This is a genomic window from Pedobacter gandavensis (assembly GCF_032678745.1).
In the GTDB taxonomy this organism is placed as follows: domain Bacteria; phylum Bacteroidota; class Bacteroidia; order Sphingobacteriales; family Sphingobacteriaceae; genus Pedobacter; species Pedobacter gandavensis_C.
In genome coordinates this window covers 57,672-115,342 of sequence record NZ_JAVTST010000003.1, presented here as the reverse complement: position 1 = coordinate 115,342, position 57,671 = coordinate 57,672, and the positions used below count along the sequence as shown (strand labels likewise).

Here is a 57,671-nt window from a genome sequence, read left to right as displayed (position 1 = left end):
TCCCGAAATATCCTGGGGAGATAAACGCGCTGTAGCACTAGGAAATGATCATTTACAAGGCAACAGAAATACACCTTCCCTGCTCAATGTGGCAGAACGTAAAACAATGTTCTGGGACGGTAGAGCCGCTAACCTGGAAGAACAGGTAGATGGCCCGATTACTGCACACCATGAGATGAACATGAAACCTCAGGCTTTACCTAAGAAATTAGGGAAAATCAAAGGCTATAGAGAACTGTTTAAGAAAGCTTATGGACAAGAAAAGATCACTTATCCACAAATTGTGGAATCCCTGGGTGAATTTGAAAGAACCATCCGCAGCAGAAGAAGTCGCTTTGACCGATTCTTAGACGGAGAAACGAAAGTTTTAGACGATCAGGAATTACATGGATTGCACCTTTTCCGCACCAAAGCAAGGTGTATGAACTGTCACAATGGAAAATACCTGACGGATGAAGAGTTTCATAACATCGGCCTGACCTATTACAAACGCAAATATGAAGATTTAGGACGTCACCTCATCACCAAAAAACCGGAAGATGTAGGGAAATTCAGAACCCCTTCGCTTAGAGATGTGATGCATACAGGTCCATGGATGCACAATGGAATGTTCGATAGCATCACTGGTATTGTAAATATTTACAACAGCGGTATGCACATGATCGATCCAACGGAAGCACAAGCTAAAGCAGATCCGTTATTCCCGAAAACCGATCCGCTGTTAAAACCATTGAAATTAACCAATGGAGAGATCAAGGCAGTTGTTGCTTTTATGAATGCAATTACAGCAACTCAATATCACATGAGAAGACCAGAATTGCCAAGATAATTCGGCAATTCCTGGGATTTACCTTAAAAATATCAGCAGGGATCCGCTCGGATTTGTTGCAACCTATCTGGTATACAGACGATTCAATTAACTGGTCCGGAGCTTTTCTAAGCTCCGGAAAATCAGGAATAACCGCTACTAATTCTTGAAAATATCCAGGCAAAATGGGCCTTTAGGTAGGATTTTGCGTACTTTTGCGGTCTTTTTAACTTATGCCGATGATAGACAGCGCCAGGATTCTTGAAGTACTCAATGGCTCAGCAAGTGTGAATTTGCTGAAACTGAGGAACAGGGATATTGTGATAGAATTTCTTATCCATACTTTTATAAATGAGGGACCTACGGTTTCCTCTGATCATGTACATGCTTTGCTGGCTGATTTCCTGGAACTTAAACAGGTAGATAACGATGAAGAGAATGAAATTGAAAGCTTTGACTCTTATGAGGTAAAGGCCAGAAAATATGTAAGGAAATGGACGGATAGCGGTTTTTTAACCAATTATCAGGACGATCAGGGGGAGATCTTTTATGAGATTTCTGCACATTCCAGTAAAACCATCGACTGGTTAATGAGCCTTCAGAAAAAGGAATTTGTAGGAACAGAATCCCGTTTTAAAGATATTTTCAATCAATTGAAAGAATTGGTGGAGTTCACCAATGGAGATCGGGACAGTCGTCTGGCTATTTTAGAAGAGAAACGACTGGAAATTGAACACCAGATCGAACAGCTGCAAGCCGGTAAAAAGGTGAAGGTTTACCAGGATTATGAAGTAATTCCAAGGTATAATCAATTGAACCAGGCGGCAAAAGAACTGTTGTCGGACTTTAAAGAGGTAGAAGACAACTTCAAAAACATCACCAGACAGATTTATCAGAAACACGCCGAAGGAAGTTTAACCAAAGACCATATCCTGGAATTTACTTTCGACGCGCTGGATCAGATTAAAGACAGTCAGCAGGGGAAAAGTTTTTATGCCTTCTGGTCATTCTTATTAGATCCGATATTACAGGAAGAATGGACCATATTGAGTACCACCTTATTCGAAAGATTAGACGAAAGAGGGATTGTGGTTGGCGATTTCTTTTTGAAGAATATGAAGAAGTATCTCCATGCTTCAGGTCAGAAGGTGTATAAAGCAAATGATAAGATGGCGGAGAAACTTGGCCGTATCATTAGAGAATCTGAAGGTTCAAAAATTCAGGTCACACACCACATTATCCAGGAAATAAAAACCATGTTGATCGAAGTGGCTAAGCAGGAAAACCGACCGGACATCGGATTGGTATTAGAAGCTAACCTGGAAATCTATCCCTTTTTTGAGCAACGCTTAATGTTGGAACAACCAGAAGAGTTGCTGTATAAAATGCGACCTAAACTGGCCGATAAAGACATCCTCAGCTCTCGCCATCTTGGCAAATTATTCGGTCAGACAAAGATCGATAAAGAAGTGCTGCGGAAAAAAATCAGAACGGTATTGTCGGGAAGAGCCCGCGTTTCCCTGTTCGAAATTATTGAAGCAGATGGTGGAATTGCAGATGGCCTTCCGGAGCTGTTTGGCTACCTGTCCGTCGCCAAAGAATTTAAACATACCATCAATCCGGAAAATACACAACGAATTTTATTTGATGCTCAGGGACAAAAGTCAATCAATGTACCTGAAGTCATCATATTGAAACCATAATCAGCATCAAGCTTATAAACAATAGGTGATGTTGATGATGGCTTCATCAACCATAGAAACAATTTATTCTGATGAACAATGAGTAATTTTGAAGATAAAATAAAGCCTTATTCCAAGGCAATCATCAGGCTGTTGAAGGGCCCGGTGTACTCCCAGTCGAGTGTTTGGGACGACATCATTCATTACCAGCGAGAGATTCAGCACTACTTGAATGTGATTGGTCTGGAACTGATTCTGAAAAAAGAAGAAGGCCTCGCTTTCTTTAAGCAATTTGAAAACAATGAAGGTAATACGATGGGACTCATCTCCCGTCGACAAATTGGTTTCGAAACCTCTATCGTTCTGGTCATCTTACGCCAGATGCTCGAAGATTTCGACAATAACCCCACTCTAATCGATGGCAATGAGAAATTTATCAGCCATAAAGAGATTCGTGAAGAGATTGAACTGTTCCTGCCCGAAAAATATAACCGCGTAAAATTCCTGAAAGAACTGGACAGCTATATCCGCAAAATTGTGGAGCTGGGTTATTTGAAAGAACAACAGGAAACGGATGCAGAGCCAATTTACCGGATTCAACGCATCATCAAGGAAAAAGTAACCCTGGATGTTCTAAAAGATTTTAAACTGAAACTGGAGGATTATGTATAGTTTATTTAGCACGAGTTCAGATAAAGCAGGATACCGACTGCAATACATGGAAGTGTATAATTGGGGAACATTTGATGGAGAAATCTTCAAGATTTCGCCTAAAGGAAACAATTCCCTGTTAACCGGTGCAAATGCCTCGGGTAAAAGTACATTTATTGATGCACTGCTCACTTTACTGGTTCCAGTTAAAGGAGATCGCTTTTACAACCAGAGTTCTGGAGTAGAAAAAAAGGGAGATAGAACAGAAGAAACCTATGTATATGGCCATTATGGTAATATCCAGAATGAAGGTGAGTTAAAAGCAACCACGCAGAAACTAAGAGACCATACCGCTTATTCAGTATTACTCGCTTCTTTTGAAAATACAGAAGGACAAGTGATCACCCTATTTCAGGTACGCTGGTTTAGCAATGGTGAGCTGAAAAGAAGTTTCGGAATTGCCCATGTGCCCCTGGAAATAGAAAAGGATTTTGGCCAGTTTGACGGTAAAGGAATCTGGAAAAGACGCCTGGAAAAAATATATAATTATGCAGTTTCTAAAAAGCGTGTAGAGTTTTTAGATGGCCCAACTAAATACGCAGAAAGATTAGCACACCTTTTTGGAATGCGTTCTGTGAATGCCCTGAGCCTATTCAATCAGGTAGTAGGAGTGAAAGTGCTGGAAGATCTGGACGAATTTATCCGCATGAACATGCTGGAATATCAGGATGCAGAAGCAGAATTTATCCAACTGAAAGAGAGTTTTATCACCTTGATGGATGCCAAAACAAATATCGAAAAGGCGAAAGAGCAAATCCTGCAACTGACACCGATCAATGATCTGGCCACACAGCTAGCGGAAATTGAAACGAAACTGGAAGTCCTTCAAAAAGATAAAGATACTGCCGTATTCTGGTTCGCCGGAAAAGGAGTAGAGTTGATTTCTGTCAAGCTGGAGAAAAACAAGGAGGTCTTACTACAACTAAAAACCGACCTCATCCTGCTGAAAGAAAAAGATGAAGCCGCAAGGAAACAGGAAAGAGCGCTTTCCATGTCAATTGAAAATGAAGAAGTTTGGAAGCAAATTGAAAAGATTGAGGAAGAGATCAAACAAGCAGAGAAACTCCGAAATCACCGTCAACATAAGCTAGACAGCTACAACCGTTTGGTAGCAGCACTAGGCCTTCCTCAAAATCCAGATGCCAATGTATTTGCCGATTCCAGAGCCTTAACGCAAGAGAAACGCTCGGAAGGAGATGCACAACGCGAACTGGAAGAAGAAAAGAAAAGACAGATCAAGAATGAGATCGACCGACTGCAGGAAGAAGTGGATAACTTGTTGGCAGTAGTAGGTTCTCTTCAAAAGAATAAAAACAACATCTCCGGCAGAGAAGCCGACATCAGGGAAGATATCCTAGCTCATGTAGGCGCTACCAAGGATGAGCTGCCTTTTATCGGAGAGCTGATCCGTGTAAGGGAAGAAGACCTGGAATGGGAGCCTGCCATAGAAAAAGTACTCCATAATTTCGCATTAAGGCTGATCGTTCCAGAAAGATATTACAATGAAGTCAATGCTTATGTGAATCGTACCAACCTGAAAGGACGTATTACCTATCAGCGATATAAAGGTTTTACCTCTATGGGCAGCCTGAGAAGGAAATCCTATGACGGAGATTTATTGGTCAACAAGCTGGAATTTAAAGAAGGTACTGAGTATGCGGAATGGCTAGAAGATGCTATCGCAGGCCAATACAACTATAGCTGTGCAGAAAGTCTGGAAGAATTTAATCGTTATGAAGAGAAAGCCCTCACAAAAGAAGGACTGATCAATGCGGTAAAAGGAAAACATGAAAAAGACGATCGTCCGCACATCGCCAGAAGAGAAAACTTTGTACTGGGATGGGATAATAAAGATAAAATCAACCTCCTTAAAAAGGAACTGACCGTTTTCCAGGAACAACAAAAAGAAAACCATGGACAGTTGGAATTCATCAACCAGTCCATTAAAAAGATCGACGAGCTGAAAGAAAAATTCTATCAGCTGTATTCTGATTATGCGGTATTTGAAGACCTGAACTGGGCAGTTTATGCGCAGGAAATTGAAGAAAAAAAGGTCGTAAAAGAAAGTCTGGAGAAAACCAATGATAAGGTAAGGGAGCTACAGAAGCAACTGGATATCGTAAAGGGACAGCTAGACTCGATTGATAAAGAAAAAGAGCGTAGCGTGAAGCTAAAGCACGATACGGAATGGACAAAACAAAGCCTCGAGAAAGAACTGGCTCTGAACAAGGAAACTTTAGCCCTGTTCGAAGGGCATCAGCTGGAAGTTGCGGAATTTGAAGCAACACATGAACATTTATTGAACATTCAGCATGTAAACTTCAAGGCCACACAGGACAATTTCAGGGAACAGAGTATGAACCTTGGAAACGACCTTCGTAGCGAAAAACAAAAAAAGGAAAATGCCGCCAGAATTAAGATCAATAACTTTAAACAGCCCAATGAACAGCTGACCCAAAAATTTAAAGATTGGCGTTCTGATGTGAATGGTTTGCCGGATTCTACCAACCTCGAATTCATCGCCGAATATCAAAAACGACTGCAACAGCTCAAAGAAGATAACTTACCGAAGTATGAGCAGAAGTTTGAAGCCTATCTGCAGGAAACCATCATCAATAAAATCGGTGACTTCAGGATGTTCTTCGAAAACTGGGCAGAGTCTATCAAAGAAAACGTGAAAGTATTGAATGAGGCGCTGTTTGAGATCGATTTCAAAAGCACCCCTAAAACATATATTCAACTGGTAGCTCCAGACCGCATCTATGAAGATGTGAAAACTTTTAGAACATTATTGAATAATGCCATTCCTAACGGACAAGAAGGCGAAGACCTGATCGAAGGTAAAAAGCGCCACTTTGACCTGCATATTGAGCCGTTAATCGAGAAACTGGAGAAAGAAGAATGGCGCAAAAAAGTGATGGACGTACGTTCCTGGTACAGCTATAAAGCGGAAGAGTTTTATAAAGAAACCGGTCAGAAGTACAAAACGTATGAAAACATGGGCCAGCTTTCCGGTGGGGAAAAAGCGCAGTTAACGTATACCATCTTAGGATCCGCGATTGCTTACCAGTTCGGCCTTACTAAAGAAGGACTGCAAAACAACTCCTTCCGTTTTATCGCCATTGATGAGGCTTTTAAAGCCCAGGATGAGGATAAAGCACGTTACCTGATCACTTTATGCAGACAATTGCATTTGCAATTGCTGGTAGTGACACCTAGTGATAACATCCATATCGTGGAAAATGACATCTCTTTCGTTCACTTCGTAGAACGTAAAGATGAAAGACATTCCTGGTTATATGATATGCCAATTGAACAGTTTAAAGCAGAAAGAGAACATTTTGTGAAAGACTAACATCGGCACTCATTTGTGGCTTGAATTGTAATTGGTTAAATTATAGCCAATTACAATTCATTGCAGATGATGAAATCTGCTTTCATAAACTCAAAATGAAACCTGCCCAAATAACGCATACTTTAGCAAAAGACCTTTAACGCTAGGGGATAAAGTGTGGATAGGTGCCAATACCGTGATTGTAGGCGCTATTCATATCGGAAATGATGTGTTAATTGCACCCAACTCCTTTGTGAATTTCGATGTGCCCTCGAATTCTTTGGTGATTAGTAATAAATGTGATGGGGTAAGGGAAATAAAGAGCCTCCTATCGGGATCGAACCAATGACCTACTGATTACAAGTCAGTTGCTCTACCAGCTGAGCTAAGGAGGCTTTTATTATGGATCAAGAGTAAATAAATGCCCTTGATTTCCTGGTGAGGCCACAAAAGTAGGGTTTTCTTTCGTTCTGTCAAATTATTTTTGAAATAATTTCAAGACAAAGAAAGCGGTTTGATCTGCTTCATGTTTAACTCGCTAAAAATCAGGAATTTTAATTCCTGCCCTTTCTGAATAAAATTGTGTTCCTCATTAAAAATCAGAAAGGGCAGGAGCTAAATTAAGGAAGCTGATAAATCGCCATCACAGGAAGATGGTCAGAAGCATCGATATTTGGAAATACCTGATGTGAAATGACCTTCATCCGACTCCCTTTCTTCAACAGAATGAAATCAATCTCTTCTTTAGGTACATCCTGAGGAATAGTTGGCGCGCAATTTTCAGTGCAGCTGCGGGTAAAATGTTGTTCCAATATTTTCATCGCCGGAGTACTAGAGGTCAGGTTTAAATCCCCGGCAAGAATCACATCGGCTTTTTTACCGCTTAAAAGACGATTGATCTCTTTCACTTGCAACATCCGGTGTTCATTATTTAAATCCAGATGGGTGCTGGCAAAACATAAAGGTTTTCCATTCGGTAAGGTCACCTGAACCAAGGCAAGGCTGCGGGCTTCAGCATCTAATCCTTCTTTTGATGGCAGTGGATATCTGGTCGAACTGTTGATCGGGTATCTGGAAAGGATGCCTACTCCGTATTCCCCAGCTTCAAAATCTATCCCTTTTGAAAAGAAATAAAACATTCCCGTAAGTTCCGCCAACTCCTTCAACTGATCTACTTGTCCTGTTCTCTTGGTCACCTTATCGATTTCTTGTAAGGCCACTAAATCTGGACTATGTTGCTTTATAACTGCTGCTATTGCAGGGAGGTCAATTACTCCTGGACGTTCCGGTGGGTTTCCATGATGAATATTATAGGTCATCACCTTGAGAACTCTTGGATTGGATTGTGCCATCACTGTAATGCTCATGAAATGGCATAAAATTAGGACCGCAATAAAAGCGGAGGGGAAATAAAAAGATCTTTTTTGCATGTGTTATCGGGTTTAGATTTGTGGTTTCTATCTTAATCGCTTCGTCTGACCGCTGATTTATCCCTGCTTCCTGATATCAGCTTTTAACCGAATCGGGACTGGCAACAAATATCAAACGTTTGCGCAGTCCATCCCTCAAATTAACAGGGAATCTCTACTATATTCGGTCTAAGATATTTAATTATACGATATGGAAAGAAGGAAATTTTTAGCGGCAGTATCACTGGTAGGAATGGCTGGAGCAATGAGTCCCGCCGAACTTTTAGCCACAGAAAAGCAGGCATTCCCAAGGGTAAATAAACCTAAAAATGACCGCGAATACTGGTGGAAGCTATTGTATAAAATAGCCAATCCCGTGACGGAAAATCTTGCCAATGGCACGCTAAAACAGAACATGCTGGTAGAGAAATCGCCTAAGTTCGACAACAGGTCGATCCACGTCACCTATCTGGAAGCAGTAGGCAGAACCTTTGCCGGAATCGCCCCATGGCTTGCTCTCCCCGATGATGCAAGCGAAGAAAGCACATTTAGGAAAAAGATGAGAAATGATGTGCTGCAAGGATTGACACGTTGTTTTGAACCCTCAAGTCCGGATCAGCTCAATTTTAAAACAGATCATCAGCCCATCGTGGATGCTGCATACCTCGCTCAGACTTTCCTAAGAGCGCCAAAGGCACTGTGGGAACCTTTAAATGAACCCACAAAAGAAAGAATCATTGCCGCCTTCAAATCTTTAAGAAACCGGAAGCCTTTCAATAGCAACTGGCTCCTATTTGGCGCTATTACCGAAGCATTTTTACTCTCGGTTGGAGAAGAACCAGATGCAGAAAGACTGAATAAAGGGCCTAAAAAGTTAAATGAATGGTATAAAGGGGACGGATGTTATGGTGATGGACCAAACTTCGCTTTCGATTACTACAACTCTTTTGTGATCCATCCGATGATGGTGGACACGATGAAAGTCATGATGGATAAGGGCCTCGTTAGCCAAAAAGAATATGAATTGGCCTTGTCGAGGATGGTAAGGTATGCCGTTGGACAGGAGCGAATGATTTCTCCCGAAGGGACATTTCCGCCAATTGGGCGCTCCATTACCTATCGTACCGGTGCTTTCCAGGCCTTAAGTCAGGTTGCGCTACTTGGGGAACTCCCTGATGCTGTTAAACCTGCACAGGTGCGTTCTGCCCTAACTCAGGTAAAGAAAAATATGTACGATGTGCCGGGAACATTCGATAAGAACGGATGGTTATTACTGGGTTTCGTAGGTCATGACCCGGATATCGCCGATTATTATACCTCCACCGGAAGTTTATACATGGCCACCCTTTCCTTTTTGCCATTGGGCTTAGCCGAAGATGATGAGTTCTGGTCGGCACCAAAAGAAGATTGGACCGCTAAAAAAGCATGGAGTAGTCAGCAGTTTCCTAAAGATTATCATGTAGACTACTAAACTGAATTAAGAATTCCAGCCCCACTGGAGCTGGAATTAAAATAAAACTTATCGCATTTTATAGGTCACCACCACCGGAAGATGGTCAGATGCATGAATGTCCGGGATCACCTGGTGTTTCATCACTTTAAAAGCACTGCCCTTTTTAAGCAAGATGAAGTCGATCTCCTTATTCGGGTTCAGATCTGGAATGGTTGGCGCGCAATTTCCCTGGCAACTGCGCGTAAAATGTTGCTCCAAAATCTTCATTGCAGGTGTATTTGCCTCCAGATTAAGGTCGCCAGCAAGAATCACATTGTTTTTCCTGTCTCCAAGAATCCTGTTGATCTCGGCAACCTGAAGTAAACGATGGACATTGTTTAAGTCCAGGTGACTGCAGGCAAAGTCCAGCAAACTGCCATCTGGAAGTGTGACATTGATGATGGCCAGAGAACGTTGTTCTGCTTTTATACCTTCTTTAAAAGGAAGGGGAAATCTCTCAGTATGGTTGATTTTAAACTTTGAAAGTATGGCAACACCATATTCACCGCCCTCAAAATCTATTCCTTTAGAAAAGAAAGCATACATCCCACAGAGTTCTGCAAGCTTCTTAACCTGATCTACCGAACCAGAGCGCTTAGTGTGTACATCTAATTCTTGTAAAGCAACCAGATCAGGAGCTTCCTTATTAATAACCTCTGCAATAGCCTGCAGGTCTATAACACTAGGTTGTGCAGGAGGATTGGCGTGATGGATGTTATAAGTCATCACTTTCAATGTTTTTGGGCCAGGCCCCGATGCGATAGCCATTAGGCTGGATAAGCACAGCAGAAACGCTGTGCTTAAAACTTTATAGTAGGAATTCATAATACTCATATTTAATTAGTTTCGGCCTTCCCAATTTGGGTTTTGCTCCAGGTTCTTATTTAATAGCAACTCGTTTATTGGAATTGGGAAAAGGTAATCCCTGTCTTCACGAAAAGTTTTTGGGGTATTTGGGTTAACCAACACATGACCACCAGCGGTGTTATGCTCTAGAATGATTTCACTGCCAAGCTTCAGAAACTGGATGCCAGCACCTGTCGGTTTTGTGCCGGTATAGATTTCTATATCAGTCTTACCATCCTTATCCAGATCAAATTTTCCAGGGCCAGGGAAATACATGCCCTTATACGGTTGTGCATTTAAACGACCCTCTTTCCAGCGGATAAGATCTGCCCAACGGTAGCTTTCCATTACCAGCTCAATGCGTCGCTCGCGGCGAATTTCCAGAATTAACCCTTTGTTTGCCGATTTTACCTGCTGATATTGATCAGCGAGATAAGGATCCGGGTGTGAATTGCTATAAGCGAGATCCAGATTAGGCATGCCAACTCTATCGCGAAGCAACTTGATCGATCTGTCCAGGTCTGCCTGAGTCGCTTCTCCCAATTCCGCTTTTGCCTCAGCATAGTTAAGCAAGACCTCAGCCATCCTGAAAATAGGCATATCGTTCTCAGATCGGTTAAAAGAATCTCCTGCTTCTGAAGTGACAAACTTGATCAGCTGATACCCAGTGGTGCTGGCACTAAATTCGGGTACCAATACCTTAGTGTTTCCAATGCGGGTATAACCAGGGGTACGGATGGTTTGCGACAACCTCGGATCTCTGTTTTGAACCTCTTCAAAGAATTCCATGTTTTCATAGTTCGGCAAATCCGTAAATCTGCTGCCATCTTTCATCAGGTACGTGTTGACTAAACTTTTGTTCAAACCCGGTCTGCCATAAGAGGCCGTAATCGTATAATAGTTTAGGTTGTGAAATATCTGTAGGCCAGCGCTGAATCTTCTGCCAAGTATGACTTCCTGATCTATTGAAGATTTAGACGAGAATAGTTCCAGGTAAGATTTCTCCGGGCTACTTTTGTAAATGCTATACGGCCCTGTAGTCATGAGGGTGTTGGCTGCAGTTGCTGCGGCTTTAAGGAATGCATCGGCATTGGGAAGGTTAAATTCAGGATGGTACTTCCTAAAGGTTCCTTCGCTTAGGCAAATCCTTGATTTTAGTGCAAGCGCAGTCCATTTTGTCACTTTCTCTACACTTTTGCCCGCATCCATATTGGCAATAGCGAAGTCAATGTCAGCAAGAACGGAGTCCATCACTAAGGCACGCGGACTGCGGGACATAGACAAGGCACTTTCATCGGTAATGTTGATCGTTCCCGAATACCAGGGTACATCACCAAACCGGCTGACCTTGTCAAAATAGAAGTAGGCACGGAAGAATCGTGCAATTCCAGCATACTTTTTCCCTGCTGCCGGGCTCATCACTTTATCGTAGTTCTCCAGGAAGTAATTGATTTTTCTAAGTTCAGACCAGCTCCAGCCTCCTCCGGTTAGGGGTACCGTACGCTTCCCGGTAATCAGTTCGCCAAGGTCAGACTTGACCACATTGTCTGCACTTTCGTTGTAAATGCCTTCTGCCGAAGGAAAAGCAGAATAAAAGGAGTTGGCGTAAAGATTCAGGTCGCTTTCCGTTCTAAAAAAGGCATCAGGAGATACGGAGGATAGTGGTTGCCTGTCCAGGAAACCCTTTTTACAAGAACCCAGTATCAGGCAAATTGCAAGGATATATATTGAATTGATTTTCATTTTTATTCAGATTAAAGGTTAAAAGGATATATCTAAACCGAAAGAATACATTTTACTAAAAGGGTATACCCTGGCATTTGGATCTTCTGCGGCATTGTTATAATCTCCGGCTGCTTGCTCCGGGTCTATGTAATCCGACCTTAGCTTAGTCAAGGTGAAAAGATTCTCGCCACTGAAGTAAAACCTTGCTCTTGCAATTTTTAGCTTTTTAATCAGGTTATTCGGTAGAGAATAACCAATGGTCAGGTTCTTTAAACGGATATAGGCCAGATTTTGCAGGTAACGGTCGTTTTTTACGTTCAGTGACCCGCGCTCATTTAAAGCCTCATAACCCCTTAGCTTTGGGAAATAAGCATCAGGGTTTTCCGGCGTCCAGACATCATTCATAAAGTCTTTTGGTACGAAAGAATAATAAGGACGGGAGTAAGGACCCCAGAATTTATCAGCGTTATTGCCCGGATACCATTGTTGTTTACCTACCCCCTGAAAGATGGCCGAAATGTCAAAATCACCCCAGGTAGCACCAGCATTAATGCCAAAAGAATAGCGGGGAAGAGAGTTTCCAATCACCTCCAGATCACCATGATCAGCCAAAGTATTTTGACCGTTGTTCACCACGCCATCGCCATTCAGGTCTTTGAATTTCAAGTCTCCGGCAGCTAGTTTAGACCAGTTTCCCGGCGCTTTTAATCTTTGTTGGTTTACATAATCCTGGTTAACAGGATACGCTTGTGCTTCAGCATCGGTTTTGAAAACACCATCTACACGGTAACCCCAGATTTCTCCGATCTTTTGTCCAACGTAATAGCTGCTCAACATCTGGTTGGTATTGTCAAACCTGGTGATCTCTGCAACATAATCTGATAAGCCTAGCCCTGCATTCCAGCGGAATGGTTTTCCGGCCAGCGTTCCATTGCTACTCCAATTCACAGCAAGTTCCCATCCTCTGCTTTGAAGGTCGGCAACGTTTTCTCTTGGAGATGCTGCACCATACACACTGGATACGGTTTTCCCGTTGGTCAGCATATCGATGGTATTTCTCACATAGTAATCAAAAGATGCCGTTAAACGGTTGTCAAAGAATCCGGCATCTACCCCAAAATTGGCAGACCTTGCTTTTTCCCAGGTAAGGTTGTTAGAGATGGGAGCTGGAGTAGACAGGTATTCAGTTTTCTTTCCGTCGATAATATAATCCAGCGTGCCACGGGATAGAAGTTCAATATAACCATATTTGGCAGCCTCAGTTTGGTTCCCCAATGAACCATAAGAGCCACGGAACTTCAATTCGTTGATGCTACTTTTCAAAGGTTCGAAGAAAGCTTCCTGACTTAATCTCCAGCCCGCAGATACAGAAGGGAAGAAGCCGAAACGTTTTCCCGGAGGGAACTTTGAACTGCCATCATATCGGCCATTAACTTCTAATAAATATTTTCCTGCATAGTCATAGTTAAATCTAAAGAAGGTACCCAATAGTGCGTATTCATCTGCACCACCACTTGCTGAAATATCTCCGGATCCAAGATCCAGATCATTGAGGTCTTGGGAGATCAGGTCTTTTCTTTGTGCAAAAAGACGTTTGTAAGTGTTTAACTCTTGATTATAGCCCAATAAACCTTTAAAAGTATGCTGCCCAAAAGTTTTGCTGTAATCACCATACAAGTTCAATACATGCGCCTGCTTGGTGTAATTGGTTTCAGCATACTGATCAAAACCAAACTGACTAACAACACCTGGAAAGATAGACCAGGGTGCCTGTGTCCTGCGGTTCCAAATGCTATAGGGATTGAAGGTATAAGCGTAGTTTCCTTTGATAGAAAGGTCTTTGGTCAATTGTGCCGCAACATTGAATAAATTGCTGAACTCATACTTCTTCTCGTTTCCTTTAGACTTCCCATTTAACAGGTCTGCGAAAATACCATCACCGATGGTGTAGTTGTTCAACTCTGTCCGGTAGGTCGCCGTTCCATCTGGGTTAACAGGTAAATAGGAAGGTAGCGCATGCACAGATACGGATACGAAATTACTGTTGACACCCCATCCCGGATAATCATAATTGGAGGCATTAAACTGAAGGTTGTTGCCTATAGTCAGCCATTTGTTGACTTTAGTATTGATTTTTGCCCGTAGATTATACGCGTTGTATTTATCCTGGTTGAGCTGCATCATGCCATTTTGCTGATACATACGTCCGGAGATCAGGAAATCTGAACTTTCTCCACCACCAGAGATGCTTAAGGAGTGGTTCATTGAGGTTTGAGTATCACGGAAAACGGTATGCCACCAATCGGTACTGCCATAATAAACATACTGGTCTTTCCCCTTTCTGTTGTCAATGATGTAATCCGGTAGGCTTTTGTCTGTTTTTCTTCTCAGCAGATAAGCATAATCTTCATCTGTATATTTTGTATAAGTATCGCCCATAGCGGCAAGAAATGCCTGATCATTCATCATCGCAGCATCATATCCATCAGTCATGAACTCGGTACTGGAAGTAGGAGTAGACCAGCCGAAATTGTTGCTGTAACTGATGCTCGTTTTTCCATTCTTCCCGTTTTTTGTGGTAATTAGAATGACACCGAAGGCTGCCCTTGCACCGTAAATAGCAGCGGAAGAAGCGTCTTTAAGTACCGAAATGCTAGCCACATCTCTTGGATTGATACTATTGATCGCGCCCGGAACCCCGTCAATCAGTACCAGTGGTTCACCACCTGTCTTCCCACTGTTAATAGAAGTAAAGCCACGGATGTTGATCTTTCCAGCTGCCCCTGGCCTTCCATCTCCAAAAGAAATGTTCAGGTTTGGAGAAGCACCCTGAAGTCCCTGAGTAATGTTCGCAATGGGACGGTCCTCCAGTGTTTTGGCATCTATACTGGCTACTGCACCAGTGAGGTTTACCTTTTTCTGAGTGCCATAACCAACTACAACTACCTCATTGAGGTCGCTTAGGTCTTCGGGCATTTTAACCATTAAGGTGATTTTCTCAGTAGCCTTTAATTCATAATTTTTAAGGTGCTGAGTACGGAAACCGATATAAGTAAGAACAAAAGAGTAATCTTTTCCTACTGGAAGGTCTGAGAAACTAAACAAGCCATTGCTATCACTAGAAGTGACTTTTTTTACGGAAATACCAGGATTAATAGCCTGGATGGATACGCCTACTAAAGGAAGACCCTTAATGTCAGTGACGGATCCGGTAACCATGCCTCCTTGTTGTGCCATCGCGATTTTGGAGATGCCTAGACTCAGGAGTAATAGGAACAGCCATTTATTGCTACAGCAATTCAATAGTTGGGTAAATTTTAACTGCATAATTTTGTGTGTTAGTTGGTTTTTTCAATATTCAGAACAGCACTCTCCTCGGTTAGAAGGAAAGAGCCGTCTGCATTCAGGGTTATTTTCAAGTTGTTTAATTGCGCAATCTTTTCCAGAATGGCTTTCAGCGTATCACTTTCATTGAATTGTCCGGTTAATAGGATCTGTTTATGAACCTGTTCAGAGTTGATGGCTTGCCCGTAACGTTCGGAAAGTTCCGCGCAGACTTGTGCTAGCGGTGTTTTGTCGAATTCTAGAGTGCCGCCAACCATCATGCTTTCTGCAGGTTTCGCCAGGGAAGGTTTTTTCAATTTTAGTACGGCTGGCCTTTTCGCCTCGAATCGTCCAACAAGGACCTGTCCGGAAAGGTATTGGAATCGCTCACCAGGGTAGAGGACAACCGCTTTGAAGGCCGATTTTTTGGAGGGATCCTCATCACTTACCCGTACTTTTCCGTGGAAGAGTCGGACTTCTGTATGTTTTCCTTTCCAGGAAGTTACCAGAAAAGCAGTACCCAATGCCGTAGTCCTGATCCCTGAGGAAGAGACACTGAAAGGACGGTTTTTGTCGACCGCCACATCAAAATATGCCTCGCCACTGAGCACCAGTTGGCGGTGTTGCGTAGGAAAAGATTTCGGATATCTTAAGCTGCTGTTAGGACTCAGCTTAACCATGGTTCCGTCTTCCAGCTGGAACTGCTGAATGTGGTTACTCGTATTTTTCGTATAAATCTCTTGATAAGGGGCTTTTACATATTGAATATCTTTCGACTGCCCCTTTTCCCTTGGAATCAGGTATTGGATGCTGAGTGCCGTCAAAACCGCATAGACAAATACTGCGGCAATCTGCGACCAATATTGCAATCGCATCCGCTTTGTCGGCCTGGGCTTTATCCTGGCAAAAATCGCCGCCGCATTCTTCGATCGTTGAGGATGCTGCCCGGCCAAATCCCATTCTTCCTTAGGGAGCAACTGATCGAGAAGTTCAGGGTGTTGCTGTAAATACTGGGATACGGCTGCTGCTTCTGCAGGAGTACATTGGTTTTGAAGATATTTTTTTAGCAGCTGCTGATCCATATTTGTCGTATTGTATTAGGAATACGAAGCAAAACGGACTTACACGGGCTGTTTACAGAAACTTAATCTCCTTAACAATGGGCTAACATGCTCTTTTGAGGTTATAGGAAGAGCAAGATGCTATCGCGAAGCTTTCTGCGTAAAAGTTTTAGTGCTTTTCCAATATGATCTTCCACAGTACGGATAGAGATAGACATGGTTTCGGCAATCTCCTTATGACTGTAGCCCTCTAGCCTGCTCAGCTCAAATATTTTCTTTCTGGCAGTAGGCAATTCGGAAAGTGCAGAATGGATGTCATTTCTCAGCTGAGTGGTCAAGGCCTCATTGCTACTGCTACTTTCTTTAAATTGCTCGAAATAAAAGGTTTCCGTGTTTTTAATGGCCGATTGTCGCCTGATCTCATCAATCATCACCGTTCTGCAAATGCGGAATAACTGTGCATTTAAGGGTAAATCCGGATTTAAGTTCTCTACATTTTTCCATAGTTTGATGAAACTGAGTTGGAGTAATTCCTCGGCCATCGTCACCGATGCGGTACGGCGCAATAAATAAGTATAGGCCTGTGCGTGATATTTACGGTAAACCTCAGCGAAAGCTTTGTCGCTACCTGAAATTAAATCCTGTATGATTAACTCATTTTCCCCCTGCATACCTGTGTCAATTGAAGCTGCAAAAAGAAGCAAATGTTGTTGTGCCGAAGAACGAATTACATTAACTTTTCATTAATTATCGCCCTGCTTTATTAATAATCTGCATATTTTAGGACTTGATAATTTAATGATGCTCTTTTTCAGGGTTAAAATTCTGATATTTAGAATTCCCTAATGAAAAGCTTATGTTCAAGAGAGTTATCTGCTGCTTATCGTTGTTTTTTTATTTGTATTGTGCCAACAACAATACTGTATTTGCTCAAACGAAAGCTAAGGATGGCGGCCGACCGAAAATAGGATTGGCATTGAGTGGTGGCGGCGCCAAAGGAATGGCGCATATTGGTTTGCTAAAACTGATCGACTCGCTGGGAATCAAAATCGACTACATTTCAGGAACCAGTGCCGGAGGGATCTTTGGTGGATTATATGCCATCGGTTACCATCCGGATACCCTAAAAAAGATTGCACTAAGAATCAACTGGCGTAGGGTACTGAGTAATAAAGTGCCTTTAAGACAAATAAATATTGAAGAAAAAGACGAGTACGATAATTATATGATCGAGTTTCCGGTGCTGGGCGGCAGACCCAGATTACCTGGAGCCTTGGTCGAAGGACAATATATGTCGGAAATCCTCAATACCTTAACGTATTCATCCAAACACATCAACGATTTTAATAAACTGCCGATTCCAATTACGATTACCTCCACGGATATTGTAAATGGCGGATTGGTACTGCAGCATAAAGGCTCATTGCCACTGGCCATTAGGGCAACACTGGCTATTCCCGCAGCTTTTGCACCCGTATACATCGATGGGCGTTTATTGGTGGATGGAGGTTTAGATCGCAATTTTCCTGTCCAGGAAGTCAAAGATATGGGCGCTGATATTGTCATCGGTGGTTATACAGGCTTCCGTCTCTTCACAGAGAAAGAAATTGAAAATCCAATGAAACTCATCTATCAGACCCATGCATTCCGGTCGGTAGAAGATTCCAAAAAACAACAGGCATTGGCAGATGTGGTGGTCGACTTTACCCAGGCCCTCAGTGATTTTTCTGCCGCAGACTTCTACAGAAATAGGAGAATCATAGAAATCGGAGAACAGGAAGCTCGAAAATACTTGCCTCAGCTCATTAAAATCGCGGAAGATCAGAAGAAATATAAGCTGCAGGATAGCCTGTCAAGAAAGGTAAATGATCCAAATTTACCCGTTACAAAAATTGTCTACCTGAATGATAAAGGCCTTCCATTAGAGCTGCCAGTAATGGAACAGTTCGCCAATTCCCGCCTCAATCTCAAAACGGGACGTCCTATAAAAGCGAAAACACTAAATGAAGGGGTAGCAGATCTTTTTGGTACCCAGTTTTTTGATAAAGTATATTATACTTTTGAAAATAATGCCGATACCGGATTGACACTCAATATGAGACTTAAACAAGGGAAACCAGGGGTGTTTAAAGCTGCAGTACATTATGATACGGAACAGAGTGCCGGCCTCATCATCAATTATACCTACAGGAATATTTTCTTAAGAAGATCGAGACTATTGGCTACAGTGGACCTCTCTGAACGCTTTAAAGCTCGTTTTGATTACTATAAATTTATCAACAACAGTAGCCGATTATGGCTTAAAGCCTCCTTCAATTACCAGGCATTACAAAACAATTCTATTCTCTACAGATTGATCTCTGATGAAAATTACTTCAACAATACACTCAATACAGAAGTAGCATTGGGCTATAGTCTTGGGCGTTCCAGCGCGGTTTCCCTGAGCATTAGCAATGAAAATGAAGCGATAAAACGTGGCCCGAATCTCTTTAAACGCTTCTTTGGAGAAGGGAATGATATCAGGACCTTGTATCGCCATAGCAATGAGGCTATTGCCGTATTATTCAGACAAAATACACTGGATCATTTGTATTATCCTAAACGCGGAAATATGCTAACCATCCAGGCGAAATTCCTGGTCAACAACAGGATCAGTACTAAAGTCCCTGATTCAGCAGATGCAAAAGGGCAGTTGATCTACGATTTCCTAAATCCTCCTCAAGGAGGCTTACCAGGAAATGTATTCCGATTTTTCCTGAATGAAAACTATGTAGCCCACCTGAACAGGAGGGTTTCCCTGAATGCAACCGCTCACTGGGGCTTTAATTATTCCCAGAAATATGGATTTGACCCGATATATATGTACGAAAACGCTAACTTCTCAATGGGGGGTATTGACTCGCGGCAGGACATTGGCCAGAGCAATTTTATCGGGCTAAAAAAAGGAGAATTCGGGGTCGCAAATGTAACCAGCTTCGGGCTTGCCCTGCAATACAACTTGAGAGGCAATCTTTACCTGACACCACAAGTCAACCTAGCCTGGGAAAACCAAGGTCTAAACCCTTTTAAAGTAGCTTTCGATAATGATTATCTTTTTGGTTACGGTGCAAAGCTAGGCTATATGTCTTTCGTCGGACCTATTAATTTTGCCGTCGCCAAAACCAATGGTTTTGAGCGAAATCCCTGGAGAATGTACCTCTCTATTGGCTTTAAGTTTTAACCTCAATGGTGATTTCAATGGCCTCCAAAGGTAGATCTTCATGGTATTCCAATAAAGCGAGAACAGAATAACGGCCCTTTTTTAGGTTCGCAGGAAGTTGTAATGGAATTGTTCTTTTCGCCTCTGGAAAGATTGGAAACTCTGTGCTTTCTAGTCGGATTTCTTCACCGGTGTCCATATTGGTTAGCTCCAGATGGGCATGGCATTGCAACATAATATTTCCGGTATTCTCCATGCTAAATTGGTAAAGCCCTTTCGTTTGCTTGTCTGCCTGTAAAGAAATCGCCTTCGCAGCGTAATTATGAACCCCGGGAGGAATCTGATAAATGTGAATCCCGAATCTGAAAATCTCATTGATCACCGCATTTACTTTCCCTTTTTTCTTTTTATTGCCGACCTGTTCTTTAACGCTTTGAATGAACAGCATAGCCCATTTCATTTCCTTCAAAGATACGCTGTCTGTAGGCGCAACAAGAGTGATTCGGATGTCTTTTGCCGTACGTGGCTCCAACTCAATAAAACTGTTATCCAGACTGATCCATGGAGCGCAAGATCTCCTTAACTTTCCGGAAGGTAGATATTGATGGTTGCCAAGACTATCGCGTAACCAATCGCCAACGGTAAGCTGGAATACCTGCTTCTCATCAGAAACATTAGAAATTGTCAGGGTTTGTGTAGTCGTTTCTCCAGTCCCCGCATTGAAGTTCAATAGGGTAGGATTAATGTTAACCCGCTGCGCATGACTGATCCCTGCAAAGCTACACAGGCAACCTATAAAAACAAGTAAGCATCGCATCTGCTTCATAAATGAAAATTTGTGGTGTAAATCTTTCCCGCCCCTCTTGCAATAATGATGCTAAATGATCCGCCGAAAATGCGTTGCCGAGTTTGGGTCGATTTTTGCAACCCTGCGTCAAATTTTGTCTTTGCATTATGAAATGGTATTGCCTTTTAGTCTTTTTTACCAGCCTGTTTTTTCCGACCAGCGGCTATGCTCAACCGGCAAGTCCCGGCACTTGTCTGGAAAGCGGTATTGCCAATCAAAATAAGCTGGTTATGGTGTCTGAATCCAGCACTACCTTCACATTGAGTGCTTTAAATCAATTTGAAACGGCACAGGTTTATGCCAATAATATGCGCATGAATGTGCAGTCCAGAGGAGGGAAGTACCGACTTTATATAGCAGGAGAGCTGACCTTGCCTTCCGGCGTAACCACCCCAATCCCATTGAATAATTTTACCATTACACCTAGCATCATTAGCAGTAATGGAGCCACTAGAATCACTTTGAGTACACCGCGACTTTCGGCAGCTTATCAGCTCCTGACTCAGCGGAATAATGCAACCAATGCCGCTGGGGATGAATATTATTTCAGTATCAATCTTTCTGATATGAATACTTATGCACAGGCTCCGGGCAATTACACCCTTAAATTTCACTTTAGATTATGCCATTATTGATATGAAATTTTCCATAGTAATCATAGTTTTTCTCCTGGTTTCAGGAGGTTTATCGAAGCAGGTAAAGGCGCAGCGATACCTGAGTACCAATCGAACGGTGAGGCTTTATAAAGTATTGGATGTTTCCTTGAGTAGTACCAGTGCTGTATTTGATTTTTCAGCCCTAACTGATTATGATAATGGGATTTATAAAACGGGAATGATCACGGCTACCGTAAAAGCAAACGTGCCATGGAAATTGACTTTAACCCTCTCCAATAACATCCTTTCGCCACAAATTACGGCCACACCCATGCCGGCGACTGTAATTGGGATCAAAGCTTCCAGCTCTGGAACCTATACCAATGTGCAGAATAATGCGCCTTTTTTTGTGCAAAACAATCGGGGTTTATATGTAGTTCCCTTCGATCTGAGGGCCCTGCCTGCATTCCAATATCAAACCCAGGAATATGTTGGAGATTTTTATTTTACCATCTCAGATCAGTAGGTTTTAACTCAAAGCTATTTTATTATAGCGTGTATTATTTTCCCCAAATATACACGATGTGGGGAATGTGTGTAACGATATTTCTACGCTTATCACTTGATTTATAGGTGTATATACCTGTTTTTGGTGGCATACCATTTGTCTAGTCCCAGTACTATTATTCTATAACAAACTTATTACATGAAAAAAATTTTACTAAGTGTTGCAGTAATTTGCGCAACAGTTGCGGCAGTTAATGCTCAGGTCGCAACGGGAACCACCGCAACCCGCACTCAAAACATGAAGATCGTCATTAAAGAAGTATTTGATCTTGCTTTAACACCGGGTACTTTACAAACCATCAGCTTCGACGCCTTGTCGAACTATGATGCAGCAGGTGGAATTGAGCTGGCAGCAGCAAACACAGTCAACTATAAATCCAACCATTTATGGAAAGTAACTGCCATCGCAAATGCTCCTGAATTTGTTTTCGCTTCAACGGTAAACAGTAAAGTTGCTGACGCTTCTCCAATGCCAACTTCCGTATTGCAAATTCGTAAAACCGGCGGTACTTACCAGGCTTTACCTGCAAGTACCGGAGCTGCCATTACTGTAGCTTCAGGAACCCGTGGTGTAGGTAACTTTACCCTGGATTATAAAGCCGTACCAAGCTATACTTATCAAACTGGTGAATATACTATTGGCGTAGTTTATACGATGACCAACCAATAATAAACTTTCTGTGACCATCATTCAGTTGATGAAGAAAGCCCTCATGAGTAGGGCTTTCTTCATTTCCCTGGCTTTGCTATGCTTTGGATTTTTGTCTGCCAATGGCCAGGCTGTCAATGTTACTTTCTTGAAGGATACCGTAATACAGAATGGAAATACCTATAGTTTCAATACGGTTGTACTGAGGAATAGCTCTGCCCTTACCCGAAAATTGACCATTGCAGCAGAAGTTCCCGAAGGATGGCAACTGCTTTTCGATAATCGAAGAGTATTGGAGTTAGCGCCAAATCAAACGCTCACTTTGCCTTTGAGACTCGCTGCCGCAATACAATCCACTGCCGGTGTATACCCCATCCGTTTGTTGCTAAATGTGGCAGGATATACCGAAAGGACAAGCTATGCCTATATGGCTGTTGTTGGTGCTAATTCTAAATGGAGGGCCTCCTTGCTCAACCCCAATCTGGTGTTGTCAAAGGCGAATAAAGAACAAAGCTTCCAACTGTTGCTGAGTAATAAAGGCAATTCAACTGCAGAACTGAATGTACTTGTCAATACTTCGTTGACCCTGAATCAAGGAAAGAACAGAACAGTGAGTCTTATTGCCGGTAAGGATACGGTACTCAATTATAGCTTTTTGTTATCTCCAAAGTTGTTGGCTGATTTTAAAAATCAGGAGCTGACCTTACAGATTACCGATCAAAAGAAAGAAAATCAATTGCTGCTGCAAAAGATCAAAACCTTCGGAACAGTGTTCAGTGAAAACCCTTCCGCATGGTTTAATTTTCCTATGAGTGTTGAGTTTGTAGCGCAAAATTTTACCAATGCACAGAAAACGCTGTATCTGAATACCAACGGAAGATTAGACCTAGGGAAAGGACGCGATCTGAACTTTAATTATCGAACCGATAATTTTAACTCCCAATTGGATGGCTCCTCCAGATATGCCTACTTAAACTACCGCAGTAAACAATGGCTGCTTTCTGTAGGGGATCAGTCGGATTTTGGCGAATTCCTCATCGATGGAGTGGGCGCAAGAATAGCCTATAACAATGGTAGAGGCTACCGTGCAGAAGTATTAGGCCTGGATAGCCGTATGGGAGACGCAAAAATATTAAGCGGCACACAGGCCTTTGATTTTGCTGGGAATCAAACATTGGAAAATCAAACCATTGCCAGCTTCGACCGCGAAAATCAAATCAATAGCCTTCTTAATAAAAGTACCTACGACCTGAACTGGAATAAATACCACCACCTGATGCTTCGCGCGGGTATCAGTACAGAAGAATTTTACCACCCTACTCAATCTTTGAGGAGAAATGGAAGTAGTGTGGGCGCTAATTATCAATATTATGCTCCCAGGATTACAGCCAGATTTGGGCTAACGGCCACAGATGCCAATTACCCCGGAATCAATCGTGGATTACTACAATCCAACAACGAATTTACCCTCAACTTTAAACAGAGTTCCATAGGACTCCTCTTCGATTACAATGAACGTCAATTGAATCCTGCATTGGATACAGGAACATTAAAGCGAACTCTGCTTGGAGGGAGGATTGCCGAATATGGTTTTAAAACTGGCTGGAAGTTTAAAAAAGGATACCTGATGTTCATCACTTCGCTGGTCAATCAGAAGCATTCCTCTTCAGAACTGCTTCTCATCAGGTCTTTAAAACTGAACTTTAATACCAGTATAGAAATGGGGAAAGGTTGGACTGCCAGCTTCTCCGGGAATATGCTGCGGAATCATGTGGCAGATGATGCAAAATGGAAGGAGATGATGGAAGGAGATCCTACCGCTAAATCGGGCAAATATAGCCTGAATGCCTATGGAACACTAAGCGCCAAAAACTACGGGCTCTTTGCCCGCCTGGACAATGGACCTTCTTATTATTTCGACTTTATCAACTACCTGAGTAATGGCTATTCAACAAAGCGATTACAAATTGCACCCTATTATGAACGCTCCTTTTTAAATGAATTGCTACACTTTCGCCTGCAAATGGATTATACCAATGACAACTCCCTCTCCAGTTCAGAGTTCATGGCCAGGGGAGACCTTAGTCTGGATCTGAACGATAAAGGCCTCTCATTTCGCGTATTTGGTGCTAAAAATGTAAGAACAGTGCCAGGCAATAGAGCGGACTATATGAGCATGAGCATTCGTAAAAGCTTCCGGGTTCCGCTTCCTGGAATCAGACGCTTTGTGACCATGAAAGTACAGTTGTTTAAGGATGTCAATGCCAGTGGAATTTATGACCTTGGTGATGAACTGATTCCTGATGCCACCGTAACTATTGGTACACAGCAACTGCTGACCAACAAAAGAGGAGAGCTGAGCTATAAAAACATAGCCGCAGGAACCTATACCATAGACCTTAGTCAGGTAAATACACTAAAAGGATGGAGAGCCGCGAATGGCTTCCGACAAACTTTTGAACTGCAACAGAACCAAACTTTGTACATTCCTTTCCGCCATAGTCAATACCTGTCCGGGAAATTAAATGTAAAGAAAGACCCCCATTCCAATCAGATTTTTCGTCCCGGCAACATTAGGATCATGATCAGCAACTCTAAAGGAGAAAGCTTTAGTACCCTGACCACCGAAAACGGCGAATTCTTTATGAACCTCCCTCAGGATACTTATAAAGTAAGAATCAATACCGATCTGTTTGAAGAAGATTTCCGCTTACTAGAAGATACTTTTAATGCAGATCTGCTCCATAAAAACGCTGAACATATCGTTTTTGAACTCCGGGAGCGGAAGCGACAGATCAATATCCGGAAGCAAAACTAATCCCTCATTTCGAGACCCCAACCAACAATCATTTTATTTTGCTAAAACTATTTATATATTCGTTTACGGGCTATTACCAGAGGTTGCGATTTAGGATCTTTGTAGTATATTGCCTTTTTAAAATAGCATCATTACAACCAAATATTTTTTCGAAATGAGAAGAAGATCATTTATTCAAAAAGCAGGCCTCCTTGGGGCAGGGTTAATGGCCAGCGACCTGGTATCTTTTGCTGCTGCACCAGATTTATCCGGTTCAGCCTCAACTTTTCCAACGGTAAGGGTTCCCCTTGCTTCACGTCATTTCAACAGTAAAGCAGTAGAAAGCGCGATCACTGAGTTTTCTGCCAATGTGAAAAACAAAGAAATGGCCTGGTTATTTAATAACTGTTTCCCAAATACTTTAGATACCACCGTAACTTATACAGAAAAAGCTGGTAAACCTGATACTTATGTGATTACTGGTGATATTGATGCCATGTGGCTTCGTGACAGTACAGCACAGGTTTGGCCATACCTGCCATTCCTTAAAAAAGATAAACCTTTGAAAAATCTGGTAAATGGAGTGATCAATCATCAGGTGAAATGTATCCTGAAAGATCCATATGCCAATGCGTTTTACAATGACCCGAATAAACAGGGAGAGTGGAAAAACGATGTAACGGATATGAAACCAGGTTTACACGAACGTAAATGGGAGATCGATTCTTTATGTTACCCAATCCGTTTAGCCTATCGCTATTGGAAAGAAACCAATGATACCACGCCATTTGATGCAGATTGGCAGTCATCTGTAAAACTGACTTTAAAGACTTTTAAAGAACAGCAGCGTAAAGAAAACGATGGTCCTTACTCTTTTCAACGCCATACCTCATGGGCTACTGATGGAGTTCCAATGATGGGATATGGCTATCCGGTAAAACCAGTCGGATTGATCTGTTCTACCTTCCGTCCAAGTGATGATGCAACAGTTTTCTCTTTCCTGGTTCCTTCTAATTTCTTCGCAGTAGTGAGTTTAAAACAAGCTGCAGAGATCTTTAGAGCGATAAAAGCAGATGAGCAAACCGCTAAAGACCTGGATGCACTGGCTATTGAAGTTCAAAATGCACTACAGAAATATGCCGTATTTAACCACGAAAAATATGGCAAAGTATATGCCTTCGAAGTGAATGGAATGGGCAGTTACAACATCATGGATGATGCCAATATCCCAAGCTTACTGGCATTGCCATACCTTGGAGCTGTTGCTGCGGATGATCCAATCTATCAGAATACCCGTAAAATGATCCATTCTCTGGATGATAACCCATTCTTCTTTAAAGGAACTGCCGGCGAAGGAATCGGTGGTCCACACATTGGTAAAGACATGATCTGGCCAATGAGTATCATCGCCAGAGGCCTTACGAGTTCTGATGATAAAGAAATTAAATTATGCCTGGATATGCTGCAGAAATGTCACGGTGATACCGGTTTTATGCATGAATCCTTCCATAAAAATGATCCTAAGAAGTTTACCAGAGCCTGGTTTGCCTGGACAAATACTATCTTCGGAGAGTTTCTTTGGAAAACATATAAAGAAAGACCACATCTGTTAGCATAACCAAAATATTATACCTCCAACAACGCCTCCGGAATTAAATTTCAGGAGGTGTTGTTATTTCAGACTGCTCCAAAAACCTGCTCCAAGGCCCTGTTAGGCTTGAATAAGGATGCTTCCAATGCCGTCAAATTGTTAAAGTAATCGCGTTCTTGATTTGTTTAGCAAAAAAAACAACATGTACTTCTAAATGTTATATTTGTTATAGGGCATGAGATCTGCCCTCAATAGATTGATCATTCCCATGAAAATACCCAGTCTACCATTAGCCGAAAAAGAACGAGTGCAAGCGTTAAAAGGCTATCAAATTCTGGATTCTCCAGCCGAGAAGGAGTTTGACAGAATCACAGAATTGGCCTCCATGATTTGTGAAAGCCCGGTTTCCCTCATTGCCCTACTAGATGAAAACCGACAATGGTTTAAATCAAAACAAGGGATTGCCGAAATGGAAACAACTAAGGAAATCGCGTTTTGTCAATATACCATTCTAAAGGATGCGCTCTTTGAAATAGAAGATGCAACAAAAGACGATCGTTTTAAAAATAGTGTGCTGGTAACCGGTTACCCCAATATCAGGTTTTATGCGGGCTATCCTCTGATAGATCCATTAGGCTATGCAATCGGCTCGCTATGTGTTTTGGGTCCGGAACCTAAAGTGCTGACCAATGTGCAAAGAGATACGCTTACCTTACTCGCCAAACAGGCCATGATGCTCATTGTGAGCCGTAGAGAAAAGGCAGAACATCAGTATTTTGATCAGCTATACGAGTTGTCAAATGACCTCATCTGTATTGCCGGTCTGGACGGGTTCTTTAAAAAAATCAACCCAGCATTTGAAAAAATCCTAGGGTGGAAATCAGCACAGCTGATGTCCCATAGCTTTTTAAGTCTGGTTCATCCAGACGATCTTGTGGATAGCTTTGAGGAAATGGAAAAACTCAGTGCCGGAAAAAGTACCACTAATTTCGTGGCCCGTTTTTTAACGGCCAGTGGAGAATATAAAGTGCTGCAATGGACCGCAACACCAGAGCCTGGAACGGATCATGTATTTGCGATTGCCAGAGACATCAGTGTCGAAAACGAAAGGGATGAAAAGATCCGGTTAAGTGAAAATAACATGCGCTCTTTCTTTGAAAATTCTCAGGGACTCATGTGTACCCATGATATGAAAGGCACTTTTCTCTCCGTAAATATTGCAGGAGCATTGCTATTGGGTTATGCTGCCAATGTGCTTTCCGAAATGACCCTGTATGACCTGACTACGCCGAAACAACAGCCTTTTGTAGCAGGTTACCTGAAAGAAATGGAACAGAAAGGAAGGTCTTCTGGTTTGATGACCATCCTGCATAAAGATGGGTCCTCCCGGGTGTTATTTTACAATAATGTGGTCGAGCATGACCTGTACGGACAAAAATATGTGATCGTTAATGCCATCGATGTTACTGAGAAACACCGTCTGGAAAGAGAACTGGAGAGAACCACAAAAATGTTGGAACAAACCAGTGAGGTGGCTCAGATTGGAGGTTGGGATCTTGACCTCATTCATCAAAGCCTGACATGGACGGAAATTACCAGACAAATCCATGAAGTGCCCTGTGATTTTGAGCCTAAACTCGAAAGCGCCTTGCTGTTTTATAAAGAAGGACCGCATCGGGACAATATCAAAGCCGCCGTAGCAAGGGCGATGGAACTAGGTGAATCCTGGGACCTGGAATTACTGCTCCAAACAAATACAGGAAAGGAAATTTGGGTGCGTGTACTTGGGCATTCAGATTTTGAAAGAGGACTCTGTAGACGTCTCTATGGAACATTCCAGAATATAGATGAGAAAAAACGTGCGGAAATAGCCCTTTCTGAAGAAAAGGCAAGGCTTTCCGCTTTTGTAAGTCATGCGCCGGCTGCAGTTGCCATGCTGGATAGCAAACTCTGTTATATTGCAGTCAGCAACCGATGGCTCGAAGAGTATCAGCTGCAAGGAACAGACCTCTACGGTAAAAGCCATTACGATGTGCTACCGGGCGTGAGTCGCCATCGTATGGATGTTCACCAACGCTGCCTACAAGGAGAAGTAATCACAAATGAAACCGATATCTGGAGACCAGAAGGCTGGGATCATGACCAATACCTCCGCTGGGAGCTAAGACCATGGTATCAGTTTGATGGAGAAATTGGTGGCATCATGATCTTTAGCCAGGACATTACCGAGAGTAGTAAACAAGGCCAGGAACTGAACAAAGCCAAAGAACAGGCAGAACATGCCAGTATGGCGAAATCAGAGTTTCTAGCCAATATGAGCCATGAAATTCGGACGCCACTCAATGGGGTCATCGGATTTACAGACCTGGTGTTAAAAACGGAATTGAATCCCATTCAGGAGCAATACCTCACCATCGTGAATGAATCTGCAAATGCCTTATTGGGGATTATCAGTGATATTCTTGATTTTTCTAAAATTGAATCAGGAAAGCTGGAACTCGAGATTGAGAAGTGCGACCTCTATGAATTGGGCCATCAGGCGATCGATATCAATATGTACCAGGCGCAAAGGAAAGCATTAGAAATTAAATTCAATATTGATGAAATGTTGCCCGGCTTTATATGGACAGATTGGGTTAGGCTTAGGCAAATATTGATCAACCTGCTGAGTAATGCAGTGAAGTTCACAGAAAAAGGGGAAATAGAGCTTAAAATAACCACACTAGCCCCAAGAGTAGGAGACATGATGAAGATTCGTTTCCAGGTAAAAGATACCGGAATTGGAATTAAATCTGATAAGCAGGGTAAAGTGTTCGAAGCCTTCTCCCAGGAAGATGGTTCTACCACCAAAAGATATGGAGGAACAGGACTCGGACTGAGTATTTCCAATCAGCTTTTGGGCCTAATGGGAAGCAAGCTAGAACTAGTCAGTTGTCCGGGGACGGGCAGTACTTTCTTCTTTGACCTCCTGCTGAAAGTTGAAGATGCATCGCCAGAGGATTGGAATACTGATGCAGTCATGAAGAAAAACCTGTTGAGCAAGGGAAAAGATACCCTTAGGACAAATATGGAACGTAGTCCGCAGCTTCTTCATGTACTCATCGCCGAGGATAACCTGATCAATATGCTACTCGCCAAAACCATTGTGAAAAGAATAGTTCCAATGGCCCAGGTTCATGAAGCAACAAATGGATTGGAATGCCTGGCCCATTGTAAATTACAAGTTCCGGACCTGATCCTGATGGATGTTCAAATGCCCGAAATGAATGGCTATGAAGCCACGGAATACCTTAGGAACGAATTAGACCTGCTCGATGTACCGATTATTGCACTAACGGCAGGAAACGTGAAGGGAGAGCGGGAGAAATGCATCATTTCAGGAATGAACGACTTCCTGTCAAAACCTGTGCTGGAAGAAGAAATCGCCCAGGTATTCAAAAAATGGCTGAAATAAGGAAGGCGGTTTAAACAAGAGGATATCTCTCGTTTAAACCGCCTTCAAGTATAAAAACTGATCAGATCAGTTTTTTATTTAGAATGCGAAACCTACACGTAATCCAGTGATTACACTTGGACTGATGCTAGTGTTGCTTCCTGCTGATTTATGTTTAACAGTAGTAGTAGTACCACCAATAGTAGTTTTAGTCTCTGATTTACCTTCTTTTTCATAAGAAAAACCTAAACCTGCTTCAACACCTAAGAATAAGCGTTTTGCGATGTAATAATCCGCACCAATAACTCCACGAAGACCGATAGAAGTATAGCTAGGCGCTTTAGCTTCGATGAAAGTTCCGTCTGCATAAGCTCCTGCTGATGCACCAGTGATTACTGCGTTATCAGTTTTAACTTTCGAAGAACCTGTACCGAAAAGAAGGTCAGCACCAACATATGGAGATAAACGTGAAGAACCTGCAAAGTGTTTCTCAACACCTAAGTTGATCAATACTTTAGTAGCTGATTCATCGATAGAGCCTTTTTTACCAGCATGTTGCGTGTTGTCAAGGCCATATACGTTAGTTTTGTCATTTGTAGACTCTACATTGAAACCTAAACGGAAAGCAAGGTTTTCTTTTTGGAAATAACGGAAACGTAACATTCCAGCACCGTCATTCAGTTTGAAGTTTGTTCTGTTGATACCACCAGTTAAACCAAACTCAGTAGTCACGTCACCCGCAACTGGTTTAAGATCTTGTGCTTGTGCTGCAGCTCCGAAAAGTGCAAGGCCTGCGATAAGTAATCCTTTTTTCATAATTGTGTTTTTATTGTTAAATAGATGTTAATTAACTAAAAAATTAAGGTTGCAAAAGTAGTCTTAATAGAATTTATTGTGTCAATTGAATGTCATTACCTGTATTTTTGTAGCTAACTAGCTGAATGTCTGTTTGATTTTTTACACTAAGCTGTTGATCTTAGCGCTTGAATATCTGACTAATTAATTAAGGATGTCAGCCCTATTTAAGGAATAACTTTCAGAGATATAGTAATTTATTTGTCAGAAATTATGTGTTTAAACGCGGTTTTTGTGTTTATTAAGGAATTCTGGATTTCAATTGTAATACATTTCTATTAATATTTTTTTAAGAAAACAAAAAGAGAATTTTTGTGTTTCTCAACCCTCATTAAAACACATTGAAGCCTTATTCAACCGTTTGCGCGGAAGGATAGTGTGCTCTCTTTGTTATTATCGTATAGAGAAAACATTTATAACAGCTATTTTGCAGTGTTGAAATTCTTAGTGTACGCTAAGTTCTTGTGCTTAGGGGGTTAGGTGTTTGGTCTGGGAGAAGGGATTGTACTTGGACGCTGAGTTAGACTCGGTAATTTCGTTATCCGGCATACTTTTGCACAACCGTTTGCGTAAACCGAAGGCCTTTAAAGTACTTTAAATCGTGATTACTATACGTAACATTGATTTAATTATTCTTTAACAACCAAATCAATAATGAAAAAAAACCAACTTTTTAAAACCACAGGGATCTGGGTTTTAATGGCAGTAATGCTCCTGTTTGTGCAGGATGCCTTAGCTGTGGTTAAGCCCCGGGCTCAAAAAAACAACGTGAGGACTAACCTTGCCGATATCGTTGTGAAAGGAACTGTAAAAGACAGTCAAGGCCCCTTACCGGGCGTAACGGTAAGTCTAAAATCAGCGCCTGGTCGTGGAACCAGTACTGATGCAAACGGAAATTTCTCAATCAGTGTACCAGAAGACGGTGTATTGGTATTCAAAATGCTAAGCTATACGCCGCAGGAAATTCCGGTAAATAACCAAAAACAAATCAATGTTACTTTAATTACTGAACCTAATAACCTGGATGAGGTAGTGGTAGTAGCTTACGGTACACAGAAAAAATCCAGCTTAACTGGTGCTGTGGCCACTATAAGCCCAAAAACTTTAGCTAACAGACCAGTAACCTCGGTTCAGAATGCTTTACAGGGAGTAACACCGGGCTTAACAATTTTACAACGCCCTGGCGATGTAGGTCGTCGTGCTGATGGAACTTCAAATGGTACAGGTACCATTGCAATTCGTGGAAGAAGCAGTCTTTCAGCTGGTTCTGGGCCAATGTATATCATTGACGGTATTCCAGCAACAGCTCAGGAATTCGCAACATTAAACCCATTGGATATTTCTAACATGTCTGTTTTAAAAGATGCAGCTTCAGCATCACTTTATGGATCAAGGGCTGCTAATGGTGTAATTGTGGTAACGACAAAGAGAGGTTCAGGAGATAGAACAACCATTCAGTTCAATGCCAACTATGGCTGGCAGACTGCAGCATATCTGCCTAAATTTGTAAATTCTACGGATTATGCTTTGTTATATAATGAAGCGTTGACCAACGGAGGCGGAAAAGCAAAATATACGCCTGAGCAAATTGAATTGTTTAGAAATGGTTCTCAGCCAGATCTTTATCCAAATACAGATTGGTACAAAGAAGCACTAAGAAAAAGCGCACCACAAAGCGAGGTAAGCTTGAATATTAATTCTCCGGGTAAAATTACCAGCACCTATTTAGGTGTAACTTATATGGGGCAGGAATCTTTAATTCCAGGTAAAAAACAAGACCGTATGGTGGCTAAACTGAACACAGACAGTAAAATAGTCCCAGACTTGTTGAGCATCGGAACAAATATCTCTTTCATCAACCAGAACTATTCTCGTGAAGGAGAAGCCCTATCCTGGACGGAATTGAGTCGCTCTCTGCCAATTACAGTGTTACGCCAATCTAATGGCGCATGGGGATCAATGAGTGGTGGTACAGAATCTGCAGGTAATGCCGGACGTAATCAGATTCGTCGATTGCAGGAAGGTGGAAGCTCATGGGATAAAGATAATTACTTGCAAACGGCAGTAAATGCGAGCTTAACACCTTTAAAAGGGCTTTCCATTAATGGATTGGCTTCCTTAAAGTATTTTAACAACAACTCCTGGGCTTTTGAAAGTACAATGAAGCCTATTATAGGTTACCAGAGTAAGAAGGAATTGGGAGCAACTGGAAATCCGATTAATGAGATGAAGGAATACTGGCGCAAGCGACAAGAAGTATTGGTTCAGGGAACGGTAGATTACCAAAAAACTTTTGGCGATCATTTCGGTAAAATTATTGTAGGTGCCAGTCAGGAAAGTAACGTCAGCAGAGATGCGTTTCTGGGTAGAAAGAATTTTCCTAATGATGACATGACAACTGTAGGAAGTGGTTCTGCTAATGGTGACGACATCAGTAATGATGATGATGGTGCAGCCAATCGTACGTTGCAAACAGAATGGGCATTACGTTCTTTCTTTGGTCGTTTTAACTATGCATACAAAGATAAATACCTATTTGAGGCCAATGCAAGGATCGATTATTCTTCCCGTTTCCGTGAAGATCTGCGTCGTGCAGTTTTCCCTTCTTTCTCGGCCGGATGGTTGGTAAGTAAAGAAGATTTTATGCAGGACATCAAATGGATCAGCAACTTGAAACTTCGTGGATCTTATGGTTCATTAGGAAATCAGGATGTGGTAAAAGTGGGTAACTATTATAACCTGCTGGATATCGGATATGAATATAGCTTTGAAAATAATGCGCAAACAGGTGTTGCTCAGAATGTGATTTCTGATCCATTAGCAACCTGGGAAAAGGTATATATGACCGATTTCGGTATTGATGCAACTTTCTTCAATGGTAAGTTAGATTTAGTGACTGATTACTACATTAAGGATACCAAAGATTTATTGGTTCGTATCCCTCAACAGGCAACCATAGGGGTGGCTTTCGATAAATTACCATTGTCTAATGGTGCTTCTACCAGAAACAAAGGTTTTGAGATTGGTTTAACTTATAATGATCAGATTGGTGATGATTTTAAATTCAGCATCGGTGGAAATTTATCAGTAATCAAGAATACAATCACTTCATTAGGTAGAGGTGATGATGCTTTTGATGGCTTATTTATTCAGAGAGTTGGACAGTCTATTGGTTCTTACTATGGATATATCGCAGATGGTTTATTTGTAGATCAGGCAGATATCAACAACCATGCAGTTCAGGAGATTGCTCCAAAACCTGGTGACATCAAATACAGAGATATCACTGGTGATGGAAAAGTGACCTCAGAAGACCGTACCATTATTGGTAATGATGTGCCTTGGTTAAACTATGGTTTCAACTTCAATGCTGCTTACAAAGGTTTTGATCTTGGCATATTGACCTACGGTGTAGGTAATGTGGAAACTTACTTCTCTGAAGAAGCAGCATATCCTTTCTTTAATGGCGCAGGTGTTAAAACTGCATGGGAAAACAGATGGACCGCAGGAAATCCAGATGCAAATGCGGATTTTCCTCGTATCCTGACTTCAAATGACGGTGCCCAAAACTATACCAAAACCTCTTCTTTCTGGTTGTTCAATGCTTCTTATTTCAGAATCAGAGCAATTACTTTAGGATATACCTTTAAACCGGAAATGATTAAAAAACTAGGAATGACGAATCTTAGAGTGTACGGAAGTGCGAATAACCCTTTCACATTCATGGCTGATAAACGCTTGAAAGATTTTGATCCGGAAATGGCTTCAGGCCGTGCAGGATACCCAGGTATGAAAACCTGGTCGATAGGTTTAAGTGCAGCGTTTTAATCGTTATGATAAAATTTAAAATTATGAATAAGAAATCATCAATATATATACTTACAGGCTTACTGGCGCTTTCGTCCATCACCGCCTGTAAAAAAGACTTTTTGGAGAGACCTCCATTGAATCAGTTGACGGAAGAAGCTTTCTGGAAATCTGAAGAAGATGTTTTTAAGGTGGTTAATGGCGTTTATTCTCAATTGCCAGGAGATGGAACTGCCTTTAATGATGGTGCAACAGATAATGCCCAGGTGCAAAACTCCTGGGATAGTCCTTCAAACCCGATCGCTGCAGGTACAATAGGTTCAGATACTGATGCCGGATGGAGTTTTGTCGGCATTCGCCGTGCAAATTATTTCCTGGAAAATGCAGATAGAGTTAAAGTCATCGATCCTGCACTTTTAGAAAGATACAAAGCGGAAGTGCGTTTTATCCGTGCGCTTGATTATTTCAATCTAATGAGTCGTTTTGGGGATGTACCTTTGTTTACTAAGGTATTGGTACTAGGAGAAGAGAATCTACCAAGGAAACCGAAAAAAGATGTCCTTAAATTTGTCCTATCGGAATTGGATACCGTGGCTAAGATCTTGCCTAAAGAATATGCTGGTGGAAAACCAAATGAGAAAGGCAGAATCACCAAAGGAGCAGCATTGGCTTTAACGGCACGTGTCTACCTTTATGATGGTCAGTTTCAAAAGGCAGCCGAATTGGCTAGTACCGTAATGGGTATGGGGTATCGCTTATTTACTACCACTGAAGAAGAACCAAAAGATAAATTGGATGATTATTCTAAATGGGTAGATTTTGCAGATGCGGCAGATCAGGAGAAATTCCGGAAGGGCTTAAGAAGCTACGAACGTCTTTTCTATCAAAAGCATGAAAATAACTCCGAAGTGATCCTGGATCGGCAGGTGGTTAGACAAAAGGGTGGTAATGATATAAATAAGCTTCTGGGACCTAATAATTTGAAAGGCTGGAGCTCAATAACGCCAACGCAATCTATGGTAGATGCTTATGAAAGTTATCAGACTGGTGAAGCGGTTGTTCCTGTTGATCCGGCACAACGTGCTACATGGTATGAAAATGTGAAAGATTCAACGGATTACGTGAAGGAATATAGAAACCGTGATCCTCGTTTTTATGCGAGCATTCAGTTTCATGGTGCCGTGTGGAATTCTATTGACGAAGAGCCATATATCTATGATTCGAGAGCAAATGACAACAACAACTCTAAAACCGGTTATAACTTCCGCAAGCTTGTAGACCCGACTGTTTATATAGAGAAGATAGAGAGCCATGCAAACGTGATTATCATTCGTTATGCAGAGATTCTTTTAACCTATGCAGAAGCGAAGAATGAGGTTTCAGGTCCGGATGGTACCATTTATGATGCCTTAGATCAGATTAGAACCCGTGCAGGTATGCCAGTGGTAAACAGAACTAAATATGCAACTAAAGACGCATTGAGAGAGTTTATCAGAGCAGAACGCAGGGTAGAGCTGGCTTTAGAAGGTCATCGTTACATGGACATCAGAAGGTGGAAAATTGCACCAAATGTGATGAAAACAATATATGACGTAAGAAATGGTCAGGTTCAGCAACGGATCTGGACTGATAAATTATACCTGATGCCGATTCCACAAGTCGAAATGGATAAGTCAAAAGGGGTACTGGTACAAACCCTTGGATATTAATCCACACAATTGTTCCGAAAAATAAATCAGCTGAAGGCCGTTTCCTCGAAAGAGGTAAACGGCCTTCTAAATTCAGGCCTTCGGGCTTATTCTAAAATGATATTCCGCTTAAAGGCACAACCCAGTTCAATGATAGAATCGGTCTTGGCAATACCAGGAATACCGTCCACTTGCTCATATAAAATCCGCCTCATGTGTTCATGGTTTTTGGCAATGATTTTTATGTATAAGGTATACACACCTGTGATGTAATAGCATTCTGTTACCTCAGGGATTTTCTTTAATTCCTCAATAATCCGGTTAGAATCGCTATCCTTTTCCAAGGTGATGCCAGTAAAAGCTCCCCAATCGTAACCAATTCTTTTCTCATCTAGAACGGGCTTGATCCCGGTCAGTATTCCTTGCTCTATCAATCTGGATACCCTTTGATGCACCATCGTATTAGACACGCCCAGTGCAGCGGCAATAGCCGAATACGCCATGCGTCCGTCTTTTTCAAGTTGTTTTAAAATTTGAACATCAAATTCATCAATAGCATCCATTATGGTTCTTTTAAGATTACGTTTATTTTCCGAATATCGGTCATTTAAAGTTAAATAGTACTTTTATTGTGCTGTAAAAGTCAAATTCTCTTTTTTCTGGTGTTAAATAATAAATATTATTAACTTCGCCAGCCTACCAAATAATATAGTAAACAATGGGAATTTCAGCAAATTTAAGTAAAGTCGAAGCACTAATAGAAAAAGAAAACAGATACGGCGCACACAACTATCATCCTTTGCCAGTAGTATTGGAAAAAGGGGCTGGCGTGTTCCTCTGGGATGTAGAAGGGAAAAAGTATTATGATTTTCTTTCCGCTTATTCGGCAGTGAACCAGGGCCATTGTCACCCCAGGATTATTGATGCCTTAAAGCGTCAGGCCGAAAAATTAACCCTAACCTCCCGTGCATTTTACAACGATAAGTTGGGTGATCTGGAAGAATTTATGTGTAATCTGTTCGGTTTTGATAAAGCTTTGATTATGAATTCCGGCGTTGAGGCGGTAGAAAGTGCCATGAAGCTCTGCAGAAAATGGGCCTATCAGGTAAAAGGCATTCCTGCCAATCAGGCGAAGATCGTTTTTGCCAATGGAAACTTCCATGGCCGTACGATCTCTGTGATTTCTGCATCCGACGACGAAAGTGCAACTAAAGATTTCGGCCCATTTGTGGAAGGGATTGCCCGCGTGCCATACAATGATGTGGAAGCTTTTGAAGCGCTGTTAAAAGAAGATAAAAACATAGCAGGATTTATTGTGGAGCCGATTCAGGGCGAAGCAGGAGTAGTAGTGCCGGATAGCGATTATCTGCCACGCATCAATGCGCTATGTAAAAAATATAATGTGTTGTTCATTGTAGATGAAATCCAAACCGGGATTGCCCGTACAGGCAGTATGTTGGCTTCCTACGATATCAATGATACCGATAAAACCAATCAGCCGGATATGATCATTCTGGGGAAAGCCATTTCCGGAGGTGTGTTGCCGGTTTCAGCAGTGCTGGCCAATGATGAAGTGATGCTGACCATTAAACCAGGCGAACATGGTTCTACCTATGGTGGAAACCCACTTGCCTGCGCGGTAGCTCAGGAAGCTTTACAGGTGGTGCTGGATGAGAACCTTTCTGAAAATGCCAATAGACTGGGAGAAATCCTGAGAAAAGGTTTAGAAGACATCGCCAGCAGAATTGGGGTGATTGAACTGGTAAGAGGTAAAGGATTGCTCAATGCAATCGTAATCAATTGTACAGAAGAATCTGATATGGCATGGGACATCTGTGTTAAATTTCAGGAGCATGGCTTGTTGGCAAAACCTACACAAGGCAACAAGATCCGTTTAGCGCCGCCATTGGTGATTACGGAAGCGCAAATCAAGGAAAGTTTAGTGATCATTGAAAAATCCTTATTGAACTTCGCCTAGAGATTTATGAAAAGAACCATCAGGCTCATTAAGAACCGATCTGATATTGGTGCCGGAACACGTGGATCTGATATGGGAATAGATGCGATTGAGGTAGCTGCCATTAACATGGGCAGCGATTACTTCAACAATTTCCCTCATCTGGATGTGGAAACCCATAATGAAACGATCTATAACAAAGACCGGAATTCTTTTGCAAAAAGAATCGAGCATGTGCTAGAGCAATGTACCCGCGTGGCCAAAGCGGTGGAACAAACTTTAGGGAATAATGATTTTCCTCTGGTGCTTTCCGGTGACCATTCCTCCGCGTTAGGAACCATCAGTGGCATTAAAACCGCTTATCCGGACCAGAACCTTGGTGTGATCTGGATAGATGCACACGCCGATTTACATTCCCCATATACTTCCCCTTCCGGAAATATACATGGAATGCCTTTGGCAGCTGCACTGGCCAATGATAATTTGAAGGCACAGGTAAATGAAGTGAGCAGCGAAACCCAGTTGCTATGGGATAAACTCAAAACCATCGGTACGGATCAGCAGAAACTGAAACCTGAACATTTGATTTATTTCGGTGTTAGGGATACAGAAAGCGCAGAAGATGATCAGATCCAGGATTTAGGTATTAAGAACTATAAGGTAGAAGAAGTCCGTTTCAGAGGCATCGATACTTGTATCGCCGAAGCGCTGAAAAGGCTAAGCGACTGCCAGCTGATTTATATTTCTTTTGATGTAGACAGTATGGATTGCGATTTAATCTCCAATGGAACAGGTACGCCTGTGGCTAAAGGATTTGATCAGTACGAAGTGATTGCCATGCTGAAACAAATTATGGCTGCTCAAAAAGTAGTCTGCTTTGAAGTGGTAGAGGTAAACCCTTTACTTGATAACAAAGGCAATAAAATGGCAGAAACTGCTTTCGAGGTGTTGGAGCAAATTACACCTGATCTGGTATAAACGAAACTTTGCCGAATAAACAGAAATAAGCGGATAAAAAAACAGGCCGGATCATGAAGATTCGGCCTGTTTTGCTATAAAATGCTATTGATTTACGATGCGATTGTTGCTGTTGTTCTCCTTACAGCGTTTTTTTTTACCACGGTAATGATGCCAGCGGTATCATAGCCACATAGTGCCCATAATTCCTGTTGCTCGCCATGGTCAATAAACTCGTCAGGGATGCCCAAACGCGTAACGTTGGCGTTGTACTGATGATCTGCCATAAACTCAAGCACAGCGCTCCCTAGGCCGCCTTGCAGACAGCCATCTTCTACTGTGATCACGTTTTTATAGCGTTTAAACACATCGTGTAATAAAGCCTCGTCTAGTGGTTTCACAAAACGCATGTCGTAATGTGCCGGATGAATGCCTTCACTGTTCAGCTCTTTACAAGCCTCTACAGCAAAATTACCCACATGACCGATGGTCAGTATCGCCACATCTTCTCCATCACATATTTTGCGACCTTTACCAATTTCTAATGCCTTGAATGGACGTTTCCAATCTGTTAACACTCCATTTCCTCTCGGATAACGGATAGAAAACGGACCTTGATTTTCCAATTGTGCAGTATACATCAGGTTTCTCAGCTCTTCCTCATTCATTGGCGCAGCAACGGTCATATTTGGAATACAACGCATGTAGGCTAAATCGTAAGCACCATGGTGAGTTGCCCCATCAGATCCTGCAAATCCTGCACGGTCTAAACAGAACACCACATTCAGGTTTTGAATGGCCACATCATGGATCACCTGATCGTAGGCCCTTTGCATAAAGCTGGAATAAATGTTACAGAAAGGCACTAAACCTTGTGTAGCTAATCCAGCAGAAAAAGTAACCGCATGTTGCTCTGCAATCCCCACATCAAATGAACGTGTAGGCATCGCTTTCATCATGATGTTCATCGAAGAGCCTGATGGCATAGCAGGCGTAATGCCCACAATTTTTTTATTCTCTTCTGCCAGTTCTACCAGTGTATGTCCGAAAACATCCTGATATTTTGGTGGCTGAGGCTTGTCGACAGTCGATTTCTTGATTTCTCCGGTAATCTTATCAAACAAACCTGGTGCATGCCATTTGGTCTGGTCTTTCTCCGCTAAAGCGAAACCTTTTCCTTTAACCGTTACACAATGTAAGAGTTTAGGGCCGGGAATGTCTTTTAAATCGCGGATCACCTGTGCCAAACGCACTACATCATGGCCGTCTACCGGACCAAAATACCTGAAATTTAAGGATTCAAATAAATTGCTCTGGTTTAATAAAGTGCCTTTAATGCTTTTCTCAATTTTCTTTACAAACTTATGGGCATTTGGCCCCAGTTCAGAAAGCTTAATTAAAACACTGGAAATGTCATCGCGGAAGCGATTGTATGATTTTGAAGTGGTAATACTCGTTAAATATTCCTTTAATGCACCCACATTAGGATCAATCGACATACAGTTGTCGTTGAGGATCACTAAAAGGTTAGAATCTTCAATACCCGCATGGTTCAAGCCTTCAAAAGCCAGACCCGCGGTCATGGCGCCATCGCCAATTACGGCAACGTGCTGACGGTCGGTTTCTCCTTTTAATTGAGAAGCAACTGCCATACCCAATGCTGCAGAAATAGAAGTAGAAGAGTGGCCAACACCAAAGGTATCGTATTCACTTTCAGAGATTTTTGGAAATCCGCTGATCCCATTCAGGAGGCGGTTGGTATGAAATACTGATTTTCTTCCGGTCAGGATTTTATGTCCGTAAGCCTGATGGCCAACGTCCCAGACCAGCTTGTCGTAAGGTGTATTTAAAGCGTAATGTAAGGCTACTGTGAGTTCCACTACACCCAGACTTGCGCCAAAATGCCCTCCGTTTACACTCACTACATCAATGATGTACTGGCGTAGTTCCTGACAGATTTGCTCGAGATCTTCTTCTTTATACTGCTTTAAATCAGCAGGATAATTTATGTTTGGTAATAATGGACGGGTGATATCTTCCATGCAGTGATTTATAGAATAGAACTACAAAGTAAGGTATTTTGTTACCAAACTAAGAAGGAAAATCGTTAATTTTACAAATTAATACTTCAATAAATGACTAGAGATACTTTAATTTTTGATTTGATTGACAGGGAATTGGACCGTCAGGAAAATGGCCTGGAGCTGATCGCTTCTGAAAACTTTGTGAGCAAACAAGTAATGGAAGCCGCAGGATCATGTTTAACAAATAAATATGCTGAAGGCCTTCCGGGAAAAAGATACTATGGCGGTTGCCAGGTAGTAGATGAGGTGGAAACCATAGCTATTGAGCGTGCAAAGCAGCTTTTTGGGGCAGAATGGGTAAACGTACAACCGCATTCAGGCGCTCAGGCAAACGCAGCAGTAATGCTTGCAGTGATCCAGCCGGGAGATAAAATCTTAGGATTTGACCTTTCTCATGGTGGTCACTTAACACACGGTTCTCCGGTTAACTTTTCAGGAAAATTGTATCAGCCATTGTTTTATGGAGTAAAGAAAGAAGATGGTTTGATCGACTATGCTAAACTGGAAGAAATCGCATTAGCGGAACGTCCTAAGTTGATCATTTGCGGTGCTTCTGCCTATTCAAGAGAGTGGGATTACGCTTTTATCCGTAATGTAGCTGATAAAATCGGTGCATTGGTATTGGCTGATATTTCACACCCTGCAGGTATGATCGCTCGCGGTTTATTAGCAAACCCACTACCTCATTGCCATATCGTAACCACTACTACACACAAAACCCTTCGTGGTCCTCGTGGTGGTATGATCATGATGGGCAAAGATTTCGAAAATCCATTCGGAATTAAAACGCCAAAAGGTGAAACCAGAATGATGTCATCTGTATTAGATATGGCAGTTTTCCCTGGAACACAAGGTGGACCATTAGAACACATCATCGCAGCAAAAGCAATTGCTTTCGGCGAAGCGTTGAGCGACGAATATTTAACTTACATCACACAAGTGAAAGCCAATGCTCAGGCGATGGCTAAAGCTTTCGTAGCCAAAGGTTACGGTATTATTTCTGGTGGTACAGACAACCATTTAATGCTGATTGACCTGCGCAACAAAAATATAACTGGTAAAGCAGCAGAAAATGCGCTTGAAAAAGCAGATATTACCGTGAACAAAAACATGGTTCCTTTCGATGATAAGTCGCCATTTGTAACTTCAGGTATCCGTGTAGGTACTGCTGCCATCACAAGCAGAGGTTTCAAAGAGAAAGAAATGGAAACCATTGTTGATCTGATTGATCAGGTAATTACTAATTCTGAGGATGAGAATAATTTAAAAGCGGTAAAGGAAAAAGTAATCAACTTGGTAAGTCAGTTCCCCTTGTATAAATAAACGGGAAGAACTTACTCAATGCTAACGAATAACCAGACTTCATCAACTTATGAAATGGAACGCTTGCGGGCGTTGCAGGGATACGATATATTGGATACTCCTCCAGAAGAGGAATTCGATAATATCACCAAGCTAGCCAGCTTGATCTGCAACACGCCTATAGCAGTCATTGTATTAGTTGATGAAGATCGGTTATGGTTTAAATCTGTGATCGGGCTGGACTTTAAGGAAATACCCAGAAACAGCTCTTTTGCTGAGCGGGTAATCCAGTCGGGAAAGGTATTCGAACTCTGTGATGTAGCCGAGGATGAAAGCTTTACCAATCATATGGCAGGCATCAACCATGGCCATTTACGATACTATGCCGGTGCCCCTTTAATTGATGAGGATGGTTATCCCTTAGGAACCATCTGTGTTTTCGATCAGCAGCGTAAAGAACTAAGCATCGCGCAGAAAGAAGGCTTGCAGATTCTCGCTAAAGAAATCATTACCCACATTTCCCTCCGTAAAAAAGCCAAAGAACTGAACCTTAAAAATCAGCGCTTTGAAGAACTGCTGAACATCTCTACCGTATCCCCCGAAATTCATTGTATCCTGGACGATAAAGGCAAATTGCTGTTTGTCAACAATGCAGTTACCTCCGTGCTGGAATATGAAGTGGAAGAAGCCGTCGGTTTAACAGCCTGGACATTCTGCTACCGGGAAGATATCAATAGGGTAGTTCATGCCATAGAAGCAGGTCTTGCTATGGGTACCAAGCAATTTAATATTGACTTTAGAATAGTCACCAAAAGCGGATTAATCCGTTGGCTGAGCTGGAATATGGTCTGTAAGAATAGACGCTGGTATGCTTACGGCAGAGACATTACGGAGAATAAAAGAGTAGAAAATGAACTGATGAAACTCTCCTTTGTGGCGAGTAAAGTCAACAATGCAGTGGTCATCAATGATTCCGATAACCACGTGACCTGGGTAAACGCGGCCTTTGAGAAAATTACCGGTTTTACACTGGAGGATATGAAAGGTAAACGTCTTGGTGATTTGATCCAGGGACCTGGAACGGATCTGGAACTGATTCAACAAGCGCGTGAACTCACCAACAAACACCAGTCTTTTACTGTAGACCTATTGGCTTACCGTAAAGACAGACAGCCGATCTGGTTGTCCATCTACAATACCGTAGTCTTTAATGACGAAGGAAAGGTGGAAATAGAAGTAGAAATTATTCTGGACATTACAGAGAAGAAAAAGGCAGAAGAAGAATTGCAACTGCTTTCCTTAGTGGCCAGTAAAACCGATACCGGAGTAAATATCTCTGATGGTGAAGGTTATACCACCTGGATTAACCACTCTATGGAAAAGTTAACCGGTTATTCTTTGAATGAATTACAAGGACTCAGACTAGGTGACATTCTTTCTAAAGATGAAGCACAAAGAGAACTGATTGTAGCCTCCAGACAAAAGGCGAACAACAGAGAGTCTTATGCCATAGAAGTACAGGCAAAAAAGAAATCAGGAGAACACATTTGGCTTTCCGTTTCCAATACGCCCATTGTCAATGAAAAAGGAAAAGTAGAACGACAGATCGACCTGATTACCGATATTTCCCAAAGGAAACAGGTAGAAAAGGAAATGGTAGAGGCCAAAGAACAGGCCCTGCAGTTAAGTGCTGCAAAAGAAATGTTCCTGTCGGTGATGAGTCATGAAATCAGAACACCTTTAAATGCCGTCATAGGAATGGCGCACCTGCTACTTGATAACGATCCTAAAGAATCACAATTACCCGATTTAAACCTATTGCGGTTCTCTGCAGAAAACCTGTTGAATATCATCAATGATATCCTGGACCTCACCAAAATGGAAACTGGAAATGTGCAATTGGAAACCATTCCTTTTAGCATGAAGACCCTGGCTTCCGATGTGATCAATTCTTTGCAGATGAATGTGATGGCCAGAAATAATACGCTGAAACTGATCTGTGATGAACACATCCCTGAATATGTTAAAGGAGATAAAACCCGCCTCTATCAGGTATTGATGAATCTATTGGGCAATGCGATTAAGTTTACTCAGGATGGCGAGATTGTTTTGGAAATAAAAAAACTAGCCGAAACCGAGAAGCGTGTTTCGCTTTATTTTGAAGTAAAAGATACAGGAATTGGAATCGCTGCAGAAAAACTCGACTATATCTTTCAACCCTTTATTCAGGCCAGAACAGATATCTCCAGGAAATATGGTGGTACCGGATTGGGATTAACCATTACCAAAAAGATGCTGGAACTTTATGGTGCAGACATTCAGGTAGAAAGTGAAGAAGGAAAAGGAACGGTATTTCATTTTGAGATATCTTTTGAAAAGGCAAACAATTATGTGCCTCAGGTAAAGATTTTTACCGAACCCAATCAGTTTAGTGACAAGCGCATTCTTGTGGTTGATGATAATGAAATCAACGCCCTGATTGCAAAACGTATTTTCGGAAAATGGGGACTCAACCTCGATTTTGCCATCACCGGAGAAGAAGCCCTGGATAAAGTCCGTGTACAACGATATGACCTGATATTTATGGACATAAAAATGCCGGGAATTGATGGTTTTGAAGCCACCACATTAATTAGAGCTATGGAGGGCGACTATTATAAAAATGTACCTATCCTTGCTTTAACAGCTTCGACCTTACACGATGAACACAATAAGTTTGCGGAGTCCGGTATGAACGGACACATCTTGAAGCCTTTCAAGCCGGAAGACATGAGAAATGTACTTTCCGAATACCTGAGTTAGTCAGCAGGACTCAAAAATCATTCAATTTTTCTGGAAATAACAATGGAGAGAAAGCTCATGGATTAGAAATGATAAAGGGCCGATATTTCACAGAAGTGAATGTATCGACCCTTAAATTAACGCTCTCAGGGTCAAAGTAAAGGAATATATTTTATATTTCAAAATATATAAAGAATTATTTGTGAATTTATATTGATTTTCTGTGGTTGTGTTTTTTAACTGTCTGAAAATGAGTAATAAAATATTTTCATGAACTAGAAAAGAAAGCTGAGATGCTTTTGTAAAGTAAAAGGCCGGCCATTCCAAAATAGGAGTTCTGCCGGCCTTTACCATCTAAATTAACGCTCTCATTAATATAAACGAGCAGGATTGGAGATTGTTTTATCTGATACATAATTTAGCTTACATAGGCCAGGGTAGCAATGCTGATCTTTTCTGGCATCGCTTGAAGGAGGCTGATTCCACAGGCTTCTATGGTTGCCCCGGTAGTGAGCACATCATCAATCAGTAATAAATGTTTGTTTGCCAATTCCTCTGGATGTTGAACTGCAAAGGCGGTCGACATATTTTCAAAACGCAGGAGTCTGCCTTTGTGCGTCTGACTATCCGTAGCGCTGGTACGGAAAAGATGGCGATTGCTAACCGGAACATTTATAACCTCTGCAATGCCTTGTGCAATTGCTTCACTTTGGTTATAGCCACGCCTTGCTAATCTTTTCTTATGTAGTGGAACAGGAATTAATAAGTCGATCCCTTGAAAGTATGGGGAGCTTTGGAGGCGTTCTCCAAGGAGTATACCTAACCTTATGCCCAGATTGGCCTGGTTACTGTATTTTAAATGATGGATGAGCTGTTGCACTGTGCCCTCTTTTTTAAAGAAAAGCATGGCCATGGCCGCATGACATGGTAATCGTCCCCAAAACTGCCTGGCCACCAGGTTATTCGGATCCAGGTGGTGATCGGTATAGGGTAGACTATATAAGCAACTGCTACAAATATCAGCTTCGCCGGAAATTAAAGGCAGGGCACAACCGAAACAGGCTGCTGGAAAGAGCAGGTGTAAAAGGTCTGGAATATTGAAGTTGGAGAAAGGCATGGGCTAATCTATGTTGATTAGCCATTGCCTGGTTGAAATCCGGGATTTAGTTTTGCTCTTTTACAGCCAGCTGTCCACAGGCAGCATCAATGTCTTTTCCTCGGCTTCTTCTGATATTGGTATTTACACCCTGACTTTTCAGGTAAGCAGAGAAAGCATCGATCTTGTCGCCTTCCGCATTCAGGAAAGCCGCAAACTGAATCGGATTGTATTCAATTAAGTTTACTTTACAAGGAACGTGTTTACAGAATTTAGCCAGCTCCATCGCATCTTCAATCTCATCATTGAAATTGTTGAATACAATGTATTCGTAAGTAATCGGGTTCTTTGTTTTGGAGAAATAATATTTTAAAGCTTCTTCCAATGCTTTCAATGAGTTTTGCTCATTGATCGGCATGATTTCATTTCTTTTCTTGTCATTTGCCGCATGTAGCGAGATGGCCAGGTTAAATTTAACCCCGTCATCACCTAGTTTCTTGATCATCTTGGCAATACCAGCAGTAGATACGGTAATGCGTTTGTACGACATATTAAGTCCGTCTGGAGCAGTAATACGGTCGATAGACTTCAATACATTGGCATAGTTTAGCAAAGGTTCGCCCATTCCCATATAAACGATATTCGTTAAAGGGGCATTGTAGTTTTTCTTAGCCTGCTGATCAATCAAAACCACCTGGTCATAGATCTCATCAGCATTCAGGTTACGTTTACGGTCCATATATCCTGTTGCACAGAATTTACAGGTTAAACTGCAACCTACCTGTGAACTCACACAGGCTGTCATACGCTCTTCCATAGGAATCAGTACGCCTTCTACAATATTGCCATCATATAGTCTGAAAGAACTTTTGATGGTCTGGTCATTACTAAATTGAGAGTTACTTACTTCAACTACATTGATTGCATAGTTTTCATCCAGTTTCTTTCTAAGGTCTTTAGAAAGGTTACTCATTTCCTCAAAGGAGCGTGCAGATTTCTCCCATAGCCATTGGTAAACCTGTTTGGCACGGTAAGAAGGTTCCTGCATATTTATAAAATGTTGTTGCAGCTGAGGGAGGTCCAGTGAACGTATGTCTGTTTTTTTTGTAGTAAGCATTTGATGCAAAGTTACCTAAAAAAAGAATAAGCCAGCAAAAATTGATTTTGCTGGCTTAAAAAGTATGGATTTACTGCCGGATTATGACAGTCAAATTATGTTTAACGCTTTGGTCCTCTGCTTTTTCCAGGTGCGCCAGAGTTTCCTCTTGACGGTCTGACTGGTCTTTTGCTTGGTCCATTAGTTTTATTCCAATCGGTAGTGCTGGAAGCACCACGGTAAGGAGTACCAGATTTTTTATCCGCTCTTGGTTTACCCGAAGCTGCTCTTGGTCTGCCTTCAGATTCTGATCTTGGATCTGTAGATCTAGCTCCAGCTGATCTCGGACCGCCTGATCTTGGGCCCCCCGGTCTGCCAGAAGAGTTCTTTCTCGGAGCAACTAATTCTTCGAAATCTGGATTTACTGGTTTTTTACTTGCTTTCTTCGCTGCTGATGCCGCCTCTAAAGAGCTTGATTTCGCAACAAGGTTGAAAATCTCTGTTTGCTCTGCTGGAGTAAGTTCTCTCCATTCGCCAACAGGAATGCCTTTAAGCGTTACATTCATGATTCTGGTACGCTCTAGTTTCGTCACCTCAAATCCGAAATGCTCACACATTCTTCTGATCTGACGGTTCAATCCTTGAACAAGCACAATCTTGAAAGTAAATGTACTTTCTTTAGTCACTTTGCACTTTTTGGTCATCATGCCCAATACAGGAACACCTTTGCCCATACCAGCGATAAACTGTTCAGTAACCGGTTTATTAACGGTCACTACATATTCTTTCTCATGGTTATTTCCAGCACGAAGGATCTTATTAACGATATCTCCGTTATTGGTTAGGAAAATTAATCCTTGTGAATCTTTGTCCAAACGACCAATCGGGAAAACCCGCTCGCTGTGGTTTACATGATCCACCATATTGCTTTTTACGCCAGCTTCAGTAGTACTGGTAATGCCGACAGGTTTATTATAAGCGATTAAGATAGAATTTTCAACTTCTTTTGGCTCAATGGTCTGGCCATTCACCGTAACGATATCCCCGAAAAATACTTGGTCGCCTACCTTGGCTTTACGACCATTGATAAACACATTTCCTTGTTCTATGTATCTGTCTGCAGCTCTTCTGGAGCATAGACCGCTCTCACTAATGTATTTATTTAATCGGGTGGTAGAATCAGACATGGGTATGGGTATAAATTGTTTCAGTTTACAAAGAAATCAAAATATACCCACATATACTATCAAAATATTGTAAAGCTATGGCTTTTAAAAATTAGTATCATCAGCACTAGGCCCATAACTGCCCGGAATTGGGACGTCTAATAAGCGTAGAAATACGCCTAGTTGTGCCCTGTGATGGATAATCTGTGATAAGATATGTCTGATCAGACTGCCTTTTGTGTATGTAGAATAAATTTGCTCGCCATTTCGTAAAATCCAGGGTTCCGACAAGATTTCTTCTTTTGCAGCAGATAGGTATGAACGACCTTCTTCCAGTGATTCCTCGAAAAGCTTCATCAAATCGGCATTAGTTTCCAGCTGTTTTGGTTCATAAGGGACAGTGGCAAAGTCTAATTCATCAGTCGTAACCGCATAAGTTATCCAGGTCGGTAATTCCGCAATATGGCCGGCAAGTACTTTTACCGTCATGCTTTTTGGGTGTGGCTGCCAATCCAATTTATCATCAGGTACAATCGCCAACATTTTACGCGTAGTTTGAGCTTCCTGCTCCAGTTCTTCTAAGAACGTTTTAATCATTTCCATTTCGTCGTGTTTTAAATTACAGAACAAAGAAAAGACTGGACACTGACAACCCTATGTCAGGCCTTTTACTAATTTAAAAAATATATCAGGAAGGCGGAGTAAATAATGGAGGGATTAAATGAGCTGACAAAGGCGCTGATAAACCAGTATGTATGATTCCTGACGGCCGAAATAAATTTGCTGATGCACTAATCGGACTGCAATATTGGCTTTTAGTACCTGTTAAGGCTAATGTTGGCTGTTCTTCTTTGTTGTAGATTGCATGCTCAGTTTCAGCTTTTGGTTGGTTTTCTTCCTGAAGTTCCTGATCATCTGCGCTTACTTTCGCAAATGAACCGGCATGTACACTGTCGGAAATTTCCTGACCATCTGCTGAAATAAAAGAAATATAAGCTTCTACCTGTGTGGCTAATAAGTTGCTGGAAATTTCCATGAATTCTTCGCCCTGTTCCCTTCTTGCACCGATATATATGGAACTGATCATTTTTGCCTCAGGGAATACCAATACCAGCATCGCACGGTCATGGGTATGAACGGAGCTGCTTTTCGGACTTGCTTCCCAATGAAATAAAATCCCCTGATCAGTCCTCGAAATGCTCGGTTTTTCTGCTGGAGGCAAGTTTCCTTTAGTCAGCATCGCTTTAGGATAATCCATGCTAATGTTTGGATATTCGCCCTTTAATGCATGCTTTTTATTAAAGGAAAGCGCTTCATTATAAGTGTTTCTATTCGTTCCTATAACCTCATTACGATAGCCCAATTTTAGGATATTCTGTAAAGGTCGGAGGAAATCATTGACAACGGTCATCTTTTGATAGTTGGCCAGCTTTGGTAATGTAGGTGGCTTGTTAGTCTTTCCTATTAGCCTGATTACGTTTTTTCCGTTGAGCATATAGCCAACTAAATTGCCTACACGACCATTAAAACCTCCAAATAAACCATTGCTTAAACTTCCCATAATTTTGTGATTAAATGATTAACATACAGACTTTTACTAATGTACTCAATGCTTTCGGTATCCTTTCTATATGCCTTCCAAATAAGTTTCGATTCACAAGAACGTTACATAAGCTTTAAATAGACCTTCTAAGGTCTTTAGGATCATGAAAGGATCATCCAACCATTATGGAATGATCTTGTAAAGATTATATAAAATTAAGCTCAGGTCGGAAGCAGCTCGAACCTGCTACGAACTAAAGGAGGAGGACGCGGGGGGAATTTGATAAAACGTATACATTTTAGGGGAAATACCTTTCCTTTGTACCTATGATTTCCTATATCTCTGCATCCTATATTTATCCGGTAACTGTTGAACCTTTGAAAGAGGGCGTAATTGTCCTGGATTCCGATGGTTTAATCCTGGAAATCCTGACGGCCGCTCAAGCGGAATCTAAAGGAATTACGAACATTAAATTCTATGAAGGAATCCTGGTTCCTGGATTTGTCAATACCCATTGCCATTTGGAACTTTCTCATCTGAAAGGGAAAATTGCCAAACATACCGGACTGCCAGGATTTGTAGAACAGGTGATTCGACAAAGGCAGGCAAATGATGCTGAACTGATCGATGCCATGGAAATCGCCGATAGAAATATGTACGCGCAAGGGATTGTTGCAGTTGGCGACATTTCGAATAAACTGATCTCGAAGGAGGTCAAAGAAATTAGCGGTATCTATTACCATACCTTTATAGAAGCAATGGGTTTTAACCCGGAAAAAGCTTCCGATATCATCGAAGCCGCCAAAATCATGAAAGAGGCTTTTCAACCTTTAAATGCTTCGATTGTTCCGCATGCCCCATATTCGGTATCCGATAATTTATTCGCAGAGATCCGAAAAGAAGCGGAAGCAGATCAGGAGCTGATCAGCATTCACAATCAGGAAACTCTGGAAGAGAATGAATTTTTTGAACATAAATCTGGTAGCTTCTTAAAGTTATACGAGTTCCTGGGTTTAAATATTGACTTTTTCAAAGCAACAGGGAAGACCTCGCTGCAGTCTTATTTACCAAAACTCTCTCCATCTTTAAAAACCTTATTGGTACACAATACATTTAGTAGCTCGGCAGACCTGGACTTTGCTACAGCAAATCATTCCTCCTTATATTGGTGCCTATGTCCGAATGCGAATTTATATATAGAGGATAAATTACCTGATCTGCCCTTATTTTTGAAAGCAGAGCTAAAGATTACGCTTGGCACGGATAGTCTGGCCAGCAACGACCAGTTGAGTATTGTAGAAGAAATGAAAACGCTGCAAGAACACTTCCAGCTTCCTTTAGCACAGTTGCTGCCATGGGCCACGATAAATGGTGCTGAATTTTTAGGAATTGAAGATCGTTTTGGTAGTTTAGAAGCTGGAAAAACCCCCGGTATCAATCTGCTGGAATATGTGGATAAAGATGGGGAAATGTGGATTACAGGAAAGATTAAAAGATTAGTATAGATGAACAACAGGATTACCACTTTATTTCAAATCAAATATCCGGTGATTCAGGCTGGAATGGTCTGGTGTAGTGGCTGGAAATTGGCCTCAGCCGTATCAAATGCAGGCGGACTAGGCATCATCGGTGCAGGATCCATGTATCCTGAAGTATTAAAGGAACACCTACAGAAATGTAAAAAGGCCACCGACCAACCTTTCGCCGTCAACGTGCCTTTGCTATATCCTAATATCGATGCCGTCATGCAGATCATTTTGGAAGAAGGAGTGAAAATTGTATTTACCTCTGCAGGAAATCCTGCGACCTGGACAAGCTTTCTAAAGGAAAAGGGAATTACGGTTGTTCATGTGATTTCCAATAGTAAATTTGCACTAAAAGCAGAAGCTTGTGGCGTGGATGCCATCGTCGCAGAAGGTTTTGAGGCGGGCGGACACAATGGACGAGAGGAAACGACCACCATGTGCCTGATCCCACAAATCACTAAAGCGGTAAAAATTCCGGTGATTGCTGCGGGTGGAATCGGGAGCGGAAGTGCAATGCTTGCCGCATTTGCATTGGGAGCCGAAGCCGTTCAGATTGGATCAGCTTTTGCCGTAGCAGAAGAGTCCTCTGCTCACCCGAATTTTAAACATAAAATATTGGAAGCTGGCGAAGGAGATACTCGATTGAGTATGAAAAAAGTAGTTCCGGTTCGCTTGCTGAAAAATAGTTTTGCCGAAGTCATTGCGCAAGCCGAAGCAGAGGGTGCCGATGCGGAGCAACTCAAACAACTATTAGGTCGTGCAAGAGCGAAATTAGGTATGTTTGAAGGAAATATAGAAGAAGGTGAACTGGAAGTTGGACAGGTATCGGCCTTGCTACAGGAAATTAAACCTGCTGCAAAGATACTGAAGGACATCTGGCAGGAGTTTTTAATAGAGAAAGATAAGATCAGTAAGTTGGAATTTCCAGCATAGTTGATCCTAATATTTACCATAAGAATTAATTTAAGAATGAAACACATCAACATAAGAGTTACCGGAAAGGTGCAGGGGGTATCCTTTAGGGAAACCACAAAAGCAATCGCAGATCAAATGGGTGTCCGCGGAATAGTTAGAAATGAGAAAGATGGTACCTTATACCTGGAAGCAGAAGGCGATGATGCCTCTTTAGAAGTTTTTGAGGAATGGTGTAATGAAGGTCCGGACAGGGCAAAGATTGAAACTGTAGAAGTGACTCCCGGAGAATTGAAGGGCTACCAAAATTTCGAAATCATTAAGAAATAACGCGTGTCTGTCATCAAGAAATTCCTCGGTCAGACTGCAATCTATGGTTTAAGTACTGTATTTTCCAGGCTGTTTAACTTTATCCTGACTCCAATTTATACCAGCAAATTTGCTGCGGGGACATATGGTATTTTCACTACAATGTATGCTTATGCCTCGCTGATCAATGCAGTGTTGGCTTTCGGGATGGAAAGTACCTATTTCAGGTACCTCAATAAACACGAGGATAGGAAACAGGAAGTATACAACAACTCCTTTCTGGTGATTGCTTTTATCTCCACCCTGTTTTTAATTACAGGGTTGATATTGGCAAATCCAATTGCAGCCTATTTAACGGATGATCCGAAACAACTCAGTGATTATAAATATTACGTGCAGTTCTTTATTGGCATTCTGTATATTGATGCCATCTGTGTGATTCCATTCGCCAAATTGAGAGCAGATGAAAGACCGTTTAAGTACAGCCTGATTAAATTCCTGAATATTGGGTGTTTCGTAGGCTTCAACCTGCTGTTCATTTATGTGATCCCATGGATCATTAAAAACGAATGGCCGATGGCCGAATGGCTGTCTTCATGGTATCGTGGTGTTTGGGTAGGTTACGTATTTGTGGCCAATTTAATCGCCAGTGTGGTTACCTTCCTGATGTTGCTTCCGGAATTTTTAAAGCTTCAATTGAAGTTTGATAAAGAGCTTTTCGGGAAAATGTTTTCTTATTCATGGCCGGTATTGGTGGCCAATCTTTCCTTTATCGTCAATGAAAATCTGGATAAGCTGGTCTTGGGAAAGCTGTTGCCGGAAGATATTGCGATACAGGAAGTAGGGATTTATGGTGCGGTGTGTAAGCTGGCTATATTCATCAGTATTTTCGTTACGGCTTTCCGTTTAGGGGCAGAGCCTTTCTTCTTTAGTCATGCTAAAAAGGAAAATGCAAAGCAGACCTATGCCATCATTCTACAGTATTTTGTAATCGCATTAGCGGTACTTTTTGTGGGACTGATTGCCAATATTGAATTGTTGAAACATTTTATCAGCAAGCCGGAATATTGGGTTGGACTCCCGGCAGTGCCATACTTGCTGTTCGGTTACGTTTGCCTTGGGGTGTATTCAAACCTTTCGATATGGTATCGTTTATCAGATCAAACGCGCTTTGGCCTTTACATTTCTTTGATTGGTGCAATGATCACCATTGTGTTCAACTTCGTGTTGATCCCTAAATTCAGCTATATGGGCTCTGCATGGGTTTCTATGCTGGCTTATTTTGTGATGATGGTGATCTCTTATATATTAGGCCAAAAATATTACCCGATTCCTTACCACCTGAAAAGAATCCTCAGCTATTTAATCATTTCAGTAGTATTGGTGATTTTATCGTTCTGGGTATTTAACAGGAATATTTATATTGGAAATCTGCTCTTGCTTGCTTTTATTGGCGGCATTGTCTATTTCGAAAAAGACCAGTTGAAAGCGATCTTGTTTAAGAAGTAAATACATTAAAACGCTTAAAAAAATTAGAATAAATAAAAACAATTATCACAATGAAAATCAATATCATTAACAATTCTGGACACGCCTTACCACAATATGAAACTGCTCATGCGGCAGGAATGGACATGCGTGCATTTGTAGAAACTGAAATCACTATTAAACCTTTGCAACGTGTATTGATTCCAACAGGCTTACACATCGAGTTGCCAGTAGGTTTTGAAGCACAGATTCGTCCTCGTAGCGGATTGGCTTACAAACATGGCATCAGTATTGTGAATTCGCCAGGAACGATTGATGCGGATTACCGTGGAGAGATTAAAGTTTTGTTGGTGAATCTTTCTGATACAGATTTTGTAGTGAATAATGGCGATCGTATTGCACAAATGGTGATTGCAAAACATGAAACCATTGCATGGGAAGCAGTAGAAGAGCTTTCAGATACGGCACGTGGTGCTGGTGGTTACGGCCACACTGGTAAATAAAAATAAAAGGATTAAATAAAATAACGATGAAGCAAAGGTCTCTTTTACTATCATTACTTCTTGCAGGCTTGTCGGCTGAGGCACAACAACCTGTAAATCCAAAATTGGATAGTACTGAAGTAAGGACCCTTTTCTTCGCCGGATTGCGGGAGAAGCTGAATGAAAATTACAGCAAGGCGGGGGAAAGCTTTCAAAAGATCCTGGCCATCGACCCGAAAAATGCAGCTGTTTATTATGAAATAGCAAGTCTCAATTACCGCCAGAACAAATTGCAGGAAGCAGAAGCAGCCATCAAAAAATCAGTAGCATTGGATGCAAATAACCTTTGGTACTGGAAGATGATGGCAGAACTGTATAAACGCAAAGGGGACATGGATGGGCTGATCAGTGTTTTTAATGAGTTGATCCGCCTGTCGCCCGATAATGATGCGTTTTATTTTGATAAAGGGAATGCCTACCTGTTATTAGGCAAAACAACAGAAGCGTTAAGAACTTACGACGAGTTGGAAAAGAAATTTGGGGTGTCAAAAGCCCTGATCCAGGCCAGACATCGGATTGACCTGGGTAATAAGAAAGAGGCCACTAAAGCCGAACTGGAAAATATGCTTTCCGCAGGGGAAGATGATGTACCCGGAATGCTGGACCTGAGCCAGTCGATGATGGAGAAAGGGCAGACGGAAAATGCACTCGTCCTACTCAAAAAAGCGAAAAGCATTAGTCCTGAAAACTATGAAATTGATCTGGCGATTGCCGATTATTACCAAAATATAAAGAACAGTAAGGAAGCTGGAATTGCACTAAGGACGGCTTTTGCCAATCCGGAAATGCCGGCGCAAAGAAAAGGGAAGATTATCCTGATGATTGCCGGAAACGCTAAAAATCCACTATTGATTGAAGAAGCTTTAGCCCTGGCCAAAATCGCTATGGAAAGGGGGGATGAGGATCCGAATATGATCGCCTTATATGGCGATTTACTGTATCAAAAGGGAGCGCTGTCGGCAGCATTACAGCAATATCAGGCAGTATTGAAATTGAGCGATCAGCTTTACCCGGTATGGGAGCGTGTGCTTACCATTCAAAATAACCTGGGGAAATATAAAGAAGCCGCAAAAACCGGAGAAGCGGCGCTGGCGATCTTCCCGAATCAGGGAATTCTATATTACTACCTCGCCTTTGCACAACACCGCGATCTGCAGAATGCAGCGGCAATGACAAATATTAAAGCGGCTTTGCAGTTGGATGGGGAGAATCCAGACCTTCAGGCCCTTGTTTTTGCCTTGCAGGGAGAGATCTTTCTGGATGAAGAAAAGTTTAAGGAGGCCAATATCGCCTTTGATAAGGCGGTTACGCTGGCACCGAAAAATTACCTGTTGTTAAACAATTATGCTTTTTATCTGGCCTTGCGTAATCAGGATCTGGAGAAAGCAGAAGCCCTTGCCGCGAAAGCAGCAGCGGGAATGCCTGGAAATACCTCTGTGGCGGATACCTATGCCCTGGTGTTGTTTAAACGTGGGAAATATGCTATGGCTAAAAACTGGGCAGAACAGGCGATCCAGCATGATGGTTCCGGAAATGGCCTTTATCTGGAACATTATGGCGATATCCTGTTTTTAAATGGAGAACAGGAAGCGGCATTGCTTCAATGGCAGAAAGCGAAGGATGCAGGAAATGATGCTGCCAATTTAAAACGAAAGATCAATGAGAAGAAATATATTAAATAGTCTGTTTTTGCTGGCCCTGGTTTCTTTAACTATGGCCTGTAAAACCAAGAAAAAAGTAGTTGTGGTACCTCCGGTATCGGGTGTAGCTCCGGTAGATACTAAAAAAATGGAAACCCTGGAGATGTTGCAGGGAAAGGATATTTCTTATAATACTTTATCATTACGGGGTAAAGCCCGTTTGGACATCAACGGAAATGCCAATAATGTGAGCATGAATATCCGCATTCGTAAGAATGAAGGAATCTGGCTTTCTATTGGTGGCCCATTGGGAATCGAAGTAGGGCGTGCCTGGATTACTCCAGACAGTATTAAGGTGCTGAATAAATTGCAGAATGTTTATCTAGGAAAGCCTTTTAACTATGTCCACCGTTTCACGAATCCGCAGGTCACTTATCAGTTGTTGCAGGCCATTTTGTCTGGAAATACGATTCCTGAATTGATGCGTACAGAAGCGAATTTAACGGCCCAAAACGGAGTCTGGGAAATTAGCGGCGAGCAGGCAGATCTTGCTTATCGGGCTTTATTCAATACGCTTTTTAAGGTGTCGGAGTATCAATTGAACGACTTGAAATCTGCTAAAGCATTGAAGGTAGTTTACGGAGATTATCAAAATATGAACGGTACCTTGTTTCCTACTACGATTCAAATCAATTCTATGGCAGGGACGCAAAAAATCGCGCTGAATATTGATTTTTCAAAGGTTGAAAGCAATCTTCCCGTAGAGTTTCCGTTTAATGTTCCAGGTAAGTATGAAGTAATAAACTGATTTTTTTTATACTTTTGACGCAATGAAGCTAAATAAAATATTA

The 57,671-nt window shown here is 41.8% G+C and carries 41 protein-coding genes, 1 tRNA gene and 1 pseudogene (2 of these 43 cut by a window edge); 27 read left to right on the top strand and 16 right to left on the bottom strand.

From position 1 onward, the window contains the following. From R2S10_RS11880 to R2S10_RS24720, 5 genes and pseudogenes are all read left to right on the top strand, one after another. Positions 1–829: the 3' portion of a cytochrome-c peroxidase gene (locus R2S10_RS11880; protein WP_316840655.1), read on the top strand. Its footprint begins 293 nt before the window's first position; the window shows 829 of its 1,122 coding nt (coding positions 294–1,122); its start codon lies beyond the left edge, outside the window; its stop codon occupies positions 827–829. Positions 830–1,047: 218 nt separating this feature from the next. Further along, the gene (locus R2S10_RS11875; RefSeq protein WP_316840654.1) at positions 1,048–2,511 is read left to right on the top strand and encodes a DUF3375 domain-containing protein; all 1,464 of its coding nucleotides are present in this window, start codon (positions 1,048–1,050) and stop codon (positions 2,509–2,511) included. Positions 2,512–2,589: 78 nt separating this feature from the next. Beyond that, the gene (locus R2S10_RS11870; RefSeq protein ID WP_316840653.1) at positions 2,590–3,162 is read left to right on the top strand and encodes a DUF4194 domain-containing protein; all 573 of its coding nucleotides are present in this window, start codon (positions 2,590–2,592) and stop codon (positions 3,160–3,162) included. Next, positions 3,155–6,556: an ATP-binding protein gene (locus R2S10_RS11865; protein WP_316840652.1), complete on the top strand. Its 3,402-nt coding sequence runs from the start codon at positions 3,155–3,157 to the stop codon at positions 6,554–6,556. The genes R2S10_RS11870 and R2S10_RS11865 overlap by 8 nt, the downstream gene beginning before the upstream one ends. Positions 6,557–6,707: 151 nt before the next feature. Then, positions 6,708–6,884, top strand: a pseudogene (locus tag R2S10_RS24720) (hypothetical protein); the annotation flags it as partial. Here the strand turns inward: R2S10_RS24720 and R2S10_RS11860 are convergent. Next, positions 6,858–6,930, bottom strand: a tRNA-Thr gene (locus R2S10_RS11860). The pseudogene R2S10_RS24720 and the gene R2S10_RS11860 overlap by 27 nt on opposite strands. A 225-nt stretch (positions 6,931–7,155) precedes the next feature. Continuing rightward, positions 7,156–7,965, bottom strand: coding sequence for an endonuclease/exonuclease/phosphatase family protein (locus tag R2S10_RS11855; protein ID WP_316840651.1), 810 nt, complete (start codon positions 7,963–7,965; stop codon positions 7,156–7,158). 190 nt (positions 7,966–8,155) lie between these two features. Here R2S10_RS11855 and R2S10_RS11850 point away from each other — a divergent pair, with 190 nt between their 5' ends. Next, positions 8,156–9,415 (top strand): DUF2264 domain-containing protein, encoded by a 1,260-nt coding sequence (locus R2S10_RS11850; protein WP_316840650.1) that lies wholly within the window; start codon positions 8,156–8,158, stop codon positions 9,413–9,415. Between the two features lie 48 nt (positions 9,416–9,463). Here R2S10_RS11850 and R2S10_RS11845 read toward each other — a convergent pair whose 3' ends face one another. The 5 genes from R2S10_RS11845 to R2S10_RS11825 form a co-directional block, all read right to left on the bottom strand. Continuing rightward, positions 9,464–10,204 (bottom strand): endonuclease/exonuclease/phosphatase family protein, encoded by a 741-nt coding sequence (locus tag R2S10_RS11845; RefSeq protein WP_316840649.1) that lies wholly within the window; start codon positions 10,202–10,204, stop codon positions 9,464–9,466. A 72-nt stretch (positions 10,205–10,276) separates the two neighbouring features. Then, a complete protein-coding gene (locus tag R2S10_RS11840) occupies positions 10,277–12,025 on the bottom strand; it encodes a RagB/SusD family nutrient uptake outer membrane protein (RefSeq protein WP_316840648.1) in 1,749 nt (582 codons plus the stop codon). An 18-nt stretch (positions 12,026–12,043) separates the two neighbouring features. Continuing rightward, positions 12,044–15,334, bottom strand: coding sequence for a TonB-dependent receptor (locus R2S10_RS11835; protein WP_316840647.1), 3,291 nt, complete (start codon positions 15,332–15,334; stop codon positions 12,044–12,046). Between the two features lie 11 nt (positions 15,335–15,345). Further along, positions 15,346–16,413, bottom strand: a complete 1,068-nt coding sequence (locus R2S10_RS11830; RefSeq protein WP_316840646.1) for a FecR domain-containing protein — start codon at positions 16,411–16,413, stop codon at positions 15,346–15,348. Between the two features lie 101 nt (positions 16,414–16,514). Further along, the gene (locus R2S10_RS11825; RefSeq protein WP_316840645.1) at positions 16,515–17,063 is read right to left on the bottom strand and encodes an RNA polymerase sigma factor; all 549 of its coding nucleotides are present in this window, start codon (positions 17,061–17,063) and stop codon (positions 16,515–16,517) included. 185 nt (positions 17,064–17,248) lie between these two features. Between R2S10_RS11825 and R2S10_RS11820 the strand changes: the two genes are divergently transcribed. Further along, positions 17,249–19,612: a patatin-like phospholipase family protein gene (locus R2S10_RS11820; RefSeq protein ID WP_316840644.1), complete on the top strand. Its 2,364-nt coding sequence runs from the start codon at positions 17,249–17,251 to the stop codon at positions 19,610–19,612. On the opposite strand, the gene R2S10_RS11815 is transcribed toward R2S10_RS11820, so the two are convergent. Then, positions 19,602–20,417 carry a hypothetical protein gene (locus R2S10_RS11815; protein WP_316840643.1) on the bottom strand — a complete coding sequence of 272 codons (816 nt, stop codon included), beginning with the start codon at positions 20,415–20,417 and terminating at the stop codon, positions 19,602–19,604. The genes R2S10_RS11820 and R2S10_RS11815 overlap by 11 nt on opposite strands. A gap of 128 nt (positions 20,418–20,545) precedes the next feature. Here R2S10_RS11815 and R2S10_RS11810 point away from each other — a divergent pair, with 128 nt between their 5' ends. The 6 genes from R2S10_RS11810 to R2S10_RS11785 all read left to right on the top strand — a co-directional run bounded on the left by R2S10_RS11810 (position 20,546) and on the right by R2S10_RS11785 (position 30,092). Next, on the top strand, positions 20,546–21,073 hold the full coding sequence (locus R2S10_RS11810; RefSeq protein WP_316840642.1) for a hypothetical protein: 528 nt from the start codon (positions 20,546–20,548) through the stop codon (positions 21,071–21,073). 1 nt (position 21,074) lies between these two features. Continuing rightward, positions 21,075–21,560 (top strand): hypothetical protein, encoded by a 486-nt coding sequence (locus R2S10_RS11805; protein WP_316840641.1) that lies wholly within the window; start codon positions 21,075–21,077, stop codon positions 21,558–21,560. A gap of 180 nt (positions 21,561–21,740) precedes the next feature. Beyond that, on the top strand, positions 21,741–22,271 hold the full coding sequence (locus tag R2S10_RS11800; RefSeq protein WP_316840640.1) for a hypothetical protein: 531 nt from the start codon (positions 21,741–21,743) through the stop codon (positions 22,269–22,271). A 28-nt stretch (positions 22,272–22,299) separates the two neighbouring features. Then, on the top strand, positions 22,300–25,068 hold the full coding sequence (locus R2S10_RS11795; RefSeq protein ID WP_316840639.1) for an NEW3 domain-containing protein: 2,769 nt from the start codon (positions 22,300–22,302) through the stop codon (positions 25,066–25,068). A gap of 154 nt (positions 25,069–25,222) precedes the next feature. Beyond that, positions 25,223–26,665, top strand: a complete 1,443-nt coding sequence (locus R2S10_RS11790) for a glycoside hydrolase family 125 protein (RefSeq protein ID WP_316840638.1) — start codon at positions 25,223–25,225, stop codon at positions 26,663–26,665. 241 nt (positions 26,666–26,906) lie between these two features. After that, the gene (locus R2S10_RS11785) at positions 26,907–30,092 is read left to right on the top strand and encodes a PAS domain S-box protein (protein WP_316840637.1); all 3,186 of its coding nucleotides are present in this window, start codon (positions 26,907–26,909) and stop codon (positions 30,090–30,092) included. Between the two features lie 78 nt (positions 30,093–30,170). Here the strand turns inward: R2S10_RS11785 and R2S10_RS11780 are convergent, their stop codons facing one another. Continuing rightward, complete coding sequence (locus tag R2S10_RS11780; protein ID WP_316840636.1) at positions 30,171–30,887, bottom strand: outer membrane beta-barrel protein; 717 nt, start codon at positions 30,885–30,887, stop codon at positions 30,171–30,173. A 693-nt stretch (positions 30,888–31,580) separates the two neighbouring features. Between R2S10_RS11780 and R2S10_RS11775 the strand changes: the two genes are divergently transcribed. Beyond that, a complete protein-coding gene (locus tag R2S10_RS11775) occupies positions 31,581–34,754 on the top strand; it encodes a TonB-dependent receptor (RefSeq protein WP_316840635.1) in 3,174 nt (1,057 codons plus the stop codon). 23 nt (positions 34,755–34,777) lie between these two features. Continuing rightward, on the top strand, positions 34,778–36,442 hold the full coding sequence (locus tag R2S10_RS11770) for a RagB/SusD family nutrient uptake outer membrane protein (RefSeq protein WP_316840634.1): 1,665 nt from the start codon (positions 34,778–34,780) through the stop codon (positions 36,440–36,442). A gap of 86 nt (positions 36,443–36,528) precedes the next feature. Here the strand turns inward: R2S10_RS11770 and R2S10_RS11765 are convergent, their stop codons facing one another. Continuing rightward, on the bottom strand, positions 36,529–36,984 hold the full coding sequence (locus tag R2S10_RS11765) for an Lrp/AsnC family transcriptional regulator (RefSeq protein ID WP_316840633.1): 456 nt from the start codon (positions 36,982–36,984) through the stop codon (positions 36,529–36,531). A gap of 155 nt (positions 36,985–37,139) precedes the next feature. On the opposite strand from R2S10_RS11765, the gene rocD reads away from it, so the two are divergent. Next, positions 37,140–38,399: an ornithine--oxo-acid transaminase gene (rocD, locus tag R2S10_RS11760; protein ID WP_316840632.1), complete on the top strand. Its 1,260-nt coding sequence runs from the start codon at positions 37,140–37,142 to the stop codon at positions 38,397–38,399. Between the two features lie 6 nt (positions 38,400–38,405). After that, complete coding sequence (gene rocF, locus R2S10_RS11755) at positions 38,406–39,356, top strand: arginase (RefSeq protein ID WP_316840631.1); 951 nt, start codon at positions 38,406–38,408, stop codon at positions 39,354–39,356. Between the two features lie 92 nt (positions 39,357–39,448). On the opposite strand, the gene dxs is transcribed toward rocF, so the two are convergent. Then, positions 39,449–41,377: a 1-deoxy-D-xylulose-5-phosphate synthase gene (gene dxs, locus R2S10_RS11750; RefSeq protein WP_316840630.1), complete on the bottom strand. Its 1,929-nt coding sequence runs from the start codon at positions 41,375–41,377 to the stop codon at positions 39,449–39,451. 93 nt (positions 41,378–41,470) lie between these two features. Between dxs and glyA the strand changes: the two genes are divergently transcribed. Both glyA and R2S10_RS11740 read left to right on the top strand, forming a co-directional pair. After that, complete coding sequence (glyA, locus tag R2S10_RS11745; RefSeq protein WP_316840629.1) at positions 41,471–42,742, top strand: serine hydroxymethyltransferase; 1,272 nt, start codon at positions 41,471–41,473, stop codon at positions 42,740–42,742. 18 nt (positions 42,743–42,760) lie between these two features. Next, a complete protein-coding gene (locus tag R2S10_RS11740; protein WP_316840628.1) occupies positions 42,761–45,523 on the top strand; it encodes a PAS domain S-box protein in 2,763 nt (920 codons plus the stop codon). Between the two features lie 397 nt (positions 45,524–45,920). Here the strand turns inward: R2S10_RS11740 and R2S10_RS11735 are convergent, their stop codons facing one another. The 5 genes from R2S10_RS11735 to R2S10_RS11715 all read right to left on the bottom strand — a co-directional run bounded on the left by R2S10_RS11735 (position 45,921) and on the right by R2S10_RS11715 (position 50,421). Then, complete coding sequence (locus R2S10_RS11735; protein ID WP_316840627.1) at positions 45,921–46,619, bottom strand: ComF family protein; 699 nt, start codon at positions 46,617–46,619, stop codon at positions 45,921–45,923. Positions 46,620–46,665: 46 nt separating this feature from the next. Further along, positions 46,666–47,715, bottom strand: coding sequence for a 23S rRNA (adenine(2503)-C(2))-methyltransferase RlmN (rlmN, locus tag R2S10_RS11730; RefSeq protein WP_222535601.1), 1,050 nt, complete (start codon positions 47,713–47,715; stop codon positions 46,666–46,668). A gap of 101 nt (positions 47,716–47,816) precedes the next feature. Beyond that, complete coding sequence (gene rluF / locus R2S10_RS11725) at positions 47,817–48,881, bottom strand: 23S rRNA pseudouridine(2604) synthase RluF (protein WP_316840626.1); 1,065 nt, start codon at positions 48,879–48,881, stop codon at positions 47,817–47,819. A gap of 84 nt (positions 48,882–48,965) precedes the next feature. After that, on the bottom strand, positions 48,966–49,463 hold the full coding sequence (locus R2S10_RS11720) for a DinB family protein (protein WP_316840625.1): 498 nt from the start codon (positions 49,461–49,463) through the stop codon (positions 48,966–48,968). Positions 49,464–49,548: 85 nt separating this feature from the next. Then, positions 49,549–50,421, bottom strand: a complete 873-nt coding sequence (locus R2S10_RS11715; protein ID WP_316840624.1) for a DUF6266 family protein — start codon at positions 50,419–50,421, stop codon at positions 49,549–49,551. Positions 50,422–50,729: 308 nt separating this feature from the next. On the opposite strand from R2S10_RS11715, the gene R2S10_RS11710 reads away from it, so the two are divergent. The 8 genes in view from R2S10_RS11710 to R2S10_RS11675 are tightly spaced (at most 50 nt apart) and all read left to right on the top strand, a layout consistent with a single transcriptional unit that may run on beyond the window. After that, positions 50,730–51,908, top strand: coding sequence for an amidohydrolase family protein (locus R2S10_RS11710; RefSeq protein ID WP_316840623.1), 1,179 nt, complete (start codon positions 50,730–50,732; stop codon positions 51,906–51,908). After that, on the top strand, positions 51,909–52,862 hold the full coding sequence (locus R2S10_RS11705; protein WP_316840622.1) for a nitronate monooxygenase: 954 nt from the start codon (positions 51,909–51,911) through the stop codon (positions 52,860–52,862). A gap of 36 nt (positions 52,863–52,898) precedes the next feature. Further along, the gene (locus tag R2S10_RS11700) at positions 52,899–53,171 is read left to right on the top strand and encodes an acylphosphatase (protein ID WP_316840621.1); all 273 of its coding nucleotides are present in this window, start codon (positions 52,899–52,901) and stop codon (positions 53,169–53,171) included. Positions 53,172–53,174: 3 nt separating this feature from the next. Further along, a complete protein-coding gene (locus R2S10_RS11695; RefSeq protein WP_316840620.1) occupies positions 53,175–54,659 on the top strand; it encodes an oligosaccharide flippase family protein in 1,485 nt (494 codons plus the stop codon). A 50-nt stretch (positions 54,660–54,709) separates the two neighbouring features. Next, on the top strand, positions 54,710–55,141 hold the full coding sequence (gene dut / locus R2S10_RS11690) for a dUTP diphosphatase (RefSeq protein WP_316840619.1): 432 nt from the start codon (positions 54,710–54,712) through the stop codon (positions 55,139–55,141). A 26-nt stretch (positions 55,142–55,167) separates the two neighbouring features. Continuing rightward, positions 55,168–56,862, top strand: coding sequence for a tetratricopeptide repeat protein (locus tag R2S10_RS11685; protein ID WP_316840618.1), 1,695 nt, complete (start codon positions 55,168–55,170; stop codon positions 56,860–56,862). Then, a complete protein-coding gene (locus R2S10_RS11680; RefSeq protein ID WP_316840617.1) occupies positions 56,840–57,628 on the top strand; it encodes a DUF4292 domain-containing protein in 789 nt (262 codons plus the stop codon). The genes R2S10_RS11685 and R2S10_RS11680 overlap by 23 nt, the downstream gene beginning before the upstream one ends. Positions 57,629–57,650: 22 nt before the next feature. Further along, on the top strand, positions 57,651–57,671 hold the 5' end (the start) of the coding sequence (locus R2S10_RS11675; protein WP_316840616.1) for a murein hydrolase activator EnvC family protein. 1,332 nt of this gene lie beyond the right edge of the window; 21 of the gene's 1,353 nt are visible here — the first part of the coding sequence; the start codon lies at positions 57,651–57,653; its stop codon lies off the right edge, out of view.

Excerpts from the sequence above, each read along its gene's own strand:
- R2S10_RS11875 (WP_316840654.1), top strand. The coding sequence starts at position 1,048 with ATGATAGACAGCGCCAGGATTCTTGAAGTACTCAATGGCTCAGCAAGT.
- R2S10_RS11870 (WP_316840653.1), top strand. The coding sequence starts at position 2,590 with ATGAGTAATTTTGAAGATAAAATAAAGCCTTATTCCAAGGCAATCATC.
- R2S10_RS11865 (WP_316840652.1), top strand. The coding sequence starts at position 3,155 with ATGTATAGTTTATTTAGCACGAGTTCAGATAAAGCAGGATACCGACTG.
- R2S10_RS11855 (WP_316840651.1), bottom strand. The coding sequence starts at position 7,965 with ATGCAAAAAAGATCTTTTTATTTCCCCTCCGCTTTTATTGCGGTCCTA.
- R2S10_RS11850 (WP_316840650.1), top strand. The coding sequence starts at position 8,156 with ATGGAAAGAAGGAAATTTTTAGCGGCAGTATCACTGGTAGGAATGGCT.
- R2S10_RS11845 (WP_316840649.1), bottom strand. The coding sequence starts at position 10,204 with ATGGCTATCGCATCGGGGCCTGGCCCAAAAACATTGAAAGTGATGACT.
- R2S10_RS11840 (WP_316840648.1), bottom strand. The coding sequence starts at position 12,025 with ATGAAAATCAATTCAATATATATCCTTGCAATTTGCCTGATACTGGGT.
- R2S10_RS11835 (WP_316840647.1), bottom strand. The coding sequence starts at position 15,334 with ATGCAGTTAAAATTTACCCAACTATTGAATTGCTGTAGCAATAAATGG.
- R2S10_RS11830 (WP_316840646.1), bottom strand. The coding sequence starts at position 16,413 with ATGGATCAGCAGCTGCTAAAAAAATATCTTCAAAACCAATGTACTCCT.
- R2S10_RS11825 (WP_316840645.1), bottom strand. The coding sequence starts at position 17,063 with ATGCAGGGGGAAAATGAGTTAATCATACAGGATTTAATTTCAGGTAGC.
- R2S10_RS11820 (WP_316840644.1), top strand. The coding sequence starts at position 17,249 with ATGTTCAAGAGAGTTATCTGCTGCTTATCGTTGTTTTTTTATTTGTAT.
- R2S10_RS11815 (WP_316840643.1), bottom strand. The coding sequence starts at position 20,417 with ATGAAGCAGATGCGATGCTTACTTGTTTTTATAGGTTGCCTGTGTAGC.
- R2S10_RS11810 (WP_316840642.1), top strand. The coding sequence starts at position 20,546 with ATGAAATGGTATTGCCTTTTAGTCTTTTTTACCAGCCTGTTTTTTCCG.
- R2S10_RS11805 (WP_316840641.1), top strand. The coding sequence starts at position 21,075 with ATGAAATTTTCCATAGTAATCATAGTTTTTCTCCTGGTTTCAGGAGGT.
- R2S10_RS11800 (WP_316840640.1), top strand. The coding sequence starts at position 21,741 with ATGAAAAAAATTTTACTAAGTGTTGCAGTAATTTGCGCAACAGTTGCG.
- R2S10_RS11795 (WP_316840639.1), top strand. The coding sequence starts at position 22,300 with ATGAAGAAAGCCCTCATGAGTAGGGCTTTCTTCATTTCCCTGGCTTTG.
- R2S10_RS11790 (WP_316840638.1), top strand. The coding sequence starts at position 25,223 with ATGAGAAGAAGATCATTTATTCAAAAAGCAGGCCTCCTTGGGGCAGGG.
- R2S10_RS11785 (WP_316840637.1), top strand. The coding sequence starts at position 26,907 with ATGAAAATACCCAGTCTACCATTAGCCGAAAAAGAACGAGTGCAAGCG.
- R2S10_RS11780 (WP_316840636.1), bottom strand. The coding sequence starts at position 30,887 with ATGAAAAAAGGATTACTTATCGCAGGCCTTGCACTTTTCGGAGCTGCA.
- R2S10_RS11775 (WP_316840635.1), top strand. The coding sequence starts at position 31,581 with ATGAAAAAAAACCAACTTTTTAAAACCACAGGGATCTGGGTTTTAATG.
- R2S10_RS11770 (WP_316840634.1), top strand. The coding sequence starts at position 34,778 with ATGAATAAGAAATCATCAATATATATACTTACAGGCTTACTGGCGCTT.
- R2S10_RS11765 (WP_316840633.1), bottom strand. The coding sequence starts at position 36,984 with ATGGATGCTATTGATGAATTTGATGTTCAAATTTTAAAACAACTTGAA.
- rocD (WP_316840632.1), top strand. The coding sequence starts at position 37,140 with ATGGGAATTTCAGCAAATTTAAGTAAAGTCGAAGCACTAATAGAAAAA.
- rocF (WP_316840631.1), top strand. The coding sequence starts at position 38,406 with ATGAAAAGAACCATCAGGCTCATTAAGAACCGATCTGATATTGGTGCC.
- dxs (WP_316840630.1), bottom strand. The coding sequence starts at position 41,377 with ATGGAAGATATCACCCGTCCATTATTACCAAACATAAATTATCCTGCT.
- glyA (WP_316840629.1), top strand. The coding sequence starts at position 41,471 with ATGACTAGAGATACTTTAATTTTTGATTTGATTGACAGGGAATTGGAC.
- R2S10_RS11740 (WP_316840628.1), top strand. The coding sequence starts at position 42,761 with ATGCTAACGAATAACCAGACTTCATCAACTTATGAAATGGAACGCTTG.
- R2S10_RS11735 (WP_316840627.1), bottom strand. The coding sequence starts at position 46,619 with ATGCCTTTCTCCAACTTCAATATTCCAGACCTTTTACACCTGCTCTTT.
- rlmN (WP_222535601.1), bottom strand. The coding sequence starts at position 47,715 with ATGCTTACTACAAAAAAAACAGACATACGTTCACTGGACCTCCCTCAG.
- rluF (WP_316840626.1), bottom strand. The coding sequence starts at position 48,881 with ATGTCTGATTCTACCACCCGATTAAATAAATACATTAGTGAGAGCGGT.
- R2S10_RS11720 (WP_316840625.1), bottom strand. The coding sequence starts at position 49,463 with ATGGAAATGATTAAAACGTTCTTAGAAGAACTGGAGCAGGAAGCTCAA.
- R2S10_RS11715 (WP_316840624.1), bottom strand. The coding sequence starts at position 50,421 with ATGGGAAGTTTAAGCAATGGTTTATTTGGAGGTTTTAATGGTCGTGTA.
- R2S10_RS11710 (WP_316840623.1), top strand. The coding sequence starts at position 50,730 with ATGATTTCCTATATCTCTGCATCCTATATTTATCCGGTAACTGTTGAA.
- R2S10_RS11705 (WP_316840622.1), top strand. The coding sequence starts at position 51,909 with ATGAACAACAGGATTACCACTTTATTTCAAATCAAATATCCGGTGATT.
- R2S10_RS11700 (WP_316840621.1), top strand. The coding sequence starts at position 52,899 with ATGAAACACATCAACATAAGAGTTACCGGAAAGGTGCAGGGGGTATCC.
- dut (WP_316840619.1), top strand. The coding sequence starts at position 54,710 with ATGAAAATCAATATCATTAACAATTCTGGACACGCCTTACCACAATAT.
- R2S10_RS11685 (WP_316840618.1), top strand. The coding sequence starts at position 55,168 with ATGAAGCAAAGGTCTCTTTTACTATCATTACTTCTTGCAGGCTTGTCG.
- R2S10_RS11680 (WP_316840617.1), top strand. The coding sequence starts at position 56,840 with ATGAGAAGAAATATATTAAATAGTCTGTTTTTGCTGGCCCTGGTTTCT.